Annotated in this window: 54 protein-coding genes (1 of these 54 running past the window's edge); 28 read left to right on the top strand and 26 right to left on the bottom strand. The window is 43.9% G+C overall.

Annotation, left to right across the window (positions count from 1 at the left end; translation table 11 throughout):
- From L4D76_RS18360 to L4D76_RS18335, 6 genes are all read right to left on the bottom strand, one after another.
- A protein-coding gene (locus L4D76_RS18360; RefSeq protein WP_428442338.1) for a DUF3581 domain-containing protein crosses the window boundary here: on the bottom strand, positions 1-687 show its 5' portion. Its footprint begins 30 nt before the window's first position; 687 of the gene's 717 nt are visible here — the first part of the coding sequence; it begins with the start codon at positions 685-687; its stop codon lies off the left edge, out of view.
- Positions 688-1,318: 631 nt separating this feature from the next.
- Positions 1,319-3,127 (bottom strand): bifunctional molybdopterin-guanine dinucleotide biosynthesis adaptor protein MobB/molybdopterin molybdotransferase MoeA, encoded by a 1,809-nt coding sequence (locus tag L4D76_RS18355; protein ID WP_428442337.1) that lies wholly within the window; start codon positions 3,125-3,127, stop codon positions 1,319-1,321.
- Entirely contained in the window at positions 3,114-3,707 is a 594-nt protein-coding gene (gene mobA, locus L4D76_RS18350; protein ID WP_428442336.1) for a molybdenum cofactor guanylyltransferase MobA, read from the bottom strand. The genes L4D76_RS18355 and mobA overlap by 14 nt, the downstream gene beginning before the upstream one ends.
- Positions 3,694-4,398 carry an ATP-binding cassette domain-containing protein gene (locus L4D76_RS18345; protein ID WP_428442335.1) on the bottom strand — a complete coding sequence of 235 codons (705 nt, stop codon included), beginning with the start codon at positions 4,396-4,398 and terminating at the stop codon, positions 3,694-3,696. The genes mobA and L4D76_RS18345 overlap by 14 nt, the downstream gene beginning before the upstream one ends.
- Positions 4,399-4,413: 15 nt before the next feature.
- On the bottom strand, positions 4,414-5,115 hold the full coding sequence (locus tag L4D76_RS18340) for an ABC transporter permease (RefSeq protein WP_428442334.1): 702 nt from the start codon (positions 5,113-5,115) through the stop codon (positions 4,414-4,416).
- Positions 5,116-5,160: 45 nt separating this feature from the next.
- Positions 5,161-5,967 carry an ABC transporter substrate-binding protein gene (locus L4D76_RS18335; RefSeq protein WP_428442333.1) on the bottom strand — a complete coding sequence of 269 codons (807 nt, stop codon included), beginning with the start codon at positions 5,965-5,967 and terminating at the stop codon, positions 5,161-5,163.
- Between the two features lie 313 nt (positions 5,968-6,280).
- Between L4D76_RS18335 and L4D76_RS18330 the strand changes: the two genes are divergently transcribed.
- From L4D76_RS18330 to L4D76_RS18320, 3 genes are all read left to right on the top strand, one after another.
- Positions 6,281-7,729, top strand: coding sequence for a sigma-54-dependent transcriptional regulator (locus tag L4D76_RS18330; RefSeq protein ID WP_428442348.1), 1,449 nt, complete (start codon positions 6,281-6,283; stop codon positions 7,727-7,729).
- Positions 7,726-9,768, top strand: a complete 2,043-nt coding sequence (locus L4D76_RS18325) for a sensor histidine kinase (protein ID WP_428442332.1) — start codon at positions 7,726-7,728, stop codon at positions 9,766-9,768. Before L4D76_RS18330 ends, L4D76_RS18325 begins: the two co-directional genes overlap by 4 nt.
- A 194-nt stretch (positions 9,769-9,962) precedes the next feature.
- Complete coding sequence (locus tag L4D76_RS18320) at positions 9,963-10,313, top strand: hypothetical protein (RefSeq protein ID WP_428442331.1); 351 nt, start codon at positions 9,963-9,965, stop codon at positions 10,311-10,313.
- Positions 10,314-10,342: 29 nt separating this feature from the next.
- On the opposite strand, the gene L4D76_RS18315 is transcribed toward L4D76_RS18320, so the two are convergent.
- Complete coding sequence (locus tag L4D76_RS18315; protein ID WP_428442330.1) at positions 10,343-11,560, bottom strand: transglycosylase SLT domain-containing protein; 1,218 nt, start codon at positions 11,558-11,560, stop codon at positions 10,343-10,345.
- A 210-nt stretch (positions 11,561-11,770) separates the two neighbouring features.
- Between L4D76_RS18315 and L4D76_RS18310 the strand changes: the two genes are divergently transcribed.
- The 5 genes from L4D76_RS18310 (at position 11,771) to L4D76_RS18290 (ending at position 15,362) form a co-directional block, all read left to right on the top strand.
- Positions 11,771-12,304, top strand: a complete 534-nt coding sequence (locus L4D76_RS18310; RefSeq protein ID WP_428442329.1) for a lecithin retinol acyltransferase family protein — start codon at positions 11,771-11,773, stop codon at positions 12,302-12,304.
- Positions 12,305-12,430: 126 nt separating this feature from the next.
- Positions 12,431-12,709, top strand: a complete 279-nt coding sequence (locus L4D76_RS18305; protein WP_428442328.1) for a polyhydroxyalkanoic acid system family protein — start codon at positions 12,431-12,433, stop codon at positions 12,707-12,709.
- A gap of 239 nt (positions 12,710-12,948) precedes the next feature.
- Positions 12,949-13,560 (top strand): phasin-related domain-containing protein, encoded by a 612-nt coding sequence (locus L4D76_RS18300; protein ID WP_428442327.1) that lies wholly within the window; start codon positions 12,949-12,951, stop codon positions 13,558-13,560.
- A gap of 165 nt (positions 13,561-13,725) precedes the next feature.
- The gene (locus L4D76_RS18295) at positions 13,726-14,085 is read left to right on the top strand and encodes a phasin family protein (RefSeq protein ID WP_428442326.1); all 360 of its coding nucleotides are present in this window, start codon (positions 13,726-13,728) and stop codon (positions 14,083-14,085) included.
- A gap of 332 nt (positions 14,086-14,417) precedes the next feature.
- Complete coding sequence (locus L4D76_RS18290) at positions 14,418-15,362, top strand: alpha/beta hydrolase (protein WP_428442325.1); 945 nt, start codon at positions 14,418-14,420, stop codon at positions 15,360-15,362.
- Between the two features lie 87 nt (positions 15,363-15,449).
- Here L4D76_RS18290 and pbpG read toward each other — a convergent pair whose 3' ends face one another.
- From pbpG to L4D76_RS18260, 6 genes are all read right to left on the bottom strand, one after another.
- Positions 15,450-16,346, bottom strand: coding sequence for a D-alanyl-D-alanine endopeptidase (gene pbpG / locus L4D76_RS18285; protein WP_428442324.1), 897 nt, complete (start codon positions 16,344-16,346; stop codon positions 15,450-15,452).
- A 281-nt stretch (positions 16,347-16,627) separates the two neighbouring features.
- Positions 16,628-17,593, bottom strand: a complete 966-nt coding sequence (locus L4D76_RS18280) for a hypothetical protein (protein ID WP_428442323.1) — start codon at positions 17,591-17,593, stop codon at positions 16,628-16,630.
- Between the two features lie 584 nt (positions 17,594-18,177).
- Complete coding sequence (locus L4D76_RS18275; protein WP_428442322.1) at positions 18,178-18,810, bottom strand: TetR/AcrR family transcriptional regulator; 633 nt, start codon at positions 18,808-18,810, stop codon at positions 18,178-18,180.
- Between the two features lie 132 nt (positions 18,811-18,942).
- On the bottom strand, positions 18,943-19,449 hold the full coding sequence (locus tag L4D76_RS18270; protein WP_428442321.1) for a DUF2505 domain-containing protein: 507 nt from the start codon (positions 19,447-19,449) through the stop codon (positions 18,943-18,945).
- Between the two features lie 483 nt (positions 19,450-19,932).
- A complete protein-coding gene (locus tag L4D76_RS18265) occupies positions 19,933-20,862 on the bottom strand; it encodes a substrate-binding domain-containing protein (RefSeq protein WP_428442320.1) in 930 nt (309 codons plus the stop codon).
- 6 nt (positions 20,863-20,868) lie between these two features.
- The gene (locus tag L4D76_RS18260) at positions 20,869-21,717 is read right to left on the bottom strand and encodes a formate dehydrogenase accessory sulfurtransferase FdhD (RefSeq protein WP_428442319.1); all 849 of its coding nucleotides are present in this window, start codon (positions 21,715-21,717) and stop codon (positions 20,869-20,871) included.
- A 647-nt stretch (positions 21,718-22,364) separates the two neighbouring features.
- Here L4D76_RS18260 and L4D76_RS18255 point away from each other — a divergent pair.
- The 9 genes from L4D76_RS18255 (at position 22,365) to cobB (ending at position 32,195) form a co-directional block, all read left to right on the top strand.
- Entirely contained in the window at positions 22,365-22,844 is a 480-nt protein-coding gene (locus L4D76_RS18255; protein WP_428442318.1) for a DUF3305 domain-containing protein, read from the top strand.
- Complete coding sequence (locus L4D76_RS18250; protein WP_428442317.1) at positions 22,789-23,541, top strand: DUF3306 domain-containing protein; 753 nt, start codon at positions 22,789-22,791, stop codon at positions 23,539-23,541. Before L4D76_RS18255 ends, L4D76_RS18250 begins: the two co-directional genes overlap by 56 nt.
- Before the next feature lie 289 nt (positions 23,542-23,830).
- Complete coding sequence (locus L4D76_RS18245) at positions 23,831-25,540, top strand: 4Fe-4S binding protein (protein WP_428442316.1); 1,710 nt, start codon at positions 23,831-23,833, stop codon at positions 25,538-25,540.
- Between the two features lie 9 nt (positions 25,541-25,549).
- On the top strand, positions 25,550-26,185 hold the full coding sequence (locus tag L4D76_RS18240) for a TorD/DmsD family molecular chaperone (protein ID WP_428442315.1): 636 nt from the start codon (positions 25,550-25,552) through the stop codon (positions 26,183-26,185).
- A gap of 88 nt (positions 26,186-26,273) precedes the next feature.
- A complete protein-coding gene (locus L4D76_RS18235; RefSeq protein ID WP_428442314.1) occupies positions 26,274-26,474 on the top strand; it encodes a twin-arginine translocation signal domain-containing protein in 201 nt (66 codons plus the stop codon).
- A gap of 13 nt (positions 26,475-26,487) precedes the next feature.
- Entirely contained in the window at positions 26,488-29,343 is a 2,856-nt protein-coding gene (locus L4D76_RS18230; protein WP_428442313.1) for a formate dehydrogenase subunit alpha, read from the top strand.
- A gap of 12 nt (positions 29,344-29,355) precedes the next feature.
- On the top strand, positions 29,356-29,973 hold the full coding sequence (gene fdh3B, locus L4D76_RS18225) for a formate dehydrogenase FDH3 subunit beta (protein WP_428442312.1): 618 nt from the start codon (positions 29,356-29,358) through the stop codon (positions 29,971-29,973).
- A gap of 131 nt (positions 29,974-30,104) precedes the next feature.
- Positions 30,105-31,133, top strand: coding sequence for a formate dehydrogenase subunit gamma (locus tag L4D76_RS18220; RefSeq protein WP_428442347.1), 1,029 nt, complete (start codon positions 30,105-30,107; stop codon positions 31,131-31,133).
- 351 nt (positions 31,134-31,484) lie between these two features.
- Positions 31,485-32,195, top strand: coding sequence for a Sir2 family NAD+-dependent deacetylase (cobB, locus tag L4D76_RS18215; protein WP_428442311.1), 711 nt, complete (start codon positions 31,485-31,487; stop codon positions 32,193-32,195).
- A 95-nt stretch (positions 32,196-32,290) separates the two neighbouring features.
- On the opposite strand, the gene L4D76_RS18210 is transcribed toward cobB, so the two are convergent.
- Complete coding sequence (locus L4D76_RS18210; protein WP_428442310.1) at positions 32,291-32,713, bottom strand: PACE efflux transporter; 423 nt, start codon at positions 32,711-32,713, stop codon at positions 32,291-32,293.
- Positions 32,714-32,803: 90 nt separating this feature from the next.
- Here L4D76_RS18210 and L4D76_RS18205 point away from each other — a divergent pair, with 90 nt between their 5' ends.
- Positions 32,804-33,682 (top strand): LysR family transcriptional regulator, encoded by an 879-nt coding sequence (locus L4D76_RS18205; RefSeq protein WP_428442309.1) that lies wholly within the window; start codon positions 32,804-32,806, stop codon positions 33,680-33,682.
- A gap of 54 nt (positions 33,683-33,736) precedes the next feature.
- Here the strand turns inward: L4D76_RS18205 and L4D76_RS18200 are convergent, their stop codons facing one another.
- A complete protein-coding gene (locus L4D76_RS18200; protein ID WP_428442308.1) occupies positions 33,737-34,780 on the bottom strand; it encodes an extracellular solute-binding protein in 1,044 nt (347 codons plus the stop codon).
- 386 nt (positions 34,781-35,166) lie between these two features.
- Between L4D76_RS18200 and L4D76_RS18195 the strand changes: the two genes are divergently transcribed.
- The gene (locus tag L4D76_RS18195) at positions 35,167-36,741 is read left to right on the top strand and encodes an N-acyl-D-amino-acid deacylase family protein (protein ID WP_428442307.1); all 1,575 of its coding nucleotides are present in this window, start codon (positions 35,167-35,169) and stop codon (positions 36,739-36,741) included.
- Between the two features lie 358 nt (positions 36,742-37,099).
- Here the strand turns inward: L4D76_RS18195 and potC are convergent, their stop codons facing one another.
- From potC to potA, 3 genes are read right to left on the bottom strand one after another with little or no spacing between them, the layout of a single operon-like run.
- Positions 37,100-37,870: a spermidine/putrescine ABC transporter permease PotC gene (potC, locus tag L4D76_RS18190; RefSeq protein WP_428442306.1), complete on the bottom strand. Its 771-nt coding sequence runs from the start codon at positions 37,868-37,870 to the stop codon at positions 37,100-37,102.
- The gene (gene potB / locus L4D76_RS18185; protein ID WP_428442305.1) at positions 37,870-38,730 is read right to left on the bottom strand and encodes a spermidine/putrescine ABC transporter permease PotB; all 861 of its coding nucleotides are present in this window, start codon (positions 38,728-38,730) and stop codon (positions 37,870-37,872) included. The genes potC and potB overlap by 1 nt, the downstream gene beginning before the upstream one ends.
- A complete protein-coding gene (gene potA / locus L4D76_RS18180; protein ID WP_428442304.1) occupies positions 38,711-39,826 on the bottom strand; it encodes a spermidine/putrescine ABC transporter ATP-binding protein PotA in 1,116 nt (371 codons plus the stop codon). Before potA ends, potB begins: the two co-directional genes overlap by 20 nt.
- A 439-nt stretch (positions 39,827-40,265) precedes the next feature.
- Between potA and L4D76_RS18175 the strand changes: the two genes are divergently transcribed.
- The 6 genes from L4D76_RS18175 to pepT all read left to right on the top strand — a co-directional run bounded on the left by L4D76_RS18175 (position 40,266) and on the right by pepT (position 45,531).
- The gene (locus L4D76_RS18175) at positions 40,266-41,093 is read left to right on the top strand and encodes a hypothetical protein (RefSeq protein WP_428442303.1); all 828 of its coding nucleotides are present in this window, start codon (positions 40,266-40,268) and stop codon (positions 41,091-41,093) included.
- A complete protein-coding gene (locus L4D76_RS18170) occupies positions 41,093-41,881 on the top strand; it encodes a glucosaminidase domain-containing protein (protein WP_428442346.1) in 789 nt (262 codons plus the stop codon). Before L4D76_RS18175 ends, L4D76_RS18170 begins: the two co-directional genes overlap by 1 nt.
- 2 nt (positions 41,882-41,883) lie before the next feature.
- Complete coding sequence (locus L4D76_RS18165; protein WP_428442302.1) at positions 41,884-42,492, top strand: DUF2987 domain-containing protein; 609 nt, start codon at positions 41,884-41,886, stop codon at positions 42,490-42,492.
- A gap of 181 nt (positions 42,493-42,673) precedes the next feature.
- A complete protein-coding gene (locus tag L4D76_RS18160; protein ID WP_428442301.1) occupies positions 42,674-43,624 on the top strand; it encodes a M23 family metallopeptidase in 951 nt (316 codons plus the stop codon).
- An 8-nt stretch (positions 43,625-43,632) separates the two neighbouring features.
- Positions 43,633-43,968 (top strand): bactofilin family protein, encoded by a 336-nt coding sequence (locus tag L4D76_RS18155; RefSeq protein ID WP_428442300.1) that lies wholly within the window; start codon positions 43,633-43,635, stop codon positions 43,966-43,968.
- A 333-nt stretch (positions 43,969-44,301) separates the two neighbouring features.
- On the top strand, positions 44,302-45,531 hold the full coding sequence (gene pepT, locus L4D76_RS18150) for a peptidase T (protein ID WP_428442299.1): 1,230 nt from the start codon (positions 44,302-44,304) through the stop codon (positions 45,529-45,531).
- A gap of 68 nt (positions 45,532-45,599) precedes the next feature.
- Here pepT and L4D76_RS18145 read toward each other — a convergent pair whose 3' ends face one another.
- Positions 45,600-47,486, bottom strand: coding sequence for a PKD domain-containing protein (locus tag L4D76_RS18145; protein WP_428442298.1), 1,887 nt, complete (start codon positions 47,484-47,486; stop codon positions 45,600-45,602).
- Between the two features lie 301 nt (positions 47,487-47,787).
- A complete protein-coding gene (locus L4D76_RS18140; RefSeq protein ID WP_428442297.1) occupies positions 47,788-48,387 on the bottom strand; it encodes a thiol:disulfide interchange protein DsbA/DsbL in 600 nt (199 codons plus the stop codon).
- Positions 48,388-49,110: 723 nt separating this feature from the next.
- On the opposite strand from L4D76_RS18140, the gene L4D76_RS18135 reads away from it, so the two are divergent.
- Both L4D76_RS18135 and L4D76_RS18130 read left to right on the top strand, forming a co-directional pair.
- Positions 49,111-49,443: a hypothetical protein gene (locus L4D76_RS18135; RefSeq protein WP_428442296.1), complete on the top strand. Its 333-nt coding sequence runs from the start codon at positions 49,111-49,113 to the stop codon at positions 49,441-49,443.
- A gap of 189 nt (positions 49,444-49,632) precedes the next feature.
- Positions 49,633-49,890 (top strand): HP1242/YdcH family protein, encoded by a 258-nt coding sequence (locus L4D76_RS18130; protein WP_428442295.1) that lies wholly within the window; start codon positions 49,633-49,635, stop codon positions 49,888-49,890.
- A 626-nt stretch (positions 49,891-50,516) separates the two neighbouring features.
- Here the strand turns inward: L4D76_RS18130 and L4D76_RS18125 are convergent.
- A complete protein-coding gene (locus tag L4D76_RS18125) occupies positions 50,517-52,001 on the bottom strand; it encodes a carboxypeptidase M32 (protein ID WP_428442345.1) in 1,485 nt (494 codons plus the stop codon).
- Positions 52,002-52,472: 471 nt separating this feature from the next.
- Here L4D76_RS18125 and L4D76_RS18120 point away from each other — a divergent pair, with 471 nt between their 5' ends.
- Entirely contained in the window at positions 52,473-53,648 is a 1,176-nt protein-coding gene (locus L4D76_RS18120; protein WP_428442294.1) for a serine hydrolase, read from the top strand.
- Positions 53,649-53,738: 90 nt separating this feature from the next.
- Here L4D76_RS18120 and ttcA read toward each other — a convergent pair whose 3' ends face one another.
- The 5 genes from ttcA to ccoS all read right to left on the bottom strand — a co-directional run.
- The gene (gene ttcA / locus L4D76_RS18115) at positions 53,739-54,632 is read right to left on the bottom strand and encodes a tRNA 2-thiocytidine(32) synthetase TtcA (RefSeq protein WP_428442293.1); all 894 of its coding nucleotides are present in this window, start codon (positions 54,630-54,632) and stop codon (positions 53,739-53,741) included.
- 154 nt (positions 54,633-54,786) lie between these two features.
- On the bottom strand, positions 54,787-55,728 hold the full coding sequence (uspE, locus tag L4D76_RS18110) for a universal stress protein UspE (RefSeq protein WP_428442292.1): 942 nt from the start codon (positions 55,726-55,728) through the stop codon (positions 54,787-54,789).
- A 200-nt stretch (positions 55,729-55,928) separates the two neighbouring features.
- Positions 55,929-56,681, bottom strand: a complete 753-nt coding sequence (fnr, locus tag L4D76_RS18105; RefSeq protein ID WP_428442291.1) for a fumarate/nitrate reduction transcriptional regulator Fnr — start codon at positions 56,679-56,681, stop codon at positions 55,929-55,931.
- A 74-nt stretch (positions 56,682-56,755) separates the two neighbouring features.
- A complete protein-coding gene (locus L4D76_RS18100) occupies positions 56,756-57,448 on the bottom strand; it encodes a sulfite exporter TauE/SafE family protein (RefSeq protein ID WP_428442290.1) in 693 nt (230 codons plus the stop codon).
- The coding region (ccoS, locus tag L4D76_RS18095; RefSeq protein WP_428442289.1) for a cbb3-type cytochrome oxidase assembly protein CcoS at positions 57,445-57,671 on the bottom strand (227 nt) is incomplete at its 5' end. The genes ccoS and L4D76_RS18100, both read right to left, overlap by 4 nt.

Below are 57,671 nucleotides of genomic sequence, written 5' to 3'. Positions count from 1 at the left end.
TCGCTCATTGAAGCGGTTTACCAGATCGTCAATGTCATTCTGGCAATACGGCTTAAGCCCACTCATTACCATGCGCTTACGGCCCGTGCCTACAACTTCGCCATTCTCTTTAAAGCAGAACTTTAATGTCACGCTACCACGTTTGCCATCGACATCAATTTCAGAATCGGTCAGTTCAACAGTCGGCGCTGTGAGATCTAAACGTGTAAAATCCAGTTCCATGCTTTCGTAGATCACAAGAGGGCGGGTTGGATTGATCATCATTTGTTTCGATTCCATGAGAGGAACCATGATGTGCGGGAAGTTCATCCCCGAAAACTGCACATAATTTTTTGTCACTTGTGCAATTAAATCTTGATTCATCGTGGTATCACCTTCGCGGGTGATATGCAGGTACTCTTTACCTTTAGCATCCACTAACGACTGTTCTGTATCAGATTTGGTATCGAGACTTACAGCAATGCCGTCATTAATCATACCGGCGAAGTCAAAACGCATTTTTTGGCTCAGCCCTGCTTTTGAAAGCACAACAGAGAACAGCAGATCACCAGGTACACAAAAACGTTTATTGTCTTCATCATGGATTGGATTGAAATCACCCGCGATCTTTTTAGCGAAGTGGCTTGCTTGTTCACGAGTAAAAGAATACTCACTGTTCTGTTCTGAATAATACGAATCTAAAAACATGCTTAATTTATGAATACCTTAATCATTACACTGCCATCTATTGTACATGAGATGAAAGCATCAAATGGTCCAGCCAGATGAACTTTCTGACCTCGAGCGGTAAGTATGGCAGAAAAGTGAATAAACAATTAATTGATTGGCGAAATACTCGCGGGGCTTCAGCCAGGCGTGATTCTGTAATAGCCACGAACATCAAGATGTGGGCACCGAAATATCGTGTCATCGTGATAGTAGGTGGTTTGAACGGCGAGGTGGTGAGGTCTGTTTTATCCGTCCCGAGAGTGAGCGGAGTTGCATGCATTTCAGGTGATATTACATAGCGGTTATGAATCAATGTTAAAGAGTGTGAAATTTTTGAGTGCAACGTTTCGCATAGTTATGTATTATGCGCCCCGCAAACACAATAAAAACAAAGTAATATCGAATTCTAGGCTAGGGTTGCTTTATCTGAGGTTTATTAAAATAGTGCAAAAAGCGTACGCCAAATACGACTAAACAGCACATATAACATCTTCTAACGTGTAGAAGCTCAGGAAAAAGAAAGCAGCACGGAAGCTGCAAACAAAAAAAAGCACTCAGTAATCGATGAGTTATCATCGTTTACTGAGTGCTTAAAATACGTTTGCAGCTTTTAAATTCGACTTATCAGCGGTATCACCCGAACGGTTTCACCCATCTCCACATTTGGCTGCTCAGGTACAATCTCAATCAGGCAGTTTGCCTCACTCATTGAACGTAGAATCCCTGAACCTTGCTGGCCAGTTGTTTTCACCGACAATCTGCCATTTGCATCCAGACTATAGATACCACGGGTGTATTCTGTTCGTCCCGGGCGTGAGCGAAGACGCTCTGCTGCGACGGCATTAAATACCTGTGGCTGCCAGTTTTCGATACCTTGTAGTTTACGAATGGCGGGTTCAACAAATTGCAGGAAGACAACCATGACGGCAACAGGGTTGCCCGGAAGACCGAAGAAAGGTGTTTCCGCGATTTGTCCAAAGGCCAGCGGACGTCCCGGACGCATGTCGATACGCCAGAAGTTGATCTCGCCCAGTTTGTTCAATACGGTCTTTATATAATCCGCATCGCCAACAGAAACGCCGCCCGATGACAGAATTAAATCAGCTTGTTGACTGGCTTGGGTGAGAGTGGCTTCAAGTGACGCTTCGCTGTCTTCGATAATGCCGAAATCAATCACTTCGCAACCAACCTGAGTCAGCATTGCGTGCAGGGTGTAGCGATTGGAATCGTAAATACAGTTATCTTTCTGAACTTCGCCAGGCTGCTGTACTTCATCACCGGTCGAGAAAATCGCGACTTTAATTGGGGCGTTGATGGTGACGTTATCAATACCCAACGAGGCAATCATACCCAGTTCAGGGGCTGAGATTTGTGTTCCTTTAGCAATCGCGGTTTGACCGATGGCGAGATCTTCACCCGCCAGACGAACATTCTGTCCCGGATAAATGGCTGATTTTTCAATGTTAAAGGTGACGGTGTCACTATCTTCTGTTGCTTGCTCGCGCATTACCACGGTATCGGCATTTTCCGGCACGGGCGCGCCGGTCATAATGCGTACAGCCTGACCTTTTTCCAGTGGTTGATCATAGCAATGGCCGGCCATGACTTGGGCCGCCACCTGATATACCTTGCTTTTTACATCATCACTGCTTTGTAAGTCATCACCGCGAATGGCATAACCATCCATCGCAGAATTGGTGTGCTGCGGTACATTGACTGGCGACAAAATGTCATGTGCGACAATTTGTCCTAACGCCTCTTTAAGCGGAACCGATTGAGCCGATGCTGGTGGAACAATCTGACTCAGAATGCGCAGGCGTCCGTCATCGACCGATAGCATGTCGGAGGGAGAAAGATCACTGCAGGCTAAACCTTGCTTCTGTTCTTGCTCTTTGATTGCATTACCTTGCTTGGCAAAGCTGACGACAAAATCAGTGATTTGATCCAGGTTATTAATATCCATTGTCGGCAATGGGGTATCCGCCTTCACATTGGCTGCAACCGCTATGATGTCGGGATCGTCCGGATGTAACCAGGGTTTACCGACTTCTTCTCTGTGTAATTCAATTTTAGGGAAACTGAGCTTTTTAAAGCCTTCAACCAAAATTAGATCCAGCTGGGTTTGATCCAGCTGAGAAATCAGATAGGGCAGGCTGGCTTCTTCATCTGGGGTTTCAGTTACCAGTGCGCGACGATAGCGCGAAGAGATCAGCATCTGACCAGCCCCGGCTTTACGTAAGCGATAGCTGTCTTTACCTTCCTGATCAATATCGAAATTATGGTGGGCGTGTTTTATTACCGCCACGCGAATACCACGCTCGACCAGTTTTGGGAGCATTGCTTCAAGCAGGGTAGTTTTTCCTGTACCACTGAACGCTGCAAAACCAAGCAGGGGAAGAGAGGCGTTAATTTGACTCATAGCTTTGTCCAAATTGTTGTAATTCTTCTGGCGTGTTGAGGTTCACAAATGCATTCGGCTGATCGCTGAAATCAACGGTGATCATGTTGCACTGGCGATACAGCAGGATGATTTTTCGATCGCCATTGGCAAGGAAAGCTTCCAGTTTGGGTAAGATACGGCGGTTAACGAGTGTTACCACTGGCTGAATATGGTCGCCATCGTGGGCAACGGCAATATCGGTATCTTCCTGACAAGCATTAGCCATACGAGTAACTAAGTCAGAAGGGAGCCGCGGGCAGTCACAGGGTACAAAGCCAATCCACTCATTATCGATATGGTGCAGAGCGGCATGCATGCCACCTAACGGGCCTGGATAATTCTGAATATGATCGCCGAACACCGAACCATAAGTCTGGTAACGGTCGCGGTTGCGGTTGGCATTGATGGTGATCGACGATGTCTGCGGTTTTAGCGCTTCCATCACATGTTCGATCATGGCTTTGCCGGCGAGTTCAACGAGCCCTTTATCATTGCCCCCCATACGGCTGGCTTGTCCGCCAGCTAAAATGACCCAACTTGTTTGTTCAGCCGTAGGCATAGTTGTTATTGTCCTCATTCACGAGCTGTAAATCCGCTCGTTCAATTAGTTTTGTATTGGTAATTGTCCACTGGCGACGGCATAAGGCGGTGAGTGCATTTTTCTGATGGCTGGTGACCACCAGACTTGAACCTCTTTCCAGCAGATCTTCAGTCAAATGAACTTGTCGTTCAATTGATTCACTGTCCAGACTGGCACTTGATTCATCCATCAGTAATACACTGGGTTTTAATACCCAGGCACGCGCCATTGCTACACGCTGTCTTTCACCACCTGAAAGCACAGAAATATGCTCGTCGGCCAGAGTCTCTAACCCTACCATACGTAAAGCATTAATGGCTTCACTTCGGCGCGTTCTGCGATCTTTTATGGCGAATTTAAGACCATAGCAGACATTATCAAATACCGTACCGTCAAACATATAGGGCGTTTGGTGCATATAAATGACACCACCCTTGCTCTCGCCTTTGAACAGGCGGGATAGCCATGACTGATTTTGCAGATTGACTCGACCTGTTGTCGGTTTTTGCAGCCCGGAAAGAATTTTGAGCAGGGTCGTTTTACCTACACCATTATCGCCCGTTAAATAAATAGCCTCTTGGGGGCCGAGGCTGAGCTGAGGTATGTGAAATAGCAGGCGATCTTTAAATCGCATCGAGAGATCATGTGCCTGAATGGAGATTTGTGTCATCACCTGTTCCTCAGCTTAATTGGTACGCAAGTGGGCTTTGCCACGAGCAACAGATAGAAAGAAGTTTAGCCCCAACGCCAGAATTAATAATACCATGCCTAGGGCAACGCCTTGTGAAAACGCTCCTTTAGAGCTTTCAAGGGCTATTGCGGTGGGAATATTTCGGGTTGAGTTTAAAATGTTGCCGCCGACCATCATCGAGCAGCCAACTTCAGTAATAATACGACTGAACGCTGCAATAACCGCGGCAAATAAAGGAAAGCGGCACTCCCACATCAGGCTGATGAAAGCGCGCGGTAAGCTGGCGCCTAAGGTCAAAGCGGTTTCCCATGCCCGGCGATCACTATTTTGAAAAGCGGCGTGCATCATCGAGACTAAAATCGGAAAACAGATCAGGGTCTGACCCAACACCATGGCTTGTTGGGTAAACAACATTTTCCAGTCACCCAATGGGCCTGAGCGTGACAATAACATGTAGAGCAGCAAGCCGATCACCACTGTGGGGATCGACTGGAAGGTATTAAACAGCGAAAGGATTAGCCAGCGTCCCGGAAATTTCCCGTAGGCGAGAGCAAATCCTATCGCCAATGCTGGCAAAAGCACAATACCAATTGCCAGCAAAGAGACAGAAAATGACACACCCACAATTCCCCATAATGCCATATCACCGCTAAACAAAAGTTGAACAGCTTGTTGGGTTGTTTGCCAAATATCCATTATTTCGTAATGTTATCCACGTTAAGTGAGTGTGTTGAGAACGGTCTAGATAGCATCTGCAACGAACAACTGTTCATCATGACGCTTGTAGTTGTTAATCATGGCTTGTGCTTTCGGGTTAACTAACCAGTCGCTGAATGTTTTTGCGCCTTGGTAGTTAATATCTGGATAGCGGCTTGGGTTAACCAGAATAACCTGGTACGGATTAAACAGGCGCTTATCACCTTCAACCATGATTTTGAGGTCTAGCTTATTCTGGTATGCCAGCCAAGTACCACGATCTGTCATGGTGTACGCCTGAAGTTCTGACGCCATATTCAGGGTCGGCCCCATGCCTTGGCCTACTGCTTTATAACCACCGAAGTCAGGTTCGATTGTGGTTTGTGCCCAAAGGTTTAGCTCTTTTTTATGTGTACCGGAATCGTCGCCACGAGAAACAAATGTCGCGTTGTATGAGGCAATGCTGCTCATCGCTTTAACAACATCGTTGCCGCCAGCAATTTTCGCAGGATCGCTATCAGGACCAACCACGACAAAATCATTGTGCATCAATTTACGAGGCAGTACGCCGAAACCGTTATCAACGAATTTTGCTTCTGCTTTTGCCGCATGTGTCATCACCAAATCAACATCACCATTCTCGCCCATACGCAGTGATTTACCGGTACCGGCGGCTAATACTTCAACATTGTAACCCGTATCTTTTTTGAATTCTGGTAACAGGTAATCAAGTAAGCCTGAATGGTAAGTACTGGTTGTTGTCGCAAGGCGAATGGTCATGTTTTCAGCTGCGTGAGCGATGGTTGCCGAAGCAAGGCCGAGAATAACGAGGGTTGATTTCATATATTTCATAGGTCATCCTGACGTTAAGTCACTATTATTTTTGTAAATGGACAAGTTATTGTAAAAATGGCAAAGAGTTGATAAATGCCCCAAATTTACGCTGCCGCTGAGACAACGTTGATTGCTCATGAATAAGCAAATCAAATGCCAACTTGTATGGCTCTGCAACATTAACGCTAATGCCCCCCATAAATTAATGATTTAAAACAAAAAGGAATGAAAAATTCATCAATAGTGTTGTGATGGCATGAAACAGTTTTGACTTTGATGAGCTGTGTGGGACAAAATGTCGCATCTAAAATCATGGTCTCTGTTTATTCCTATGTCTGAACTATCTTCTTCATTATCCTGGACTGCTGTTTCTGTACTTGTTGTCGATGACGAGCCGGGTATGCGCGCTATTTTAAAAAAAGCCCTGAGTAAAAAATTCGCTCAGGTTGACACCGCAGGCAGTATTGAGGAAGCAGAAGAGCTTCGTAAACGATGTCATTTCGACCTACTCATCGTTGATATAAATTTACCCGGACGTTCTGGCATTGAGTGGCATGAAGCTTTTGATCCGGCAACCCGACGCAGTGATGTGATCTTTATGACGGGTTATGCCGATCTTGATACCGCGATCAGAGCGTTAAGAGCGGGCGCTTCAGACTTTATCTTAAAACCCTTTAACCTTGAGCAAATGATGCAGTCGGTTAATCGCTGCATTGAACGTCGCCTGGTTGAACGACAAAATTTCGCACTGCAACGCGATGTTGATCGTACCTTTCCTGTCGATATCATTGGTGATGCTAAAAAAACGCAACAGATGAAAAAAATGATCGCCCAGGTAGCACCATCAATCGCCGCTGTGCTGGTTGAAGGTGAATCAGGTACCGGTAAAGAGCTGGTAGCGCGAGCACTGCACCAGCTGAGTCAGCGCACAGGGCCCTTTGTTCCGCTGAACTGTGGGGCGATAGCGCCGGATTTGCTGGAAAGTGAATTGTTCGGCCATGTATCTGGTGCCTTTACCGGGGCAAAAAAAGGTCGCGAAGGTCTGTTCCGCGTCGCTAACAACGGTACGCTGTTTTTAGACGAGATAGGTGAAATGCCGTTATCCATGCAGTCTTCTTTACTTCGGGCATTAGAGCAAAAGGCCATTCGTCCGGTCGGGGCTGAACGGGAAGTACAAGTGGATGTACGTATTGTGGCGGCGACGAACCGGAACTTAAAACAAGAAGTGGAAGAGGGGCGCTTTCGGCGCGACCTTTATTATCGCCTCAATGTACTAACCATTGATTTACCTCCGCTACGTGATCGTACGGACGATATACCGACGTTATCGCATCACTTTACCCAGCAGTTAGCCAAAGAACTGGGGATGAAGACTATCAGTTGGACCCATGAAGACATTCAGGCGATGCAAGCTTATGACTGGCCGGGGAACATTCGTGAACTGCGAAACATGATGGAACGTTGTATTTTGCTTGGTAAACCGCCTGCAGATTACTGGCGTGAATTGCAAGGTGAGGGATTACCTGTTCTGGAACGTTCAGGTGACGGTTCTACTACGCAGCATAAAGCGTGCGACAATTGCGCGTCGCTATTATCTGGCGAAGGTGAACAGTATTGTTATCCGACCGAATGGACATTAAAGGAAGTCGAAAAAGCCCATATCATGCAGGTGGTAGATACTCATGAGGGAAATAAATCGGCGGCTGCACGTCAGTTAGGGGTTGCCCGGAAAACGTTAGAACGAAAATATAAAGAATGGGCTGACGAAGAAGCATTATGAAAATTAAAAAGTTTGTCTGTATGTGGCTGAGACGGTTCAGAACCATGGTGCGTTACCGGTTGCTGGTACTGACATCAGTTCCTATTATTCTGACCTTGCTGACGCTTATTGCACTGACCACGTACTGGATGGTCACGTATACCTGGCAGACTGCATTAATGAATGTTCGTGCAGATCTGACCGTGGCTCATCACAGCATGGAATTGTTGCAAACAAAACAACGCACGCGACTTCTCACGCTGTCGTCGTCATATGATTTCCAGTCGTTGCTACGCTCTGACGAATCAAAGCTGAGCGAATGGGTAAGATCTCAGGTCACAAATTACGATCTGGATTTTCTGGTACTTCATCCGGCATCAGCGCTAGGCGAATTCTCTAAAGCAAACCGTCAGTTATTGCTCAGTGGTGAAGAACAAACGTTTTTTCAGGTTCTTAATGAACAGCAATTGAGTTACCTTCAACGTGACTTACCCGTTCGCGCGCAGATCCCTCTGATTCGTGAAGATATTTTTGAATCAAGGGGGCTGGTTAGTCGTAGCCTGATCCCGGTTTTTAATGACAAGGATCAGCTGCAATGGATCATCGACGGGGGAATGTTACTGAATAACAGTACCCTGTTAGTCGACAAAACCCGGGATCTGGTATACGCATCTGACACCTTGCCTGCGGGCAGTATTGGCACGGTAACCTTATTTTTGGATGACATTCGAGTCAGTACCAATGTGCCGCTTGATAGCGAGCAACTCAATGGGCGAGCGATAGGTACCCGTGTTTCAGACGAAGTGAGACAGGCGGTGTTGCTCAATGGTCGAAAATGGATTGATCGAGCCTATGTCTATGATGATTGGTATGTATCGGCTTATGAACCCTTGCGAGACCACGATGGCAATATTATCGGTATGCTTTATACCGGCTATCTGGAATGGCCGATGCTGAAAACCTACCTCATGAATATTGTTGAGCTGGGGATCGGGATTGTCATCGTGTTGCTATTATCGGGTGTTATCGTATACCGGGGTGCACGTGCACTGTTCCTGCCTATCGAGAAAATCCACCAGGTAGTGAAATCGATTCAGGTTGGAGTCGATTGCCGTATTGGTACACTCGGTCTGGTCGATAATCACGAACTACAGATCCTGGGAAAGCAGTTCGATACCATGTTGGATCAGTTGCGTCAGCGTAACAATGTGATCAAACAAGCATCACTAGAGCTTGAAGATAAAGTGGAAGTTCGTACTCGCAGCTTGCATGAAAAAACCGAAGAGCTTGAACAGCATATTAAACTGTTGAATCAGGCGCGCTCTAAACTGGTTGCCAGTGAAAAACTCGCCGCGCTGGGAGAGCTGACTGCAGGTATTGCTCATGAAATTAATAACCCCACCGCCGTGATATTGGGTAATGTTGAATTACTCCAGCTAGAGCTGGATGATGATGCCGAGCGGGTGAAAGACGAACTGGAAGCGATTCACGAGCAGATTGATCGTATCAGAAATATTACCCGAAGCTTATTACAATACAGCCGTCAGGGGGGGATACAGAACGAAGTGACCTGGCAGCACCTTAACCCGATTGTTGAAGAAAGCCTGACTCTGATTCGTTCAGGAACCAAGGCGTATGATATCCGGATTGAAGTCGAACTCCATGCAAAATGCTGTGTGGAAGTGAACCGTCATCAATTATTGCAAGTGCTAGTGAACCTGCAAATGAATGGTGTGCATGCCATGGATGACAAAGGGCTGCTTAAAATCAAAACGGAAGATTGGCTGGGCGAAAACAATCAACCCGTTGGTGCGATTGTTCATGTGACCGATCACGGCTGTGGTATCAGCCCTGAAAACCTGGAGCGGATATTCAATCCATTCTTTACGACTCGCCGTAGTGGTACCGGGCTGGGGTTATCGGTTAGCCAGGGTATTATCAGTGAAATTGGCGGTGAAATTACCGTTCAGTCCAAACCGGAGAAAGGCTCCGTGTTCTCTATTTATCTACGAGAAAAAGCGACAACCAATACCGAGATGTTGCTTGCTGTCGAGGCATGAAATGCCATTTCTAAATACGGCATAGAAAAGCCTTTTAAGGCAGGAAAATAAAGGAAAGGTGAATAATCACCTTTCCTTTATATCAGGATTGTCTTTTTACCGAAAAGAGGATAGTTGCTTAGAGCCGAAAAGTAACCAAATGAGATTTTTTTATGCCTATACTTGGATTAAATACCAATAATAAGGCTTAATTTATGAAGCTAGTATTTCTTATTGCAGGGGTTTTATTACAAGGGCTGGCTTTATATGTCGCTTTTTATACGGAGGTCAGAGGTAATATCTACTTGGCAACCATTGTATCAGTCTTATCAATTTGCTGCTTAATCTCTGTCAGAAGTTTAATTGCCCCAGCTTCCATGATGGCTGGTATTCTGATTGGACTGTCGCTATCCCATAATGAATCAGATCTGAAATTATTAAATCACCTGGAAAGCTTTGTTTATGCGGTGTTTGTCCCAGCGTTGCCTGCACAGCAGTATGTCGAACCGATTAAAAGTTTGGGTTTTTCAGCTATCGCAAAAAAAGACCGTACACTTGAAGAATAGCCACTGAAAGGACCTGTTGTTTGATGTTATCACTCTGGATAAAGCAAAGGGATCAGAAGTTGCTGTCCGGCGATAATAATTGAATCTGACAGCTTGTTGACTTGCTGTATATGCGAGACGGTTGTGTTGTTGATTTGAGCAAGTTCACTCAATGATTCGCCAGGTTGAATTTTGTGAATCATGAACTTGTATTTGACATAATCAAGGCTGCCTTCATTTTTGTAAAAAGCTTCTATTTTGTCTTTAGGCAGAAGAATAATATTATCTCGTTTTGCCAAAGTATAGCCAGCCGTGTAACCAGGGTTGAGTGCATACAACGCTTTACTTGATATGTCAGCATGGCTGGCAATAACGTTTAACTGTACGCGGGTATTTACAATCACCTCAGATAGCACTGCTTCGGCCTTGATAGTCGCAAAATCCAGATCGTATTTATCTTGATTTTTAACGATATCAGCCATAGCTAACAATTTTGGAACATATAATCGGGTTTCTTTCGGCAGTTCTAATGCCCAGAAATCTGTTGATTTCCCTTCAGATTTATTTTTTTTGATCGCATTTCTGACCCGCGCTCCACCTGTATTATAAGCGGCAATGGCATGAAGCCAATTACCGTTAAACTTTTCATGAAGGTATTCCAGCAAATCTAATGCAGCGTCAGTTGATGCTAGAACATCACGACGTCCGTCGTAACCTTTCGAATATTCCAGGCCGAATGTTTTCCCTGTAGGTGCGGTGATCTGCCAAAGTCCGGCAGCGGCCCTAGGTGAATAAGCAAACTGATCGAAAGCACTTTCAATGAAAGGCAACAGGGCAACTTCAATGGGCATGCCACGCTGCTGTACCTTGTCATACATGAGATACAAGAAAGGCTCGGCCCGTCTGGATACCGTTCTGATGTGGTAAGGGTTACTCAAAAACCAGTGACGAGAATGCTGGATACGCTTATTGTCGGGAACCGGCAACGAGAAGGAACGACCTAGAATATCCCACAAATCAGGTTCGATATACTCTGTAATATCGGAAACAGGTTGTTGTAACCTTTGTTGGGGCTGTCCTGTTGCGATGAAAGTACCACTGTGTCGCTGGTGGTCAATATGGCAGTGTTGATTCATTGTTTCTGGGGATAGATCAACCATCGAGACACGACTCGATAGAACGTTGTTGTTTGCAGTATTTTCCAGCTGCTGTAAACCCTGACAGCCGGAAAGAAAAATTGTACTGAACAATAAAAATTTATAATGCATATTGATTATTTTTAACTACCAATGATTTTAAGTTATTCATATCGTTGCACAATGTTGAGTATAAAAATTTTATCTATAGTTAAATTTATAGCAGGTAATATTTATCATGCTTATAAATTAATCTATCTATTGAGAGTTGAACGCAAAATTTCACCGCTGATTCGTCGATATTTGGTTATGCTTAATATGTCGAAAAGTAAGAGGTAGGAAATGTCAGATGTTCTTTATCCAGTTGGAACGGTTTTAAAGATTCGTTGCAGTACATACTGGCACTATGGCATGTCTGACGGACAAGGTAGTGTGATCCATAATTCGAAAAAAAGACGCAGGGTACAGTTTGATACGCTGGAAGAGTTTTCTGATGGGAAGGAAATCGTTGTCAGTTCTATTGCCGGGCAGGATCCTGAGCAGGCCTATATTAACGGTCAGAAATACTTAGGGATGCCATATAATCTGTTTAATCAAAATTGTGAACAATTTGTCCGAGAGTCCCATGGTTTGCCTGTGGAATGCACTCAATTACAGCGTTTTATCGTCTTGATGCTTGGTGGTTATTTGGTACTGAGGGCACAAGAGCGCTTAATAAAGTTGGCGGGAATAGGGTTGTTGTACGGAGGTTTAACCACGCCTTCAGAAAAAAAACCTTATCGTCGTGCGATAATCGGTGCCCAACTTGCCGTTGGAAGCGCTATATTATTCACGAAGGTTGTTCGTCTGTTTGTCCGACGAAGCAGAAACCTGTAACCGATTTATTTCTATGTTGGTCGTCTTGTATTCGATCCGTGGCACAGAAAAAGATATCTTTGTCAGGTATGTTTATAATACAGGTAGAGTAATTGCACTAGTTGCATTAATTGAATGGAATCCATTTTGACTATTTTAATTGAACGCGAACATGATTTTCATCTGGATGATATTGCTGAAATGTCAGAGACAATTGCCGAAGAGTTGGCTCAGGAATATGGAATAAACTGGTCGTGGCAGGAAGGAAAACTGGTCATTCACCATGCATCGGCACGTGGATTTTTGCAGTCGCAGGAAGGCAAGCTCATCATTCAGCTGAAATTGGGGTTTGCGGCGAGTTTTTTTGCATCCACGATTGAAAACCATATCACAGAACGTCTGGACCAACTGCTAATATCTAACTAATTCAGGTCCTAGTAACGAGAACCTAGTTACTAGATTCTCGTTACTAGATTCTAGCCTTAAGACTTCAGAAATTTATCTCTATACCTTCCCGCTTAAATCATTCAAATATTTGATCCCGCCCACGTTAAATTGCTCTTTTAGTAAGAACATTCTAATTGAAATTCTTATTCTATGTATAAGCAGTCAGGCAAATACCACTGGCTGACAACAGTTGGAATAGAAATTAGGAGGGCGCAATAATGGGCATCTTTAAACAGACTGCGGATGAATCAGGCAAAGACAAAAAACTTGTACATGATGCCATGGTCTACAACATTTGGTTAGCCGGATTGGGCGCTTATGCGAAAAGCGCAGATGAAGTGAATCAATTATCAGGTAAAGGTAAAAGCTTGTTTGATGAATTGGTTGAGCGTGGACATGCGGTTGAATCAAAAACCAAAGAACGAGTGCATACGGCACGTAATCAAACATCCGTTGCGATTGAAGAACGTGTGCACCAGATGGTGCAGAAATTTATCGGCATCGATAATGAGCGTTTAAATCGTGTTGATGACAAGATTGATCAATTGACAGCCAACATAGAAGCACTGTTAGTTCGTCAACAAGAAGCTAAGCCTGCACCGGCGAAAGCAGTAGAAAAAGCAACGACCGCAAAAGCCCCTGCTAAAAAGCCAGCTGTTGCACGTCGTAAGCCTGCGAAAACAGCAGCAACTGATGTTAAAAAAGAAAGTGCTGTCAAAAAAGAAATTGTTTCTGAGAAACCAGCAGTGGCAGAGCCGGTAAAACCGGACACCGTAGCTAAACCTGTAGCGGAAAAGACTGAAGTTAAGCCTGCACCGGAAGAAGCATAAACATCAGCCGTTGACCAGTCAGGTGGTGAAAAAACAGCGATAGTGAATTTAAAGCACGCTCAGTTTGCTGGAAGTCTCCCAACAATGAATGAGAAGACTTCTGGTGAACAAAATAGCGATAGTCTCATTACACAGACCAGCGCTTAAGCGCAGGGGGATAATATTATGATCGACAAAACAGTAGTGAAAGCGGCTAAAAATGTCGTAGAAAGCGGTGAAGGTGTTGCGCGCAATATTTGGCTAGCAGGCCTAGGCCTTTATAGCCGCACATTGGAAGAAGCTCAGCAGTTAAATGAGAAAACGTCTGGTGCATTCGATGAACTTGTAGAGCGCGGGAAAGAAGTAGAAACCCAAGCGAAAGAGTGCATTGGTGAAAATGCCGAGAAGGCCTCTGATGAAGTAGAAGCAGGCATGAATGATCTCTTCTACCGCCTAAGTGGTGTTGACCGTGAAAAACTAGAACGTATGGACGAAAAAATCGACAAGCTGACACTGGCTGTCGAGAAATTGGCAGAAGTAGAATAGCTGCCAAGGCAGGGTTATGTTTCACCAAGCCAGCCAGATGATAATGTAACCCTGTCAGGCATATAACCACACCTTCAGGGGATATGTCTTTTTAGGTTGCGCGTGGGCCATGCACGCGCACCTTTTTTCGATTGAGCTGATTAAGTCAAAGGGACTCGTTGGAATCGGCATCCAATGTGTCTTTGGCAAGAGTATAACGACAGCAATAACAGTAGTGATTGCGTTGTAGGTCGATAGAAGTTTTACTGCCATACATTGACTAAACGGGCTATCTAAACCTAGATTAATAATTAGCTCGATTATTAACTTTATATGTAAACAAGGTGGGAGTTATGGACAGTTGGCGTAATAGAGCCTTTAATAAACTCTTATCCCGTGTCATGCGTCAACGCCTTGCCCGTTGTAACTCAACAGAAGAAATGCGTGAGTTAATCTCCGGCATTGACAATTACGGCGCACTCATTAGTATGCCAAAAGACATGGTTGTGACCTCGACCAAGTTCGCTAATGTAGGCTGTGACTGGGTTGATATGCCAAACAGCAGCGGCAATAAAATTGTTCTGTACTTCCACGGTGGTGGATTTTGTTTTCACAGCCCTAATATCCATAATGCCTTTCTTGCCCGACTTGGCAATGCCACTAAGTCACGAGGGTTAATGGTGAACTACAGTCTGGCACCGGAAAGACCCTATCCAGCGGCTGCTGATGAATGCTATGCGGTGTACCGGACATTGTTGATCAAAGGTTATTTACCCCATCAGATTTTTTTTGCTGGGGATTCTGCTGGTGGCAATTTAGCGTTAACCACTTTAATACGTCTGCGAAACGCCAATTTACCAATGCCTGCGGGAGCAATATTATTGTCACCAGTGACCGACATGGCAGTGACAGGAGAGTCTGCATTTACCAAGAGCAAAGATGACCCTTTCTTTGACTTGAGCACCCTGCTGTTGATGCGCAATAACTATATTGGCAATCATAACCCTTGCGATCCTGATGTTTCCCCTTACTATGCGGCACTGCATGATCTCCCCCCGATTTTTATTACCGCAGGGACGGAGGAAGTATTAAGGGATGATTCCATTCGCTTAGCCGAAAAGATTGCTGAGGCAGAAGGGGATGTGACCATAAATATAGTAAAAGGTGTTCCTCATGTTTATCCGCTGTTTTATCAATTGAGTGAAGCGAAAGAGGCTATCAAGCTAATGGCGTCATTCGTCGTTGATAGATATAAAGCAATTAAACCCTCGACACCCAGCAAAAAAAAAGCCAGCTAAATTAAGGCTGGCTTCATTGCTTATGTTCAAACAAGCTAAGGGCCTGTTTATCATTCAACAGCTGCAATGTTGAAAGATAAACAGGCCCTAATCTGTCAGTTCAGCTAACTTCGTTTTCTGATATCGAATGGCAGAATCCGAAATGTCACCGCTGTTACCCGTTTGCAACCATTTCTTGATGCGTCCGGCATCGCCTACAGGCGTCAACTTCCCTTGAGTATCAAGCATGACCATTAATACTTTCTTGCCTTCAATCTTAGTGACCATTGCCAGGCAGTGTCCGGCCACATCCAGGTAACCGGTTTTACTCAGCTCTACTGCCCATTTCTTTCCACGCGCTAATAGATTGGTATTGGTATACCCCAGTTTGTATTTTGGTTTTTTGAAGTAAGCGGTATGAACGGCTGTGGTACTGTATTTACGGATTTCCGGGTACTGATAAGCAGCACGCACCATTTTTGCCAAGTTGTCAGCGGTTGAGACGTTTTCCGGGCTCAGGCCGGAGCTATCAACAAAGGTTGTATCTGCCATACCGAGTGATTTTGCTTTATTGTTCATCGCTTCAATGAAGGCATCGTAACCGCCCGGGTAATTTCCGGCGAGTGCCGCTGCCGCCAGGTTTTCTGATGACATTAACGCAATGTGAATAGTTTCACCGCGGCTGAGTTGCGACTCCATTCGGATACGAGAGTAGCCGTTATACATCCGTTCTTTATCTAACGTCGTAAATGTAATTTTTTCCTTCAATGGCAATTTTGCATCTAACACCACCATGGCTGTCATGAGCTTGGTTAACGAGGCAATCGGCATCACCACATCGGCGTTTTTCTTAAAGAGGGTTTTGCCCGATTTCATGTCAGTGACATAGGTACTGACGGACGCAGTTTGGATATTTTCCGGATCCAGTTTGGCCGTGTTGATCTTTGCAGTGGCGGTAGAACTGACACTGAATAAGAAAAAGAAGAAAAGTAACGCTCTGCCCACAATGGCTCCTTGAAACGTAGTGTTAGATCAATCGGTATAAAGATAGCAAAAAATTAAAGGCTATTGTTTCCTTTTCTTTTACCTCAGTGCAAATCAACGTTCTCTAAAATGGTTGTAATTGGAGAGGAAATAGTGATTTTACAAAGGAATACAATAAAAAAAGCCAACTAAGAAGTTAGTTGGCTTTCTCATATCTTTACTGGTACGGGATCTGTTTTTTGCACCGGGATCAAATTTCACGGTTTCTAACTTGCTGCTAGCTTAATCAGCGTTCAAAACTGTTAGCTTTCAAAATTGTAAGTCAGACTAACCGAATCGGTGATATTTTGTACGGTGGATTCTTGCTGACCGTTGTATTTCGCGAGAATCGAATGCTGGCCTTTAGGGATTTTAACCATCACATTAACGCCTTCACCGACAGGTAGGCCATTGATGTAGAAACTTGCAGCATGATTACTGACTAACTTAACATCGAACGACTCCACACCAATTTCCTTGATGATCTGGTCATTGATATCTTCGTTGTACTGAACAAACAAGTTGAATGAAACGTTGTAGGAGACATTGCCATCGTAATCCATCTGAGCAGAGTCGACATTGAACTTGTTAACGTTACTCTTGATGTTGATCTGACCAAAACGAGACTCAATGGCGTCATTGACTAATTTGCTATTGGTCTGCTTATTCTCAAAACACTCACGAATAGACTGATAAGGAGAGCACTTAAGCTTGCCGTTTAACTTAATCGGAATGGGGCTGGCAAACTCTTTCTTGATTCGAGATACTGCATTCCCTTTGAGAGAAGTTAGCTTCTCGTTGTAGATTTTATTTGACTCACGAATCGCATCATTAAGCTTGTCGACTTTCTTTATATTCTGGGCGATAAGAGCAGTGTTCGTCTTGATTTTCTCTTGATCAGACTTAATCTCTTTCGACACCTTTTTCATCGAGTCAAAATAGTAATTCGTGCTTTCTTCTGTCCCTGAAAGCATTTCTTCACTCATTTTCAGTTGGAATTCATGGTAGGTCTTTTTCCCACGAATAATGGCAGATTCCAGCTGCGCAGTTTGGTTTGTATAAGAGAAGATGCTGCTGTTGACCTCTGTGAGCTCCTTCAACTCAGTCGTATTGTTGTACTGTTCTTTAACTTGCTTTATCTGCTCTAGTTCGCTTTCAGTCAGTAATGAAGCCCCTTGAGCACAGAAAGCAGCACCTATCGATAGCAGGAAAATGGCTTTTTTTAACATTGACGAATGGTTAACCTTTGAAAATATAGAGTTTTTAATCCAGCAGCGATACCAGCTAGCGAAAATTCAGCATGTATAAAAGCTTACAGTTGCCTTAAAGCTATCATTGCTTGCAGAACCGTTACAAACTGAAGTTGCATTCCATGTACTACATTAGATTTTTTTATAGATGTATTAAATAATTATTTTGGCCGGAAGTCATTATTTTTGTAGTTGTTATTAGGAAAAATCATACATTTATCAAGTTTCTAGATATATCTCAAACCTAAGATGAGCGTTGTTTCATATTGTTTCATATTATTTCTAATTAATCCAAGGTAAAGTAAACAACGGTCAAAATACAGGCATTATAAAGTCAAATAAATGGCGTTACGCCTATAGGTGTAATATTTAAAGAAAGCTTACTTCTGGTGGTGGTTAAAGTTTGAACGATATATTGGTCGATCAATGGATTCTCTGGGGGATGTTTACTAATAACAGTTTTGCTTATGTTAACGTTAGTTTAATTATTTTGTTTCAATTGTTTTTATATAAATAACGCCGTGAGATTATCACGGCGTTATCAAATGCTACTCACAATGATGTTAATTCACAAGTTCGTTGAGTAAATCCTGGTGAGTATAGAAATCAGATTCCGCTGACTCTGTCAGGTAAGGTTCTACCATTGAGATCAAGCGTAATACACCAGAACGAATCAATTCGCTTTCGCTGTATTTATCATCTAGCAATGTCTGATAATTAAGCCAGTTAAGACTAACCAGTAGCAGGTTATCTGCTAACAATGGCAGACTGTTCTCATCACACTTCAGTTTCCCTAATGTGATTAGCTGAGCAAGCATGTCATTGCTAAGCTGGCGCAGCTTTAAGATAAGCGTACGAATCTTTCGCTTAATTTGCGGGTTATGACCGTTCAAATTATCAAGATTTCTGAACAGAAAGCGATAATGGGTAAACAACGCCATTACCGTGTGCATAAATGGCCAGTAGTCATCGAAATCTTTAACCTGGTTAGGGTAATTATTACTGATGGTGGTTAACGAGTTTTGCAGCTCGGTAATCAGGGTTGTAATGATCTCGTCTTTGCCTCGGAAATGGTAATACAGGTTTCCGGGGCTGATACCCATCTCTGTGGCAATGATCAGCGTACTGGTTTGCGCGATCCCATCGCGGTTAAAAAGGTCTAGACTGACTGACAGAATCCGATCACGGGTTTTCATTATCCTTCCTTGTCTGACTGTTGCTGTGAAAGAAAAGTGTTGTTTTGTTCTCTTAGTTACAAATTTCCGCTAGTAGGAAAGGATCTGACCTGTTTAATCTGTTCAATTAAGGCGAGACAGATTATCTCTCTATTATTTAGCTAGCAGTTGCGGTAAGGCTTTACGTAGGAATTCGTATTCTGCCTGCATTTGCTGCCTGATATCATCGCCAATAAATGACACCAGTGCGCTGCCAACAAAAGGAAGCGATGAACTAATGGTGACAGCCACGTTGTTCTGAGTTGAAGGGCCGCTGTCTGGCTCGCTGAATACCATCTGGCCACTGATCGCTGCGGGAACGCCGACAATATCTACTTTCATCTCACACAAAATATTCCCGTCTTCCTGCCAGTACCATTTTTCACTTTGTTTGATGGTGTTATCACTACCTAGAATACTTTTTAGCATTCCTGGAACATTTGCTGGCATATCACGCTGGGTTTCAACAAGGAAGCCATCGTCCGTTTCTTCAAGTCTGTGTATACGCACACTTTTAGCGCCAAGGCTCTGGTACTTCTCAGTGATGAGTTCTTCTTCACTAAAGAAACGCAGAATGGTATCGAGATCTTCTAGGTAATCATGAACTACAGAAACTTGCATAATGTATCCTTACATGTGTATTGCGCTAATGAGACTTGGAAGTGCAATTTTTTTATTAAAATATAGCTTCTACCGACACGGAGTAGTTAGACAATGCTCTTAACCGTATCCAAGAATACTGGTCGGACGACGCTCCCACAGTGTGCATCTGGTGGCACAAAAGCTCAAAGGTGTTGTGATAAAAATTAGGAGTGGATCAATATTCCCCGTTGGAATTTTACCATTTAGAGTAATTGCTCACAAAAAGGCCGATTATGCTTGCAAGAGATGAGAATGCAGCTGCTGGATTTTAGGCAAAGGATAAAGAGCATTATGATTGCATTGATTGGAGGTTTTTGTGTGGGATGTTTGAAATGATTGCTTTTTTAGCCGCAACAATAAAGGCTATTTACTCACTTTGCTATCAATAGAGGTTTGAGCGATAAGGCTGGCATAAAAAAGGCCTGCGAACAGGCCAAGAATAGAAATGTGTTTCATCTGTAGTTAGCCGGCACTCCAAACTTGTTTACCACAACGGCCAAAGTTATAACCACCGAGCTGATCACCTTTAGCTTGCGTTTTAACGTCAGAGAGCGATTGCAGTAACTGCTGCTGCAAAGTACGGAAGTAGATGTTTTTAGGGATCACCAGTTCGAACGCTTCACGGCAGAGTGGAATAAAGCCCAAGCCAAATTCCCCGGCCGTACTTTGACTCGCATAGCCGACATCCGCGTGGCCACGCACAATGCTCGACGCTAACTCACGTTCACTGTTGCACTGATTGCTTGCATCCGGCTCGGCTTTTGTCAGCATATCCAGGTTAAACGCATAACCGTGTAGCCATTCTTCAAGACCTCGCATACTACCGGCGCCTTCCTGACGGAGCGCCCAACGCCAGCGTGCACTCAGCAGCTCTTGCAGATTAAGCGAACGGGAGGTAAAACGCTCGGCGACTTCCTGGCTGACGACTAAACCTTGCTGGCGTTCAAAGGCATGGATCAGCACCCAGTTTTTATGGCCCGGATATTGTTGTAATAGTGCAGGGTGACGTAACCCTGCTTCTTCTGCGTGACCCCAATGAATGGCACACATATCAACATGGCCTTTACTGAGCATCGCCAGACCTTGACGAGTACCTGTCGAGGTGTAGCCGACTAAGGCGGTACTGCCTAGCTGATTGGCCATTTTCCCCACAACCATTTGTAATAAAGGATCATCAGAGCCTGCAATTAGCAGACGATCATTTAACACGCCGTTATGGCATGACTCTAATAGCCACTTATCGAGTAACGATTTTGGGAAAAGCCATTTGCCAGTTACTTTTGTGGCAGGTAACAACCCATCGTTGGCCAGGGCATATACTTTCTTTTCATTTAAATCTAAATACTCGGCAACCTGCTTGGCATTCATAAACTCTGGAAAGGGTGATGACATCAGCCGTTACCTTTTTGTTTTTTGTTCAGATGCCATGCCTTTAACATCCAACACCAAATTTTCCATTCCGTTAAATACCTGGAAGCGATGGCCTTTAGCTCGGGCAATCATCGTAATACCGAGTTTTTGCGCCAGATCGTAACCCATTTGGGTGGCGCCAGAACGAGACACTAAAACAGGAATACCCATTTGCGCGACTTTAATCACCATTTCTGAGGTTAAACGCCCCGTGGTATAAAAAATTTTGTCGGCACCGATTTCGCTACTCAGCCACATTTCGCCGGCCAGCGTATCGACAGCGTTATGGCGGCCGACATCTTCGACAAACGACAGAATATTGGTGTCTTTACATACCGCACAACCATGCACGGCACCTGCCGCTTTGTAGGTTTCATTATGATGAGTTAATGATTCCAATAAACCATAGAGCTTAGATTGGGGAATAGTGGGTTGGGGCAGCGTCACGCCTTCTAACTTTTTCATTACGTTACCGAACATGGTGCCTTGGCCACAGCCGGAGGTAACGGTTTTCTTACCCAGTTTCTTTTCCATCCCGGCGGTGCTTTCTTTTGTAATGACCGCTGCAGAATTGGTATCCCAGTCGATAATGACTGATTCAATTGCGTCAATGTCTTCGATAAATCCCTGGTTTTTTAAATAACCTAAGACAAGCGCAGCAGGGCGCTCACCTAAAGTCATCAGAGTTACCACTTCAATCCAGTTCAGATAAACGGTTAAAGGGTGCTCACAGGCGATCTCTTTGGTCATCATGTCGCCATATTCATCCATGACGTCGACTGTCATTGTCTGATTTACGGCAGATTTCGTTTTTATAATTTTTGGCAATTGGGACATCAGAGATTTCCTGCTGGTATTTATAATATTAATTCATGTATTACATCTGGTTGGATGCTGGCTTCAATGCCGCATCTCACCTTAAATGAGTGTCTTACGACTGACTTCATCATCAATTTCAATGAGCCTGGGCTCAAGAATGCTTAATGGGTGAAAGTAAGACTTAGCAAAGTCCGTTCCAACTCTTTTCATTGAATGAATCATTGTTAAAGTAATCCATTCAAATTTGTGCCGAATTATTTTGATTGAATTGTTGTTTAGTCGCAACAACTTGGTCTGATATTTGCTTATTCGCTCTAGTCTGTTTTCAACTAAGGTGTGAAATTCCATGTTATTGGAAGAATAACATCATATACCCAAGAGACCCCAATATGCAGGATTCAGAGTGAGCTCAGCGTGTTCAATTCAAGGAAAATGTGTGCAGGAATGGCCATCCCTTTCAAACATATTTGACACAGAAGTGATCACGCTGACTCACTCCCGAAGGGCGAGTTTTATTGGCTCCTATGCTGCGTCGCTGATTATTAACGTAGAACAACTATGTCTTCAAATCAGCGTCTTGCTTAGAAGCCAATAAATTCTTGCTGAACAAGCATCTTGGGGTCACTTGGGTATAAAACAAAACTCATCAGGATTAAGGAGCATGTGTGCAAAAGCCAGATGAACATAAGCTACGTAAAGATGAATCTGTTTGGCCTATCGGTTTTCGCCTGGTATCAGAAGAAAAACAGGTTGGGCGCTGGTCAACACTGTCTTGGTCAATTGAAGACGTAACACTCTATGAAAAAACGCATCAATCAGCACACCAAACAGAGGCAGATGCCTATGTGCTGCCTTTAGAACTTTATCGTGATGAACGTACCGATTATCGCTTTAATCTCAGCTCGCAGGATCCTCACTTATTCATTGTTTGTGAAGAAGAAAATGAACAACTGTCACCATTATTGATGACTGCGGCACAAAGCGTTGCGAGTAGTTATATGGATGGCGATTATCAAGTTCTGCATATCAAAACGCCGTTACCTGTTCAGGCATGGATGGAAGCATTCATTGGCCGTCACGGTGAATTGATTGAATTCAAACGCAAGCGATGCAAGAACAAAAAAGGACATTCAAGTGGCAACTGATTTTATACAGCGTTGGTCAAGCAGGAAATTGGATGCGAAGGAAGGCAAGACTGTAGAGCCGGAAGTGTTAACTCAACAAGATACGTTGAGTGATGCTGAGGCCGTTATTACTCAAAAAAGCGATTTGGAACAAAACGGTTCTATTGAAAATGATTTAACTCCAGACGGTAACCCTATGACATTGGCAGATGTTGCTAATGTGTCGTTCGCAAGTGGTGCCGCATCTTTTCTCAAAACGGGCGTTGAAAAGTCGGTAAAAAAAGCAGCCCTACGTAAGCTTTTTCATTCAGATGAATTCAACTATATCAGTGATATGGATGATCACACCGAAGACTTTTCGAATATCCCGCCATTAGATCCCTCTGTGGTTAAGCAACTCCGAGGTTGGGTTAATGAAGCCGTTGAAAAAGTAGGAAATCTTGCAGAAAAGTTAAGTGATGAATCTGTCCCTGCCTCTACTGTTGATTCTGAGATGGGTATTGATGACTTATCTAGCGGCACTTCAATAGAGACAGCAACGACCGATGATGTGGTTTCTGACGTGACTGAAGAGTCCCTGAATGATGAAGTTCTTAACGATGACACTCTTCGTGATGGCATGGCTTGCAACGAAATGATTAGCAACGAAATGGCGTGCGATGAAACAGCGTTAGATTCAGCTGCTCACTCATCAGAAAAAACAATTCAGAACAGTTAAAAAAATAGGCTTGGGACAAAAAGGGATAAATACCCTTAAAAGTTATCGGGACTTTTTGGCGCAATTCAATACAACCCATGAGACAAAATGTCGCACACGGTTATGGCCAAACTGTCTCTTCCCGACTTTAGCTCCTTTTAGGTCATTTTATTCCGTTAAAAGTTGGTTCGGTTATTGCTCTTATAAGAGCGCAAAGAGTCTTGTTGATAATGATGATTGTAAAAACATTTTATAAACAAAGACTCTTGAATCGACACTGATTGACGGTGACGAGTAGACAGGAATAAGAATGTTAAAAAGTACACTAGAAGCGTTTACTGATCAAAATGGTCAAGCTCGGCTTGCTGCTCTTGCAGGTACGGTCGAGCTGTCTAACCTGATCCCGCCGACGGTTTCTTACGAAAGCCGCGGTGACTTATTGATTATTGGTGATCAGGATGACATCGCAGCTTGTTACCAACAGTTAGCAAAGTCACTTCATTCAGTCACTCTACTGGCAACAGAGCGTTCTGCTGCTGCGACTGAAAAGGGAGAGAATCTGTATTTCAGTAAAGAGGTTACTGTTAAAGGTTACCTTGGCGCATTTGAAGTGACATGTCGTGTAGATGGCACCGTTACAGAGACCAATGCCAATCTTGCAAAGATTGCTATTGGTCGTGATTGTTTTGACCTTGTTTTAGATATGACATCTGGCGGTGTTGTTGCGCCGGAAATTCCTGCGCCTGGTTATTACCACGTAGCGGGTAACAATACGGATGCAGGCAATACCAAACTAGCCAAGGTATTAGACGAGCTTCCAGCTATGTTGGGAACGTTTGATAAGCCAAAATATTTTCGTCTGAATCCTGATCTGTGTGCGCACTCTTCTCGTGGTGTCAGTGGTTGTGATCGCTGTGTTGATTCGTGTCCTGCTGGTGCTTTATCCAGTATTGGACATGCCATTGAGATCAACCCTTACCTTTGCCAAGGGGTAGGGACGTGTGCAACGGCTTGCCCGACAGAAGCGATCAGCTACGCGTTACCTGATCCTGAGAACACTCAGCATTTTGTTTATCGATTACTGGCCAATTTCCAGACGGAAGGTGGTGATAAGCCAACACTTCTATTTTTTGGTAATCGTGATGAGGTCGCGGTAACTAACGTACTTCCTCATCTTCCGACAAATGTTATTCCTGTTGCACTTGAAGAACTGGCGACAATAGGTGTTGATACTTGGTTTAGTGCATTGGTTTACGGTGCTCATCAAGTTCTTCTTGCAACCAATACGGCTTATATCCCTGCAACGATTGATCGCGTTTTGACCAATGAGCTTGAGATCGCCCAATCATTTTTAGCTGCAATGGGGTATGAAGAAAATCGTATTGCTTTATTTGATTTGGCCTCGGCTGAAACATTTAAAGGGTATGAGTCGGCTTTACTTCCCGCTGTTGATGAAAATGCTGATCGAACACTTACAAGTGAACGGTTAGAAGGTACTAAGCGCGAAAAGTTATTTGCAGCTTTAGAGTTACTTCATCGCAATAGCCCGGCAAAACCAGAATTCACTGATGTTCCAGAGAATGCACCTTACGGCTCTGTTGAATGTAAGACTAACGATTGTACTTTATGTATGGGGTGTGTGGCGGTTTGTCCAACCCGTGCCTTACATGCTATTGGCGACCGTCCCGGATTATTGTTCATTGCTGAAGATTGTGTTCAATGCGGTATGTGTGAAAAAGCGTGTCCTGAAAATGTTATTTCATTAAAGCCTGGCCTTAATTGGAATGCACAAACACGCAAAGAAGCACAGGTTGTTTATGAAGAAGAAGCGGCTTGTTGTACCAGCTGTGGCAAAGCCTTTGCTCCGGCATCTATGGTGAAAATGTTAGCTGAAAAGTTACAAGGTCACTCTCATTTTCAAGGTGATGCTATTCGTCGGCTTTCGATGTGTGAAGACTGTCGTGTTCGCGATGTTTTTTCAACGGTCGAAAACGATCCTGAAAGTCAGCTAAGAGTATAAGGAGCCACAATGGAACCGCTTTTAAAAACAGAAACAGTAAAAACAGAAGTAACAACAGTAGACGTTCAATCTGAAGAGATGTCTCTGCGGATTGAAGTTTACTCAATGCTAGCGCACCTATTTCGCAAAGCGCCTGATGAAAATGTGTTGAATTGGCTTTCATCGCTTGAAGTTAATCAACCAACAATTCAGACCACAGGTATGGCTGCTGCTTGGCCTTTATTGAAACTGGCGGCGCAAAAAACATCCTTAGTTGCTGCAGAAGGTGAATACCAGGATCTGTTTATTGGTATTGGCCGAGGTGAAATTGTGCCTTTCGGTTCTTGGTATCTAACCGGCTCGATTATGGAGCTTCCACTTGCTCATCTTCGTCGTGATCTTGCGCAGCTTGGTTTTAAGCGTGATGAGTCGGTGAAAGAGCCTGAAGATCACATTGCTGCGTTACTTGAAGTCATGGCCATGCTGGTGGAAGGGGGCGATGAGCATCTGCAAAAAACATTTTTTAACCGTCATCTCGGAAACTGGTTTGAACGCTTTTGTGGGGATTTAAAAACAGCGAAAAGCGCGGCGTTTTATACCGCGGTTGGTGAATTAGCGCTGCAATTTTTGACTGTAGAAAAAACGCGTTTTATTGAAGCGAAATAAACCTTCAATTTTTCGCAATGATTATAGCAATAACAAAAAAATCGATTCCCGATGTAAACCGGGAATAACGATAGAGGAGCAAGCTTTAATGAGTGAGCAAAAGAAACCTGATCAAAGCCGCCGTCAATTGTTGAAAAACATTGGTCTGACTGTGGCTGCTGGTGCCGTTGCTGCTGGCACAACAACCGTTGCTCAGGCATCGGTTGATAAACCAGAAGACAAAAAAGAATCTAAAATAATTGGCTATCACGAAACTCAGCACATTCGTGACTACTACGAAACCTTGTAAGGCGGAGCAATAAATGAAACTGACAAAACGTTCCGATACAGTGAGCAAGGATGAAAACCAGCTAGGTATTTCACGTCGTTCCTTTATCCGTAATACATCATTAGCTGCCGCTGGTGGTGTTGCTGGTGCCGGTATGTTTGCACCTGGCATGATGAAAAAAGCAGAAGCAAAAACTGTCGACCCTACATCGCCAGTCGAAATTAAACGTACTATCTGTTCTCACTGTTCAGTGGGTTGTGGTATTTACGCTGAAGTACAAGAAGGTGTCTGGACCGGTCAGGAACCCGCTTTCGACCACCCTTTTAATGCTGGTGGACACTGTGCGAAAGGCGCGGCACTGCGTGAACATGGTCACGGTGAGCGTCGTCTGAAATACCCAATGAAGCTCGTTAACGGCAAGTGGAAGAAACTTAGCTGGGAAGTGGCCTTAGATGAAATTAGCAAACGAACGCTAAAAATTCGTGAAGAATCTGGCCCGGATTCCGTTTACTGGTTAGGCTCTGCGAAGCACAATAACGAGCAGGCTTACCTGTTCCGTAAAATGGTCTCTATGTGGGGTACAAATAACGTCGACCACCAGGCGCGTATTTGTCACTCAACAACCGTAGCGGGTGTAGCCAACACTTGGGGCTACGGGGCAATGACCAACTCATTGAATGACATGCATAACTGTAAGTCGATTCTGTTCATTGGTTCAAACGCAGCAGAAGCCCACCCGGTTGCCATGCAGCACATTCTGATCGCGAAAGAGAAGAACAGCTGTAAAATTGTGGTTGCCGATCCTCGTCGTACCCGTACCGCGGCAAAATCAGATCACTACGTATCACTACGCCCGGGCTCTGACGTAGCCTTTGTTTGGGGTGTGCTATACCACATCTTCAAAAATGGTTGGGAAGATAAAGAGTTTATCCGTCAACGTGTTTACGGCATGGAAGACGTTAAGAAAGAAGTCGCCAAATGGAATCCGGCTGAAGTTGAACGTGTTTCTGGCGTACCGGAAGCCGATGTATACCAAACAGCAAAACTGCTGTCTGAAAACCGTCCGGGTTGTGTTGTCTGGTGTATGGGTGGTACTCAGCATACAACGGGTAATAACAATACGCGTGCATACTGTATTCTTGAACTTGCCCTTGGCAACATGGGTAAATCTGGCGGCGGTGCTAACATTTTCCGTGGTCACGATAACGTTCAGGGTGCGACTGACTTCGGCGTACTGTCTGATAACCTGCCTGGTTACTATGGCCTGTCTGAAGGTGCGTGGAAACATTGGGCTCGTGTGTGGGATGTTGATTACGAATGGCTGAAAAACCGTTTCGATCAAGCTGACTATCGTGGCAAGAAACCAATGAACCACGCGGGTATTCCGGTATCACGTTGGATTGATGGTGTACTGGAAAACAAAGACAACATTGAGCAGAACGATAATATTCGCGCGATGTTCTATTGGGGCCACGCTGTAAACTCCCAAACCCGTGGTCCGGAAATGCGCACGGCGATGGGCAAGCTGGATATGATGGTGATTGTTGATCCATACCCGGGTGTTGCTGCTGTTATGAACGGCCGCACTGATGACGTGTATCTGCTTCCGGCAACGACTCAGTTTGAAACGTATGGTTCGGTAACGGCGACTAACCGTTCCCTTCAGTGGCGTGACAAAGTTATTGAGCCGCTGTTCGAATCAAAACCTGATCATGAAATTATGTACCTGCTTATGAAGAAGCTGGGTCTTGCGGATCAGCTATTCAAGCACATCAAAGTTGAAAACAACCAGCCGTTAATTGAAGACATTACCCGCGAATTCAACAGGGGGATGTGGACAATCGGTTATACCGGTCAAAGCCCTGAGCGAATTAAAGCGCACCAGAAAAACTGGCACACCTTCCACAAAACCTCTCTCGAGGCTGAAGGTGGTCCGGTGAACGGTGAAACCTATGGTCTGCCTTGGCCTTGTTGGGGTACGCCAGAGATGAAACACCCTGGTACGCACATCCTTTATGACACTTCAAAAACCGTGGCACAAGGCGGTGGTAACTTCCGTGCACGTTTCGGTGTCGAGCGTAACGGTGAAAGCCTGCTTGCCGTCGATAGCTACTCACTAGGTTGTGAACTGGAAGACGGTTACCCGGAATTCTCTGACAAGCTGCTGAAGCAACTTGGTTGGTGGGATGATCTGACCGCAGATGAAAAAGCCGCAGCGGAAGGTAAGAACTGGAAAACGGACTTGTCTGGCGGTATTCAACGCGTGGCGATTAAGCACGGTTGTATCCCATTTGGTAATGCGAAAGCACGTTCAGTGGTTTGGACATTCCCGGATGCCGTGCCAATTCACCGCGAGCCACTTTATACCCCGCGTCGTGATCTTGTTACTGACTACCCAACATGGGATGACAGTGAAGCAATGTTCCGTCTACCGACATTGTATAAATCCATTCAGGAAAAAGATGTCTCAAAAGAGTATCCAATCATTCTAACCTCTGGCCGTTTGGTTGAGTATGAAGGTGGTGGTGATGAAACACGTTCGAACCCGTGGCTGGCTGAGCTACAACGAGAAATGTTTGTAGAAGTGAACCCGAAAGATGCGAACGATCTTGGTTTCCGCGACGGTGATATGGTTTGGGTTGAAGGTGCCGAGAAGGGCCGCATTCACGTTAAGGCCATGGTAACGCGTCGTGTTAAACCTGGCCTGGCATTCATTCCGTTCCACTTCGGTGGCAAGTTCCAGGGTGAAGATCTACGCGGTAATTATCCTGAAGGTTCAGCACCGTATGTTTCGGGTGAATCAGCGAATATTGCAACCACCTACGGTTATGACCCTGTAACACAAATGCAGGAAACCAAAGTAACCCTATGTAAGATCTCTAAAGCGTAAGGAGTCATTAAGATGGCACGTATGAAATTTCTTTGTGACTCAAAGCGTTGTATCGAGTGCAACGGCTGTGTTACGGCATGTAAGAACGAAAATGATGATGCATTAGAGTGGGGCATTCAGCGCCGTCGTGTTGTCACGTTAAATGATGGTGAACCTGGTGAATCATCAATTTCAGTCGCCTGTATGCACTGCAGCGATGCGCCTTGTATGGCGGTTTGCCCAGCAGATTGCTTTGAACAGACTGAAGACGGCATTGTGCGCCACAACAAAGATCTCTGTATTGGTTGTGGCTACTGCCTGTTTGCTTGCCCGTTTGGTGCACCTCAGTTCCCTAAACAGAGTGCATTTGCTGAGCGTGGCAAGATGGATAAATGTACCTACTGTGCTGGCGGTCCGGGTGTTGAACCCGGCTCTGCGGAAGAGAAGCAAAAGTACGGTTCAAACCGTATTGCCGAAGGTAAGTTGCCGATGTGTGCTTCACTTTGTTCGACTAAAGCACTACTGGCGGGAGATGCTGCAAAAATCTCTGACGTTTTCCGTGAGCGTGTAGTTGCCCGCGGTGCGAAAGAAGCGGGTTGGGCGAACAACGACGACTTAGCTTACGACGCAGGTACTGTACGTAAATCCTAATTGTCTTTATTAAGTCGCTTGACGGTAAATAGAAATGGATACCGTCAAGTGTCTTTGTTTTTTGCAAACAGTCAGGAGTTTTAATGACTAAGCGAATCCAACGTTGGATGACTCTACTGGTTACGGCATTCATGCTGACATTTACCCTGTCAGCAATAGCCAGCAGTGATACCAACACAAACACTGATATTGAGCACCTGGGCGAATCTGTGGTTCAGAAAGAAATCACAGGGTTTGCCGGTGCTGACTATTGGCGCGTGGTCAAGGATGGTCAGGAAGGGTATACCACCTCAAAATCGCCGGAGCACGGTGTACTTATCAGTGTACCCGGTCAAACCTGGTTCATTCTGAAAGAGAAGTGGATGTCGCCATTAGGTGCTTTAGCTATTTTTGGTAGCTTAGTAATGGTAGCACTGGCGTATTTTACTGTTGGTCCATTGCAGCTAAGCAAGCCAAAGACCGGTCGTAAAATTAAACGCTGGAGCCGCATGGATCGTGCGCTTCACTGGAGTATGGCGTTTACCTTCTTAACGTTAGCATTCAGTGGCTTAACCCTTGTTTATGGTAAACACTTCATAAAACCTGTACTTCCAACCGAACTGTGGGGTTGGATCATTTATGCTGCGAAACAGTACCACAATTATATAGGGCCAATTTTCGCTATTTTACTCTTAGTGGTTTTAGTGAAGTGGTGGCGTAAGAGTGTGGTCAGTATGGTGGATATCAAGTGGTTCATGAAAATGGGCGGCATGGTAGGCAAGCATAGAGGTTCGCATCCATCAGCAGGTTTTTCAAATGGTGGCGAGAAGATGATCTTCTGGCTACTGATTTGGTTTGGTGCTGTTGCGGCTGTCAGTGGTTTTGTTCTGGACTTCCCAATCTTCGGTCAGGCACGTCGAGATATGGAGCTATCTAATTTAGTTCACATGTTCTCTGCATTAATCTTGATCTGTGGTTTCATCTTCCACATTTATATTGGTTTATTCGGTATGGAAGCGGCACTCGATGGCATGATCACCGGTGAAGTTGATGAAACGTGGGCCAAAGAGCATCACGATCTGTGGTACGAAGATGTAAAAGATCTACCTGAAAACCAACCTGGTTACGACGAGAAAGCTGAAGCAGAATCGAAAGGTTATTCCTCGCAAGATAACGTCTGATCTTGTTCTCATGAGCCGATGAGTTTGACTCATCGGCTTTTTTTAGCATGACATAATCATAATAACAGATGTAATAAACTCATCCCTAACGCACTATAACTATATATTATAAAACTAAAATAAACACCAAATCCGCAAATAAGGATAAAACATCATTTACAATCAATCGTTTCAGTAAGCGGAAGAGTCAGCTAGACAGATCCGCTGAAAGGGTGAATTCTTATAGAACATGCTCTTCTATTAATTAGTTTTAAACGTAGATATAAGACTATTGTCTTATACAAAGGTGCTTAAAACCAGGTAAAAACAATGGTATAAATAGAGAATAATGATCACACGAGGACAGTACGTATGCTTTTTCCTTACCGAAATATTGTCGTTTTAACTGGTGCGGGTATCTCTGCTGAATCTGGCATTCGAACGTTCCGTGATCAGGATGGATTATGGGAAAGTCATCATATTCAAGATGTTGCGACGCCTGAAGGCTATCATCGTGATCCTGCTTTAGTACAGAATTTTTATAACCAACGTAGGCAGCAACTAGAAAGTGGCACTGTCGGCCCTAATGCTGCGCATCTTGCTCTGGCAAAGCTCGCCAAAGAGCTCGATGGAAAAGTGACTATCGTTACCCAAAATATCGATAACCTGCATGAAATGGCGGGAAGCCCAAACGTCATTCACATGCACGGTGAATTGCTGAAAGCACAGTGCAGTCAAACAGGCCAAAGTGTAGAGTGGGGGGGAGATATCACGTTAGATGACCATTGCCACTGTTGCCAAATGCCTGCTCCGCTCCGCCCAAATGTAGTCTGGTTTGGCGAAATGCCAATTGGTATGGGTCGTATTCATGAAGCGTTACTGGAAGCGGATCTTTTTATCTCTATCGGTACATCCGGTGCCGTTTATCCTGCTGCTGGTTTTGTGCATGAAGCGGCGATGCATGGTGCCCATACGGTTGAATTGAATTTAGAACCAAGTGACGTCGAAAGCGAGTTTGCTGAAAAGCGTTATGGTAAAGCATCGGTGTTGGTTCCAGATTTTGTGGGTGAGTTACTGAGTTAATAATGAAATCTGGACTTGAATCGAGTCGTTTACCTTTGCTGATATCTTGATTGAGAAGCCCGTGATACCGATTATTCGGTATCACGGGTTTTAGTTTACGCTACACATCTGGAGGATTTGAATTTTTCACGAACGTTGTCATAACTCCAATTAAAAGTAATGGCATATATTAAGAAGAATGCAGCTAGTCCAAGATCAAGGATTAGCACGGTCCAGAAATCGAGTTTTAACACCCACATTAGCAGTGGGATGGTTACAATCAATAAACCGATCTCAAACCCAATACCATGTCCTATACGCATCAATAATCCACGAGATAAACGGTTAGCGCTAAAAACTTTGTCGAAGGCAAGGTTGTAGAAGTAATTCCAAGCCATTGCAATGAGTGAGAGGGTGATAGCCAAACCGCTAACCGTTGCGGGGTTATGTTCGGTGAAGAGTTGAGAAATACCGACGAGTAACGTTAAAGCAATAATCTCAAATAATAAACTATGAAGAAGACGTTCTTTTGTAGACATGATGTGTAGTCCGGTTAAGTACTGGTATACCGCCAATGTATCTGAATGTATGATTGATGCTAGTTAGTTAGCATCAGTTTTAGTGATACTATGTATAATATCGACCAATTAAAAATGTTTGTTATAACCGCTAAATTAGGCTCTTTTTCGGCCTGTGCAAGGCAGTTAGGAAAAGTTCAATCTGCGGTGAGTCAGGGAATAGCAAACTTAGAAATAGATTTAAACGTCCAGCTATTCGATCGCGCAACACGCAAGCCAGGATTAACAAAAGAAGGTCAACATTTACTGACTTTTGCTGACGCTATTTTGCAGCAAACGCATGAATTAGAAAGTGCAGCTAAGGCATTGAGTAATAGCGAAGAAAGTAAACTTAAGCTGGTTCTTGATGATGGGCTTCAGTTGGATCGCTTTTATTTTATTATTGATCAATTTTCATCTCGATTTCCAGCAACGTCACTAGAGGTATTTTTTGCTGCTAGCTCTGATATTGTTGGCTTAGTGAGTGAAGGGCGGGCTGATATAGGGTTAATGTATACCGACATGTCATTCGTTAAAGAAGTCGATCTTTGCTATATCGGTAATGTGTCGTTTGTTGCCGTCGTTTCCCCCGAACACCCTTTAACAGCACTAACAACGGTGACAGCCTCGCAACTCATACCATATCGTCAATTGATGCTGAAAGGGCTAGATAATAATCAATTAACACACTTCCAGCCTTTATCTGCGTTAGTGTGGTGGGGAAATGACCACCGCATGTTGCGTAATTATGTCGAGAAAGGGATTGGTTGGTGCTACTTACCCCAACACTTGGTGGCTGAAGATCTTGTATCAGGTAGGCTTCATGCCTTAACGCTGAGTTTTGACCATAAACCATGGTCTGTGCCTGTTGAACGAATTACCCCTAAAAATCGAAGTATGGGGCCAGCTTGTTCATGGCTTGCTCAACAGTTGACAACGTTACTCGAATAAAAAAAGGCGCTCTTATTTGAGCGCCGTTATCAATTAGATATATTGAATTAATATTTACTGACCCGCTTTCAGCTTCTGGTAGTACTCTTCATAAATGGTGTTTGCGGTACCAACACTATCTTGCCACTCACCTGCATCTAATACTTCTTGCGGCGGGAAAACATTTTTATCATTTACAAAGTCTGCAGGTAACAGTTTCTTTGCACCTGCGACTGGCGTCGGATAACCAATTTCAACTGCTACTTTTGCTGCATTTTCCGGACGAAGCAGGAAGTCGATCATTTTATGAGCCGCTTCTGTATTCTTCGCTTTAGCTGGAATTGACAGGCTGTCCATCCAGAATATGGCACCTTCTTTTGGCCATACGATATCGACTTGCGCACCTTCCTGACGTGCCGTGTACGCTGAGCCATTCCAAAGCATACCCAGAGAAACTTCTCCCGCCATATACGGGTTAGCAGGGTAGTCAGAGTTGAATACCAATACATTTGGCATTAATTTCTTCAGCTCTTCATAGGCTGCTTTGATTTCTTCCGGGTTTTGGGTGTTAGCTGAATAGCCCAGCTTGCGCAGTGCAATGTGGAAGAATTCACGGGAATCATCCATCATCATCAGTTGGCCTTCCCATTTAGGATCCCAGAGATCAGCCCAACTGTTGATCTGGGTTTTATCCATCATATCGGTATTCACACCAATACCGGTAGCACCCCAGATATAAGGGATTGAGTAATCGTTATTTGGATCAAAAGGTTTGTTCAGGTAGTTAGGGTCAAGCTCTTTGAAATAAGAGAGCTTTGAGTGATCAAGTTTTTGTAGCATACCCTCATCACGCATCTTAGATACGTAATAAGTGGATGGAACGATCAGGTCATAACCTTCGCCATGCGTTTTCAGCTTAGCGTACATGGTTTCATTCGACTCATAAGTCGAATAGATGACTTTAATGCCCGTTTCTTTCGTGAACTGTTCCAGTACTTCTGATGGAATATATTCAGACCAGTTATAGAAATATAGTTCATTGTCTGCGGCCATTGCCACGTTGGTGAACATTGCTGCAGCACATACGCTGCCGGCCATTAAAGAAGACCATTTTTTCATTGTTATTGCTCCTAACTTAACAGGATGTTTTGATCGAAAGGTTGAGAGTTATCTCTAGCGGATGTACCGGACGAAAATGCCAGTAATAAACCGCTTCTCCTAATTGTGCGAAAATAAAATGTTAGCATAATAACCTGATGAATTATTTCCGGTTATTGTGCGGCAATTATAGCAGAAGAATATTACGATCACAGTAGGTGATATGCAGTTTATGATGCTGATGGCGTGCTTCACTCCCTCAGGGGAGAGTAAATAAAGGTTGGATAAAAATCAGATAGTTATTTCAATCACCACATTTGTCATACATAATAATTATCAATATTATATTGAACCTCAGGTTGTACTTTCTCGCCAACACGGTCAGCAATTTATTACGGAGAAAAAAGATGCGCCAGCTGATAAAGAATGCCACCGTAATTGATGGCCGAGGATATGCCGGATTCAACGGTGATGTGTTAATTGACGGTCAGATGATCGCCGATGTTGCTCCTGTAATTACGGCAGACGTTGATCACATTATTGAGGCCGATGGTGCGTTTGTTACTCCGGGTTTTATTGATGTTCACAGCCATGCCGATCTGGCAGCTTTCCTGCCGCAAGGGTTTAAATCCAAAGTGCTGCAGGGAATAACCACTGAACTCATCGGTCTTTGCGGCCTAGGTGTTGCTCCTGTACCTGAAGCTCTCCAGCCTGAGCTGAGGGAGCGGCTGATTATCGGTAACCCTCCCGTCGACTGGACCTGGGACGATTTTCCGAGTTTCGGCAATGCCTTGAAACAACAGGGGATGGAAGTCAATCTCTCACCTTTTCTGCCACATGGTTTATTACGCTATCAGATTTGTGGTAACAGCAGCCTGCCAATGGATAAGGGGCAACTCCGGCAACTGGCTCTGTTGGCTGATGAATCGCTGGCTGCCGGTGCCCGTGGTATTAGTTTGGGGTTGATCTATCATCCTGCGCTATTTAGTGATCGCAATGAGTTGCTGACTGTCGCCCGGATTGCCGCCAAACATCACAAGCCGTTGGTTGTACATATGCGCAGTGAAAGTGATGAGATCCTGGAAGCTTTACACGAGATGATCGCACTGTCGCATCAAGCCGGATGCCAGCTTCATATTTCCCACCTGAAACTGATTGGTCGCCGTAATGCCGGTAAACTGGATAAATTACTGACACTCATCGAACAACATGAGCTAACGTTTGACCAGTATCCGTATCATTATGGTAGTACGACACTGTTTTCGATTTTACCACCGGCCCTTATTCGCACTTACGCACCGGATGCCTTAATGAGTGCACTGCAAACGCCGGCAGTAAGAAAGCAAGTTCGTGACTGGTTTGCAGAGCGGATTTTACCTCAGGCCGGTGAGTCGTGGGATAATCTGCCCGCGTTATTAGGGTGGGGGAATATCCTTGTTTGTGAAGTTGAAACCCAGGCATCGCAGCAGTGGTTGGGACGGAGCATTGTCCAGTGCGCACAACAGACAGGGCAGCATCCGGTTGACTTTGTTCTTGATCTTCTTGTCAGAGAGAGAGGTAATGTTCGGATGATCGATTACTTTATGGATGAGGCGTTAGTTGAGCAGATCTTTCAGCACCCACGGGGAATGGTTGGCACTGATACGATATTCGGAGGCAAACTTCATCCAAGGGTCAGTGGTACTTTTCCGCGAATAATTTACGAGTTTGTCAGACAGCGCCAATTGCTGCCTCTTGAGCAGGCTGTTCATAAAATGACGGCCTTGAGCGCTGAGACATTTTCACTCGACAAGCGGGGTAAATTAGCACCAGGCTACTATGCCGATATTGCCATGTTTGGCAACGATTTCTGTGATCACGCGACCATTGAACAGCCGCAACAGTGCTCATCCGGATTACGTAGTTTATGGATCAACGGCACCCGGAAAGTGGATGAGGGACATTATCTGGAGACGCGTTCTGGCGAATTATTACTGGCGTAACAGGTTAGGGGATTACAGATAAAAAAAGCGACTGATTATCAGCCGCTTATTTCGTTTGGTAATGTCTGCTGGCGTTATATACCCAAACCACTTCAATATGCATGATTCAGAGCTTCCTCTGGGAATTCAATTCAAGCGAAATGTGTGTAGGAATGGCATTCCCTTTCAAGCACATTTTGCACGGAAGTGAGTTTCCAGAGGAGCTCCCAAGGGGCGAGTTTCAGTGGATTTTATACTGCGTTAGCCATATTCCAAATAGAACCACTATTCGCTCATATGGCTGCCTTGCCTAAAAGCCACTGAATTCTCGCTGAACACTGCATCTTGAAGTAGTTTGGGTATAACAACAGTAGTACGGTTATTTTATCTTCTCTCTGGCCAGTAATTGCGAGCAGATCACGAGTACCAGAGAGACCACCAACATGATGGTTGCCAGGGCATTCACTTCCGGAGAGATACCGACTTTAACCATTGAATAAATCTTCAATGGCAGAATTTCGTATGTTGGACCCGTTACAAATGAACTGATAATGACATCATCCAGTGACAGGGTAAAACTCAATAACCAACCCGCAGCAACCGCGGGTTTTGCTAAAGGCAAAATAATTTGCTTCAGAATGACCCATTCACTGGCACCCAGATCGCGAGCCGCTTCCAGCATCTTCACATCAAAGCCTTTAAGCCGACTATAGACGGTGACGACCACAAACGGCAGGCAGAAGGTGATGTGAGACAGTAACAAGGTTAAGAAACCTAATTCGGCTCCCAGCAATAAAAACAGCGCCAGTAGCGAAATCGCCATCACAATGTCAGGTGACATCATCACCACAAACAGCATACCGTTTACGAATGTTTTACCACGGAACCGGTAACGGAACAGGGCAACGGCCGTTAGACTACCGATAATTACGGCAACGGTAGCAGAGAAAACCGCAATATTGATAGAGTGCCACGCCGCCTGCATTAAGCCATCGTTATTAATTAGATGCTTATACCATTTGGTGGTAAATCCCCCCCATTTCATACCAAATTTGCTGGCATTGAAGGAGTTTACGATCAAAATAATAATCGGTGTATAGAGGAAGACATACACCAAAGTCATAAAACTGAACTTAAATGCGCGTCCCATTATTCCAGCTCCACTTTACGGTTGAGTAATTTTCCAGCGCGGTAATAGGCATACAACATAATAGCCATGGAAACAGTCAAGGCGATACTGATTGCAGAACCAAATGGCCAGTCTCGGGCATTCAATACCTGACTCTTAATAACGTTACCAATGAGCAGGTTCTTCGCACCACCTAACAGATCAGAGACATAGAACATCCCGAGCGCCGGAAGCAGAACCAGCAAACAGCCGGCAATAATACCAGGCATGGTTAACGGGAAAATTACTTTAATGAAGGTTTGGAACTTATTCGCGCCCAGATCGCGTGCTGCCTCGATATAGGTATTGTCGAGTTTCTCTATCGCCGAATAGAGCGGCAGTACCATAAATGGCAACAGGATATAAACAAGACCAATCATTACCGCATATTCGGTGTACATAATGCGTATCGGTTTATCAATAATATCCAGATAGAGCAGGGTATTATTAAAGATCCCGCGGGTACCCAGCATGATTTTCAAACCATAGGTACGGATCAATGAGTTGGTCCAGAATGGTACGATAACCAAAAACAGCATGAACGGACGCCATTTCTCGGGCATTTTCGCAATGGCATAAGCGAACGGATAACCGATCAACAGACACAACAATGTTGCTACCAGCGCCATATAGAACGAATGCCACATAACCTTGGCGTACAGGGGATCAAATAACCTTATGTAGTTATCAAACGTAAAGGTCATTTCTATCAGGTTTGCATCATCACGCGTAAGGAAACTGGTTCCGATGATCATCAGGTTTGGCATAAATACAAACAGTACCAGCCAACCAACGATTACAGAGATGATGATATTCTGTAGATTAAGCTTGTTCATCGGCAAGCACCACTTCCCAACTTTCAACCCAGGTAACAGCAACTTTCTGATCAAGAGAGTGGTCTACATCAGGATCGTCTTCATTGAAGAACTCGCTAACCATCACAGACTTGCCTGATTCCAGTTCAATAACGGAATCTAGCGTCATTCCCTTATAGGTACGGTCACGAACGTAGCCGATGATACCCGAAGCTTTATCACCATCATTGATTTCTTCCAGACGGATATCTTCCGGACGTAGTAACACTTTCACTTTGTCACCGGTATTAACCGGTAATTTACAGTGAATTTGTGCTAAACGACCTTCAATATCAGCCATAATACGTTTGTCATCTAGACGTGCTTGTACGATGGCATCGAAGACATTGATTTCGCCGATGAAGCGCGCAACAAACAGATTGCTAGGCTCTTCGTAAATTTCACGAGGTGAACCGTCTTGTTCTATATTGCCGTCACGCATAACGATAATACGGTCAGACATCGACAGGGCTTCTTCCTGATCGTGGGTTACAAAAACAAACGTAATGCCGAGTTTGCGTTGAAGCTGTTTTAATTCGATCTGCATTTGTTTACGGAGTTTGTAATCAAGGGCAGATAATGATTCATCCAGCAGCAATACTTTAGGTTTATTAACAACGGCACGGGCAATAGCAACACGTTGTTGCTGGCCTCCAGACAGTTGATGAGGCCGACGAGAGGAAAACTGCTCAAGTTGCACCATACGCAACGCTTCAGTTACCCGAGGTTCAATTTCACGCTCAGCAACTTTCTGCATGCGCAAACCAAATGCGACATTCTCAAATACCGTCATATGAGGAAACAGAGCATAACTCTGGAATACTGTATTCACATGGCGTTGTTCTGCGGGGATCTCAGTAACATCCTTGTTGGCAATAATAACCTGACCATTATCAGCGTTCTCAAAACCAGCAATCAGGCGAAGTACTGTGGTTTTACCACAGCCTGAAGGCCCCAGGATAGTCAGAAACTCACCATCATTCACATTCAGATCCAGACCAGCGATGATTTGTTTGCCATCAAAGCTCTTGCTCAGCCCATTTAGCTGAATCACTGGTTTTTTAGATGTTTTTGCAGCGTTCAATTCTACGTTATCTCCACCTTGGGGTTTATGGTTAGTGCCCCAACTCTAAAGCTAATTTTAGGAGGCGGATAATAGACCTCTAATAGCGTAATTTAAAGCGTTTTTTCACGTATTTTTTCTGCTGATGCAATGCCTTGTATCGAAGTAGTACGAGGGTCAAAAATGTCTCTATCTGAGAATAATGTCAGCAGGTTGAGTACCTGATTGACTGTCCACTATAAGGTGGTTATGCCAGCGCCATTATCTATGGAAGTGCTTTGAATAAAATGTCGTCAGAAAAGACCTGGGCCTGTTTATCTTACCGTTTTTAGAAAACAGGAGAAATATCGTTCGAATATTGAGCAACTTAGCCCGTGGTAATCATATTTTACAATGGCTTGATTTTTAAAAACGTCTAGCTAGCGTACAATAAGCGCTCCTCAGACAAAATGATACGAATATGAAAGACGCAATGAATAAAAGCTTCCATGTTGGTGGCTCGATTGAAAAAGCCTTAAAAGGTGATGTTGATCTTCAAGCGATTGCTGTATTGCAAGAAGCCTGGAAAGTGACAGCAAGACACTTCTTATCCTATATTCCTGCCATTATTGGCCTTTTCCTTGCGCAAGCTGCGCTATTACTGGTTGGCTTACAAGTGCAACTGGGTGACGCTGCTTTGTTTTTCGACGTGATAATCAGTGGCCAGGAAATGACAGCAGAACTCGTTCAGGCGGGTTATATGGCTAACTTCTGGTCGGATGTTTTAAGTGCACCGTTGTTCGTCGGTGTGAGCTTAATGGCGTTGAACCATGCCGTCGGCCTACCGACAAAACCAAGTCATTTAGTGAAAGGCTTTCCTTTTCTCCTGGTGTCTATCATTACCATGCTGCTGACATCTTCAATCCAAGGCATTGGTAATGCGATTTTCCCTCTGATTGGATTGCTACTCTCTATGGGCTTTAGTATGGCGATTATTCTGGTTTGTGAAAAACGCGTCGCGCCATTAAAGGGGATACAAATTTCACTTACGGCAACCTTGAAAAAATTAATGCCGATGACGGCCATTTATCTTGTTGTACTTATCATGTTCTTTATATCTTTTGCCACTGCGGGTTTAGGGCTGATTTGGACCATTCCATTCTTCTTCAATGTTAAGGGTATTATTTACCGAAACCTGTTCGGCATTACGCTACAGGTGACCACGGTGAAGAAGGGTGATGATGATAAAAACAGTGGTAACAATGATCAGCAAGAGACAGATAAGGACGATAAGGTATTTACCGCGTGATATTAAAGAATAAAGTTGCCATTGTGGTTTTGATTTCTACTCTGACAGCTTGTGGGGAAGCACCGTTTAGAAACATATCAGATTCACGTGAAGAAGAGGCCTCTCAAGCAGAGGCTTCTTCTTCTGAACCCGATTTTTCTGTGATTGCAGATGTTAATCAGAAAAAAACAGCTTTTTTTGACTACTTACGACCAGCTGTTGTGCAGGAAAACAAGCGTGTGAGTAAAGAACGTGATTTTCTGCTGAAGCTGAAGTCAAAGACTGAGTCAAAAAAAAGCACCGACAGTGAACAGCTTGCTTATGCAAGAAGACTGGGCAAAATGTACCAATTGCCACTCAAGGGTGACAGTGTCACAGATAACTGGCTTTCACTGATGTTGCTCCGTGTTGATGTATTACCTGAAGAGTTAGTATTAAGCCAGGCTGCCAATGAGTCAGCTTGGGGAACATCACGCTTTGCCGTTGAAGGTAATAACTATTTTGGTCAGTGGTGTTATCGTAAGGGCTGCGGTTTAGTACCGGCCTCTCGTACAGAAGGCTTTACCCATGAAGTCGCAGTGTTTGAGACGGCATATCTGTCTGTTAATGCTTATTTCATGAATGTAAATCGTAATAATGCTTATACTGAACTGCGTCAAATTCGCGCAGAGCAGCGTACTGCCGGACAAACAATCACGGGTACAAAGCTGGCTGAAGGGTTAAGCCGGTATTCTGAACGTGGTCATGAGTATATTGATGAAATTCAATCCATGATCAGACATAACAATAAGTATTGGAGCCAAGGATAAGGATGAAGTTGACTCATTGGCTATTAGCCGGTCTGTTTGCCACAAGCACTGTTTATGCTCAAGACGCTAACGCCCAGAATATTGAAATTCGCTACAGCACGCTTCACAGTAAATTGAAGCAGAATGTAAAAGAAGGCCATGATGATGTTCGTATCGCGCTGTTTCTTGTTAACCAGGAAGATGGTGAAGTCTGTAAGATTCAAAAGGCCTCGATGCGAAAAGAGAAACATTATGAAGAGTTGGTGATCCCCGAGAGCAATGAGTTAGTTGTTCCCGTTGATAAAAACCTTCGCCAGGCGAACCCGGATGTCACATTCGTGATTGATGATGGCATCACGTGTGATGTCTCGATGCAAGTCATTGCCAATAAAGATTTTGATGCAAGTTTGAGCCAAAACGAGATCGCGCAACTGGTTCCTCAAATGAATAATATGCTTTCCGATCTTGGTGGTATGTTTGCATCTTGGTTTATGCCTGAAGCCGAAGGGGTAGTTGTACATTTTACCGAATCTAAAACAGTGGTTAAGTTAGCTGATTTACCACAAGGTGAAGTCTTACAATTCCCACAACCAATCGTTAAAGTTACCCCTTGGATCCCACAAGGCAGTTAACATTTTAGCGATCAAAACTTATGTTCTGAGAATAAAGCCTCTTACCATTACTGGTTAAGAGGCTTTTTTATTGGAGGAATATTGCAGTTTTCATTATGGATCTGATAATTATGCCGATTGGTCTTAAGCATCTGCGTGGTTGGTCGCTATGAAAAGTCGAGATAACTAATTATGCGTAACAATGAAAGATCAACTGGTTATATCAATATCCAATATTAATGGGTCACGCCATTTTCATTTTGGTAAATTTTTCAAACGAAACGTAGCTGCAGTATCTCTTTGTATTGCACTGACAATTATCATTACTGCGTTTGTTATTAATTATCTAGTGGTTGAGATCGGACAGTCTCGACAAAGCCAGCAACAGCTAAATGTTCAGTCAGATCAATTAGCATCTGAGATTACGCAGTTAGAGGGCTTTCGTCGAACGCTACAACAAGATCTCGCAGAGCGAAATGATGAACTGGAACAAGTCACAGGACGTGTCGGCGATCTCGAACAAGCACTTGGCATCGAATCTGAAAATGAATTGCCATTAAATGATCGGCTAGACACCGCTGCGGTTAACTCTGCAGTACGGTTATCAATGTTACAGATGATTCCAAATGGTAGTCCGATTAAATATCGACGTATGTCTTCAGGGTTTGGCAAACGAGTCCATCCGGTTAAAGGTCAGAAACTCCGCCACCTTGGTATTGATCTATCAGCTAAAACAGGTACGCCAGTACGAGCACCTGCTGATGGTGTTGTTGAACTTGTACGCCCAAGTAAAAAAGGCTACGGCAACCTACTTAAGATAAATCATGCCTATGGCTTTATGACCTTATACGCACACTTAGACTCATTTAACGTTAAGAGTGGCGACTTTATTCATAAGGGCGACATTATTGCCAGAACAGGCAATAGCGGCATATCCACCGGGCCTCATTTGCACTATGAAGTTCGTTTTCTTGGCCGAGCGTTAAACCCAAAGTCATTTTTAGACTGGGACTCGGCTAATTTTGAAGTATTATTTGACCATGAACGGAGTATTCGATGGGACTCTTTAGTAAAAATTCTGCAAGTACAAGCCAGTACACAACTTCAACTATCATTGCACAAGGCTGTTCAATCACCGGAAACATTGAATTAACGTGTAATATGCAGGTTGACGGCTATGTTGAAGGTAAAATCCGTACGGAACAAACACTTGTTATCAGCACTAAAGGCCGAGTAAAAGGTGAGATCATCGCTAATCATGTCGTGATCAACGGTTTGTACGACGGTACTTGCTACGCCAATACCATTGAAATTTTACAAGAAGGTAAAGCAAGCGGAACTATCTATTGTGATGATTTAAGTATTGAACGCGGAGGAAGCTTCTTAGGTGAAACTCACCCAACCAGCAAAGAAACCGTGATTGCCATAAACAGCCAAGAGGACTGCAAGGTTGTTAATGATGAAAAGCCTAAAAAAATCGCTAACGTGAAAAAATAATATTTAGACAAGATGAGTGCTACAACCACATCGATAAGATAACTTATACCCAAGTCACCTCAAGATATGAGATACAGAGCTTCCTTTGGGAACCCTGCATCTTGAAGTGGTTTGGTTATATACGGGTCCCCTCATTCGGATTGTTTATTCTTATGAGAACTCGCAAAAAATAACTAATGTAATATTCCATTATTGTTTGCTTTCTTCAATGATTTCACCAAAAACTGACCCATCTCAAGCCATTTATCTCTCAATTGTCTGATACTAGCCCTCAATTCTAAACGATCCTTCGTTTTGATACATTCTGGAAATACTTAACTTAAAGAGTGGGATATGGACAAATTAATTGAGAGATTTCTACGCTACGTGAGCTTTGACACTCAATCTGACTCTTCAGTTGCCCACTGCCCAAGTACAGGTGGGCAAACTGTACTTGCCGAGCAATTAAAGAAAGAGCTTATCGAGCTTGAACTGTGTGATGTTGAACTGGATGAACATGGTTACTTAATGGCGCGTTTGCCATCTAATGTTGAACATGATGTGCCGTGTATTGGCTTCATTGCTCATATGGATACCGCACCAGATGCGTCTGGTAAAGAGGTGAAACCTCAGATCGTTGAAAACTACAAGGGTGGGGATATTGCACTGGGTATAGGCGATGAAGTGTTATCGCCCATTCAGTTCCCGGATCTTAACAAGTTACACGGTCACAACATCATCACCACAGACGGTACAACCTTGTTGGGGGCAGATAACAAAGCCGGTGTTGCTGAGATCATCACGGCTGTCGCATATCTGAAAGCTAATCCTGAAATTAAACATGGTGATATCAGCATCGGTTTTACGCCAGATGAAGAAATTGGTCGTGGTGCCAACTTGTTTAATGTTGAAAAATTCGGTGCACAATGGGCATATACCATTGATGGCGGCCCGATAGGCGAGCTGGAATACGAAAACTTCAATGCAACCTCGGCGGATGTCATTTGTCACGGTGTTAACGTTCACCCGGGTACAGCAAAAGATAAAATGGTTAACGCCATGAACATTGCAGCTCAGTTCCAGTTGATGATGCCAGCCGATGAAACCCCGGAATGCACAGAAGGCTACGAAGGCTTCTATCACCTGAAATCAATGGAACCTGCGGTGGCTAAGACCGAGCTGGGTTACATCATTCGAGATTTCGACCGTGAAGGTTTAGAGCGTCGTAAAGCCTTTATGCAGCAAAAAGTCGATGAATTGAACAGCCAGTTAACCAAAGGGCGCGTAGAGCTTATTTTAGAAGACTGCTATTTCAATATGCGTGAAATGGTTGAGCCACATTCGCATGTTATTGAATTAGCAAAAGAAGCGATGATTGCTTGTGATGTGAAGCCAGATATTAAGCCAATCCGTGGTGGTACTGATGGCGCACGGTTATCCTTCATGGGGCTACCATGTCCAAATATTTTCACTGGCGGTTATAACTTCCACGGTATCCATGAGTTCATTACCATTGAAGGTATGGAGCAGGCGGTGAAGGTTATTGTGAAACTCGCAGAGCTGACTGCAGAAAAACAACAATAGAAACTTCATCGTATTTAAGACAAAGAAAGAGCCGCTTAGCGGCTCTTTCTTTAGAGCTCACACTATATCTACAGAATAAGTTTTTGCCACACCGCTGATGTTCCCGGTTGGTCCCCTTGGGTCCACCACTTCGCTGTGTATTCTTCGCCGTTAAACATTACCTTATCACCTGTATTGTAAATCACACTTGATTGCCATATGGCCTCTCCGCCACCAGACGTCGTGTTGTCAACCGTGATCGTAACGGTATCGGAAGACGATTTACTGTTAGCTGTCACGGTTAAACTAAAGGTATAAGTGGCCGCTGTCAGATCAGTTACCGCAAAATTAGGCTTCGCCGTATTAGCGTTCGTCAGCGTTACGGGGGTTCCCGAAACTTGCGACCAATTAAAACTTAACGCATCTCCGTTTCTATCATGAGATAACGTTCCATTTAATTCGACAGACCCAATAGTGGTTACTTTTATATCAGCACCCGCGTAAGCGACTGGTGCGACATCGCCGGCAGTTTTTTCTAAATATAGAGGTTTTTCAACACTTTCTGGTAAACATTTGTATGTTGATTCCTGACCTTTAAAGTTACCGTTGCGGTCAAAGGCATCATATATACTGCCGTCTTTGTTACATAACTGACTCCACGGAGTATCAACCGGCAAGGCCAGCAAAATTGCATCCAGTACATCACCAAACTGATTGGCAAAGTCAATCACGCCATTTTTCTGGATATTATTGAACGCGATATAAGCACCATCCTGTGCCGCTTTGAGTTCCTCTTTGGTATAAAGCGGTGCTAAGGCATCAAGATAGGTAATAATCGTTTGCCAATCAATATTTGAAGTGTAGTAACCCGGATAGCCCGGGCCGCTGGTATCAGCGATTTCTTTCAATGCCTTGGCTTTATACGGCACTTGATATAAGTAGTTGATACCAAAACCACCAGAACCATCACCAGTCAGATCGAAGCAAGAGTCGATGTTTGCTTTTTGCATACAGGCGTCACGACGCTCTGGTTTTAGCGGGAACATCGCCAGACTCTCAGAGCTTAGCCCTCGGTTGTAACCAACAGAAATGATCTTAGTCAGTGCTTGCGGATCTTTCGCATCTTTGGCGAACAGGCCAAATTCCTGCGCAGAACGTGCCACGGTATAGTATGCGAAAATATTGTAGTAAGACGCGCCGATAGCACTCGGCACAAAACTGTTTTTGCCCGGCTCAGGCTTAAAGATCTGATTATATAGCGGTGATGTTTTTTCTGCCGGAGTGACGGCGTGATAGTCATCGGTCGGGTAAAGATCTTTATAAAAACGATTAGGGAACATCCGCATAAGCTCGCCATAGGCAGAATACATATGCCCCTCTAGCTGGAAGAAACCATCGTGCTTGGTGCGTCCTCCTCTCAAAGTGTTCCAAATGCCCCTAATGTCTGGCTGTGTTGCATCGACATCTTGGTATTTAGGTAGAATTGGATAGGTGAAATAACCAGGAACATTAGAATAATCCGCGCCCATTCCGGCTTCTTGTAACGATTTGGCGGCATAGAGGTTGGCATCATGGTAAGGATCATCGATACCCGTGACATTTTTAAACAATGCGGCAGCATGTGCCATCGCCATGGCCCAGTGAGGGCGTTCATTAGGCAGTTGGAAAGAGTAAGGTGCCAGCCAGACCAGACGTTTTAGTTTTAAAATACGTATTTGCTGATCAACAACTTCTTGCCCTTGGGCTTTATATTGCTCGCTGACTTGATCAATTTCAGCTTGAGATAATTCAAAGTCCATCTGGCCGAGACGTATTTTTCCGGTCGGCATAAACAGTGCTGGATCTAACTGATAGGTATTAACCCCAATTACTTGTGCTGGCCAAGTATCAGAAGAAGGGAGCACCGCTTGTGCTTGCATACTACAAAGCCCGAGGACTGTTGCGGCCAAAAGAGGCTTAACGTTGAGTCTTTCCATGATCTACACCTAATTAAAAAGTGATAAGGAGCCTCATTGCGCTGAGGCTGGCACAGAATTCAGTCTATTAATTAGACAGGTAAGAAAATATGCCGTTAAACAATCAACTTCTGTTTTCTTGATCACATGCATATTAAGTAGTCGGATCCGAATTATCACTTGCTTAACTTTTCGAGCGAGATCATCTGGCTAGGCATTATCCAGTTGGTAATGCGGTCTATCGGAATAATTACCTTTTTCATGGAATGGGACGATTCTAACAAGATCGCCCCAATATCGACTATTGGGGCGATTTGTGAAACTACTTTTTAAGCAGATAATTTACTAGCGAAAAATACTCTTCGTAGCTTTTAATTTTGTCCGGTTTAACAACGTATCTGTTATTCACAATCACACCGGGGACGCCCGTTAATGTACTTGACTCAAATTGCTTATCGAAGCGTTTTTGCATTGAATCAACGGCGAAGCCATTGTAGGCAGTATCGAATTTCTTCGCATCAACACCGTTATCCAAGAATACCTGACGCAATCCCGCTTCGTCTTTAGGTGTTTGTTTCAGATCATGTATTTGTCTAAACATCATCGGAATCATTTTCTCATCAACGCCTAGTACAACCATAGTGGCATAAGCTTTTGCCATTGGCACCGCCATATCATTTCCCATAAAGGCGACGTGAATTTTCTGGAAATTGGCGGTGTCCGGAATGTTATTTTTAAGCGCACCGATAACATTCTCGAACTTGTAGCAATGTGGGCAGTAAAAAGAAAAATATTCTGTCACTGTTGGTTTAGATGATTTTTCTAAATCTAATGTTGTGTAGTAATCACCATCTGTAAATTGAACGGCTTGTGCAGAAACACTGAGCACTAGAGTTGCAAACAGCGCAAATAATTTTTTCATCAATTCTTCTCCAATTAAGACAGGTAATCGTGTAAACGTAATTCATTCAATACAATGAATGAGGCACACAAAAAACGCGTCTTTTTAAAACGTAAAATAGGTTTAAAGTTTGGTTTGGTAAAAGTAAACGGAGACTAAACGATTGGAGGTTTATATAGCGCTCTTGCAAATGCACTGGTAGCCATGGCTGCTTCGCTACGTATTAAAGCGAAGCTATAAGGCTGCAATAGGATTTTGGTCGCGGATTCAGTGACAGGAAAACTGAGTAGGCACATCGCACTACAGCAGTGATGAATAGATCCTATCTCTTCAGGCGGTTGGTTTTTATCGTAATTTGCACTGGTGAAGTGGACGGTGGCAACTGCTGTGTGTTCTGCGATAGCCGAGATAGATGTCTCTTGAATTGGTATCAGCGGTGCACAGTTTGCAACACTAGCTAGCATTAAAGCTATTAGTGTGACGCACGTAATCCAAATTGTCCGAGTCATCTTCAACATCAAATCTTCATCACGGGAGTGAAGGAGGCCCAATAATAACTGATAAGTGGCCGTTAGTGTCAAGGTTATTTATGGCATATTTAAAAGATTGGGATTGTGAATTCCAGAGGTGAACACTAATCTGAAGGCACTGAGTAGGGTTGTTTCCCTTACCGCGTTAGGTTAATTTAAATGATAAGGTCATGCAGAAAACAGCTTGGTCTGTAAGAGGGGCGAAGGGGGGAATATGCGTATTGGCTTAGTGATTACGACTTTGTTGTGCTCTTTTTCCACGCTGGCAGACGATCGTGAATTGGGTGAGGTATTTATTGATAAAGCATCGTCTGAGCAAACGATTGAGTTTATCGGGGAAGGTAACAGGCCTGTTAATAATACGATGATAGACAAAGACAGTGTCAATCAAGATAAAAACAGTACTGAACCGACAGAATTTGGTGCGGGCTTGAAATATCACGCCACCGATGATTTTAGCATTTCGGTCGAAGCGGGAGGCGAGGTTATTGATAATGAAGCCATTGCGGTTGATAGCGGCTCGGTGGTGTTTGAGCTTAGCTACTAAGATCAGCAGCCCCCTGTGTCAGCATAGTTGTCTCCTGATCTAAACCCGTAAGTTAATTGTGTATTTCGCCCCAAAAAGTGTTTGAAAGCTTCGCTTACTGCACACTTGGTTGCTTTGCGTTCTAAGCCACATTTCTTTCAACAAATTACTTCTATACTAATGGGTAAACCGACTGAAGAGGGAATGCCGATGCTAAATGAAAACCATGCCTTTATCTTAGATTTTCCTGATCTTAAATTAGATATTGTTCAGCTCAACCACGATGATCCAACATTCAAAGCCGCTCTTCAGCAGTATCATGAACTGGATTACGATATCCGTCAGCTGGAGATATCGGGTAGTCCGATTGATGATGACAACATGCAAGATCTAAAGCTTCAGCGTGTGGAGTTAAAAGACATGTTATATAAGCAACTAACCAAGCATCATGAGCAGGCAAGCAATTAACCCACTTGAACATACAAAGTGTTTGTGTCGTCAAGGTTTGGTCTTGAAATACTTCATGATGCGAATAGAAGGGTTATTAATGGAATCCTAACAGACAAGAATAGGTGTCGCGCAGCCGACACCTTTGTTCGGAGTTGAATAAGCCCAAGCCAATTCTTTATAGTAAATTGCAGGATCGATTTTTTGACGGAAACGGAGTCAACCGTATTTTCAGGACGAGCGCTGTGCTTCAAGAAGTCTTGTATTAAAGCTATCTGAAGAAACGGATAGTTAATTATGTTCATGGTCTTCACTACTATCGATGAAGACCATACTTGCCCCGAACCGTGTTAGCAGCATAGTGATTTGGTATGACACTTTAATACTTAGGATCGTTGTGAATTGGCAGAAAAAATGTTCTAAGTGTGAAACTTTATTTCCATCTGGTATGAAAATGCCACACCAACACTAAACTTCTGCGAGTTTATTAGTTGAGCGTTCAATCTGGGAGCTGGTATGCTGGAACGACAAAGTCCCTCGGTAATTAGTCCGTCAGTCTCCCTCGGTAATCACACTATTACAAGCAACCTGCATTACTTAGGTAGAATGAGAAAAGGCTGAAACTAGTCAGCCTTTTTTTGAGGCGTTTATTTTAGATAACGATCAATAAGATGTTTTTTGAAGTATTCCGCATTCAGACGCTCACCTGTGGCATTAATCAGGATCTGATCTGTCGAGAGCGTACTCGCTTTCTTCCAGACATGCTTATCCAGCCAGTTGAAGATCGGCGTCAGGTTACGTTCGCGGATCAGGTTTTCCACGTTCATCTCTTTGCGCATTGCTGCCATAAACTGCGCCGCATACATTGCCCCCAAGGTATACGACGGGAAATAGCCGAAGCTGCCATCAGTCCAGTGGATATCTTGCATACAGCCATCGGTATAATTCCCTTTGGTAGACAATCCAAGGTATTCATTCATTTTTTTATCCCAAAGTTCCGGGATATCAGCCACCTCGATATTACCCTCAATCAAGTCGCGCTCAATTTCATAACGCAATATGATATGGGCCGGGTAGGTGACTTCGTCAGCATCCACACGAATAAAATCAGGCTTAACACGGGTGCTGACAAGCGCCAGATTATCGCTTGTTAACGCCTGATCATCAGGACGCTGAAAAGCATCTTGGGCTAAAGGCGCCAGTAAACTAATAAAGGTTTCGCTGCGCGATAGCTGCATCTCAAAGAACAGGCTCTGTGACTCATGAATACCCATTGAGCGAGCTTCGCCAACGGGTAGGTTTCGCCATTGAGCAGGAAGGCCTTGTTCATAACGGGCATGACCGGTCTCGTGAATAACGCCCATCAGCGCTGAGGTGAAATCACTTTCGTCATAGCGGGTTGTAATGCGAACATCAGTAGGTACGCCGCCACAGAAAGGGTGAACACTGACATCCAAACGGCCATGATTGAAATCGAAGCCCAGTTTATTCATCACTGCCAGACTGATTTCTTTTTGAGCTTCAATCGGGAATGGACCTTGAGGTGTGATAACAGCTTCAGTGGCCTGTTTCTCTTGCACTTGCTGAATTAATGATGGTAGCCAAGATTTCAAATCAGCAAACAGTTGATCTAACTCTTTGGTCGTCATACCCGGCTCATAAAGATCAAGTAAGGCGTCATAACGGCTTAATCCAGTCTCTTCTGAGCGGATCTGAGCTTCTTTTCGCGCAAGTTCGACGACAGGTTCCAGGTTCTTACTGAAGTCATGCCAGTTGTTTTCAGCGCGCTGTGTTCGCCAGGCATGTTCACATTTTGAACCTGTCAGCGATTGTTCCTGAACCAGCGATTCTGGCAGCAGGTTTGCTATTTGCCAGCTGCGTTTCATCTCTTTCAGGCTAATTTTCTCTTCACCAGCAAGGGATTCACGCTCTGCGAGATCAAACCAATCGGCTAATTGAGGTTCAGTGAGTAACTGGTGAGACAATACGGCCAATTCAGCCATGGCTTCTGAACGGGCTTCATTACCACCAGCCGGCATCATTGAAGCCTGGTCCCAACCACAGATAGCACTAAGATGGCTTAAACGGGCATATTTTTTATAATGTTGTTCTAGTTTTTGGTAGTAAGTCATCATCAGTCCTTGCTTAGACTTAATAGTGTTAACCTCTAAGGATATCGATAAATGCAGAAATAAAAAATGCCCTTTGTGGTAAATAGTACATTATGACTATTATCATCCTAATACATGGTTAAAAATCCGCCAAGAGTAGGTGGTTGTATAGATATCGGGTATTTATTCTGCTTTACATGGCGGTTATATCAATGAAACAGGCTGTAGATGCTTTGCTTAATGGTGCATGTTGAGTTTTTTATGCTCCAGAGTAGAGGTTTATGCTGGTTTACGATTAAGCTTCTTCATAATATACATTCGCTCAGAGAAATATTCAGCAGAGCAGGTCCTCCTTAGATTTGAATGTAAAAGTATATTAGAAAGTGTCAGATAATTTACATTATCGTAAGATTTCGTAAAGCGATGAAGTATTAATATTGCTCTTGGCTATACTGCTATGCAGTCGTCGTAATTAAGGACTTTCACGTAACTATGAAAAAGACATCCAAACTGTTTTCTGTGCTTATCGGTACATTGCTTTGCTCTCTATCTTTCCCCGCATGGTCAGCGCCAACGGTTATTCCTGATGCTCCCGAGCTAAGTGCGAAGGGCTATGTTCTGCTGGATTATAATACAGGAAAGGTATTGGTCGGAAAGAATGCCAATGAGCGCCTTAACCCTGCCAGCTTAACAAAACTGATGACAAGTTACGCAGCCGGTCAAGAAATGAAAAATGGTAACATCAGCCAGGATGATGTTGTCATTATCAGCCAAAATGCATGGGCGAAAAATTTTTCTGATTCATCAAAAATGTTCATCGAGGTAGGAACAGAAGTCAGCATGATAGATCTGTTCCGCGGGCTGATTATACAGTCCGGTAACGATGCCAGTGTTGCGATTGCCGAACATGTTGCGGGATCTGAAGGTGCGTTTGTCAGCCTGATGAATTCATGGGCGCAAAAGTTAAACATGCAAAATAGCCAGTTTGCCAATGCCCATGGCCTGGATCATCAAGATCTCTATAGTACACCTTATGATATTGCATTATTGGGCCAGGCCTTGATAGGTGATCTTCCAAACCTTTATTCGCTTTATAGCGAACGATCTTTTACCTATAACAAGATTACCCAGCGAAACCGAAATGGTTTACTCGCTGATCGCAGTCTGAACGTTGATGGTATGAAAACCGGCTATACCAGTGGTGCAGGTTACAGTTTAGCCAGCTCTGCGACTCAGGGTAATATGCGGTTAATTGCGGTAGTTATGGGATCTAAAAGCCCGAAAAGTCGTGAGACGGAAAGCAAGCAGTTGCTCAATTATGGCTTCCGTTTTTTCGAAACAACCATACCGCATAAGAAAGGTGAGGAAGTGGTGAACGAGAGGGTCTGGATGGGTGATTCTGAATCGATTTCTTTAGGTACTGAGAGCGATACTTATGTCACTCTATCCCGAAATGATGCTAAACGACTGACCGCCAATGTGGAACTGATTGATGATTTAGTCGCACCGATATTGCAGGGAGAAGTTGTCGGTAAAATATTTTATCAAGTGGATGGGAACGATGTGGCGGAAGCTTCACTTGTTGCACTTGAGGGGGTAGAAAAGGGTGGTTTCTTTAGTCGCTTATTTGATTATATCAAGTTGTTTTTTAAAGGGCTATTTAGTTAAGTGGCTAAGCTAATTTAGCTACCTTGCCACCGCGGTGGCAAGGTAGAGCTTGCAAGTCTGATTTTTCCAGCGGAGATTTGCCCTCCGCTGTTAAATATTCGTCACATCAATAAACATCGACTCGTCAATGTTCGAAGAAGAAACTTCCGCTTCTTTAAACTCATACTCAGCTCTTTCAGTCGTACGATCCAACGGTAGCTCATTAAAATCGAACAAATTTCTGTCTGCTAACTGACTAGGGCTGACGTTCTGAATGGATTTAAAGATGCTCTCAACGCGACCTGGTGTTTTATTGTCCCAGTCAATGAGCATTGCTTTGATATTTTGTCGCTGAAGGTTTTCCTGAGAGCCACACAGGTTACATGGGATGATCGGGAATTCTCGTTTCTCTGCGTATGCGATCAAATCATTTTCACGGCAGTACGTCAAAGGACGAATAACAACGTTACGTTTGTCGTCAGAACGAAGCTTTGGTGGCATCGCTTTCAAGCGTGAACCGTGGAACATATTAAGAAACATAGTTTCAACGATATCGTCCATGTGGTGACCAAGGGCAATCTTCGTTGCACCGATCTTTTCAGCAAAGGAGTACAGAGTACCTCTTCTTAAGCGAGAGCAAAGGCCACACGTGGTTTTCCCTTCAGGGATTTTTTCTTTAACCACTGAATAGGTATCTTTATCAACGATATAATACGGGATACCAAGAGATTCAAAATAATTTGGCAAGATATGGTCAGGAAACCCAGGTTGCTTTTGATCCAAGTTAACGGCAATAACGTCAAATTTGATAGGAGCCGCTTTTTGTAAGCCCAATAAAATATCAAGCATAGCAAAAGAATCTTTACCGCCACTGATACATGCCATGACGACATCTGATTCTTCAATCATGTTGTAGTCAACGATAGCATTGCCAACATTACGTCGAAGTCTTTTTTGAAGCTTATTGAACTCAAGGGTTTCTTTTTTTGTATCTTGTTGATTCATTATCAAATCTCATACTGTCCTAAAAGTGGACAGCTAAATAACTAGTGGATTAATAGGCTTTTAGGCCGTGGATTATACGGCTTTATCACGGCTTCTGGGAAGAGTAAAATAGCAAAACGCCTCCAGAACAGAGGCGTTTAGTGTGTCGTTTCGTCTAATCAATACTTGGCGCTAATGGACTAACATACCCTTCAGGTTTGAGAGCCAGTAAATCACAATTTAAGCTATCAATTGTATGCTCAGCGGTGTTGCCAATAAATACAGCTGACAAGCCTGTGCGCCCTGTTGTACCAAGGATCACTAATTCAGCATCTAACTCTTCTGCCACCTGGGGGATAACATCCTCAGGTAACCCTTCAACAACATGGGCCTGCTCTTCAGCAATGCTATGTTTATGGCGTAATGCTTTCATCGATATTAAGTGATGGCCCCGAACCGCATCGCTGTATGAAGCCGGGTCAAATTCAGGTAACTCTATGGTGATATTAACTGGTGTTGCCGGGTAGGCGTTTAGCAGATTGATCTCTGCCCCCAGAATATCAGCAATGCACTGCGCTTCACTCACAATAGCGTCGTTGAGGGCATCATGCGTTTCACTGTCAGCAGCCAGATTCACACACGCAAGAATTTTCCCATTGTCAGGCCAACTGTGCTCTTTCACCATTAATACAGGGCAAGGGCATTTGCGTAATAAATGCCAATCCGTGGGGGTGAAAATAACAGAGCCAATTTTGTCATGCTCATGAGTCGCCTTAATCAACAAATCATGATGGTTGCTGAAGACTTCGGCAATGATGGCTTCATATGGACGATTGTGCCAGACAACCAGAATTTCGATATTAAATCCTTCCTTTTCATACGGACGAATAATATCTTTTAACCATTCCTCACGCTGTACCACCACACCCCGGCGCATTGCCTGGCGTTCATCAGCAGAAAGCATGGAGGTCATTTCATAAGAAAAATCGTAGATAGCAAGAAAGACGGTAATTTTCACACCGGAAGACTTGTTGGCAAGATGAACGGCACGAGATAAGGCCGGTTGATGGTCTTGTGTTTGATCGACAACAACAAGAATATTATTGTATGTTTTCATAACTGCCCCCTGACACATCATGTGTTGGCATCAATACTAATCAGACATATAGCTCTGATCTAACGCAAGACTAACCCGATTAGTACATTAACTGTAACGTATAGAAGGAATTAAGTGGAGTGCATATACCGATAAATATAAAAAAAGTGATACATCTCAAACGATGTATCACTTTTTTTGCAAACAGGTAAAGCAGAAAGTTACGTGTTGTTTTTACTTACACCAGCAAGACGCGCAAGTTCATCATGATCAATGATTGTAATGTATTTACCCTTAACACTTAGCATATCGGACTTTTGGAAACGGCCTAATAAACGACTGATTGTTTCTACCGTCAAACCAAGGTAATTACCGATATCACCACGTGTCATTGTCAAACGGAATTCACGAGGGGAGAAACCTCGCTGAGAAAATCGTAGTGAAAGGTTGTACAGGAATGCGGCTAAACGTTCTTCTGCATTTTTCTTTGAAAGCAGAAGTATCATCTCCTGATCACCTTTGATTTCACTGCTCATCAGACGCATGATTTGCTGACGAAGTTTCGGCATTTTACCAGATAAATCATCAAGGATCTCAAATGGGATTTCACATACCATTGAAGTTTCAAGCGACTGAGCAAAACTGGGGTGCATCATCTCAGTGATGGCATCAAAACCAACAAGATCGCCGGCAAGGTGAAATGCCGTGATTTGCTCATCACCTTGTTCTGTAATCGTATAGCTCTTGATTGTACCCGAACGAATCGCATAAAGAGCTTTAAGCTCATCGCCCGCTTTAAAAAGCTCCTGACCCTTTTGGATAGGCTTTTTACGCTCAATAATGTGATCTAATTGATCTAACTCAGACTCATTCAGTGTGAATGGAATACACAACTGACTAATACTGCAATCCTGGCAGTGGATAGCACATCCACCTGACTGGACACGTTTGGTTGTAAGTTTGTCTGAAATCATAATCCTGCTAACCAATTTGATGTAGGTCAATATTTTAACATATTATGAAGCATTATTACGAGTATTAAAAAACCTCACAATAATTGTTTGATTGCAATGTAACCAGTATGGATGCCATAAGTCAGTAACAGTAGGGCACTTGCACGTTTAAAAAATAGATTTCTCAATAAACGCTTCAACTGCTCGGCAACTGAACCAACAAGGAGCATTGCGGGTAACGTGCCTAAGCCAAATGCCAGCATTACACTGGCCCCACCAAAGGCACTGCCAGATACTGCTGCCCAGCTTAGTGTTGAGTAGACTAACCCGCAAGGTAGCCAGCCCCAAAGCAAGCCAAAAGGCAGGGCTGATAGTGGAGATTTTAATGGTAATAATGATTTTGCTGTCGGTGAGATAAAACGCCAGAAAAATTGTCCGACATGTTCAATCTTGGTTAGCCCTTGCCACCATTGCCCTAAATACAGCGCAAGGCAGATCATCATTAAGGCCGCGAATATTCGTAATGAGATCAAGGCCGTCGCATAACCGCTATAAGCCGCCATACCCGCGAAAGCGCCACCAATAATTGCACCGGCTATGGCATAAGAGATCAATCGGCCAAAATTATAACAAACAAGGTAAAGCCAGCGGTTATTGCTTTTTTGCCCCGGCATATGTTGACCCGGCATGCCTAAGGTGAGTGCCGCGGCAACACCGCCGCACATACCAAAACAATGCCCGGCTCCCATCAGGCCAATGATAAAGGCAGCATAGAAGTCGATGTTCACGATGGCGTGCCGGTGTTGTTGGTTTTCGTTATGTGGGCATCTGCCTGATGGTCTGATTTCTGATCTTGCGTCGTCGATTTAGCATCGGGTTCGTTTTCATCAAACAGAATATCGTATCCCTGACGTTCCAGATCTTCGAACTGTTCAGACTTTACTGCCCATAAGAAGATCGCAACAGCAATGCAGACAAACACAATGGCAATCGGTATTAATATGTAAAGAC

Source organism: Photobacterium sagamiensis, from assembly GCF_050337085.1.
In the GTDB taxonomy this organism is placed as follows: Bacteria; Pseudomonadota; Gammaproteobacteria; order Enterobacterales; family Vibrionaceae; genus Photobacterium; species Photobacterium sagamiensis.
The sequence above is the reverse complement of the archived record's forward strand: the minus strand, read 5'-3'. Positions and strand labels throughout refer to the sequence as shown.

Coding starts and splice junctions, on each gene's coding strand:
- L4D76_RS18355 (WP_428442337.1), bottom strand. CDS start 3,127: ATGAGTCAAATTAACGCCTCTCTTCCCCTGCTTGGTTTTGCAGCGTTC.
- L4D76_RS18270 (WP_428442321.1), bottom strand. CDS start 19,449: ATGCAAGTTTCTGTAGTTCATGATTACCTAGAAGATCTCGATACCATT.
- L4D76_RS18300 (WP_428442327.1), top strand. CDS start 12,949: ATGGGCATCTTTAAACAGACTGCGGATGAATCAGGCAAAGACAAAAAA.
- L4D76_RS18165 (WP_428442302.1), top strand. CDS start 41,884: ATGAAGTTGACTCATTGGCTATTAGCCGGTCTGTTTGCCACAAGCACT.
- L4D76_RS18210 (WP_428442310.1), bottom strand. CDS start 32,713: ATGTCTACAAAAGAACGTCTTCTTCATAGTTTATTATTTGAGATTATT.
- L4D76_RS18320 (WP_428442331.1), top strand. CDS start 9,963: ATGAAGCTAGTATTTCTTATTGCAGGGGTTTTATTACAAGGGCTGGCT.
- pepT (WP_428442299.1), top strand. CDS start 44,302: ATGGACAAATTAATTGAGAGATTTCTACGCTACGTGAGCTTTGACACT.
- L4D76_RS18160 (WP_428442301.1), top strand. CDS start 42,674: ATGAAAGATCAACTGGTTATATCAATATCCAATATTAATGGGTCACGC.
- L4D76_RS18120 (WP_428442294.1), top strand. CDS start 52,473: ATGAAAAAGACATCCAAACTGTTTTCTGTGCTTATCGGTACATTGCTT.
- L4D76_RS18220 (WP_428442347.1), top strand. CDS start 30,105: ATGCTGACATTTACCCTGTCAGCAATAGCCAGCAGTGATACCAACACA.
- mobA (WP_428442336.1), bottom strand. CDS start 3,707: ATGCCTACGGCTGAACAAACAAGTTGGGTCATTTTAGCTGGCGGACAA.
- L4D76_RS18135 (WP_428442296.1), top strand. CDS start 49,111: ATGCGTATTGGCTTAGTGATTACGACTTTGTTGTGCTCTTTTTCCACG.
- L4D76_RS18145 (WP_428442298.1), bottom strand. CDS start 47,486: ATGGAAAGACTCAACGTTAAGCCTCTTTTGGCCGCAACAGTCCTCGGG.
- L4D76_RS18260 (WP_428442319.1), bottom strand. CDS start 21,717: ATGTCCCAATTGCCAAAAATTATAAAAACGAAATCTGCCGTAAATCAG.
- L4D76_RS18295 (WP_428442326.1), top strand. CDS start 13,726: ATGATCGACAAAACAGTAGTGAAAGCGGCTAAAAATGTCGTAGAAAGC.
- L4D76_RS18325 (WP_428442332.1), top strand. CDS start 7,726: ATGAAAATTAAAAAGTTTGTCTGTATGTGGCTGAGACGGTTCAGAACC.
- L4D76_RS18345 (WP_428442335.1), bottom strand. CDS start 4,398: ATGACACAAATCTCCATTCAGGCACATGATCTCTCGATGCGATTTAAA.
- L4D76_RS18130 (WP_428442295.1), top strand. CDS start 49,633: ATGCTAAATGAAAACCATGCCTTTATCTTAGATTTTCCTGATCTTAAA.
- fnr (WP_428442291.1), bottom strand. CDS start 56,681: ATGATTTCAGACAAACTTACAACCAAACGTGTCCAGTCAGGTGGATGT.
- fdh3B (WP_428442312.1), top strand. CDS start 29,356: ATGGCACGTATGAAATTTCTTTGTGACTCAAAGCGTTGTATCGAGTGC.
- ttcA (WP_428442293.1), bottom strand. CDS start 54,632: ATGAATCAACAAGATACAAAAAAAGAAACCCTTGAGTTCAATAAGCTT.
- L4D76_RS18340 (WP_428442334.1), bottom strand. CDS start 5,115: ATGGATATTTGGCAAACAACCCAACAAGCTGTTCAACTTTTGTTTAGC.
- L4D76_RS18315 (WP_428442330.1), bottom strand. CDS start 11,560: ATGCATTATAAATTTTTATTGTTCAGTACAATTTTTCTTTCCGGCTGT.
- L4D76_RS18155 (WP_428442300.1), top strand. CDS start 43,633: ATGCAGGTTGACGGCTATGTTGAAGGTAAAATCCGTACGGAACAAACA.
- L4D76_RS18245 (WP_428442316.1), top strand. CDS start 23,831: ATGTTAAAAAGTACACTAGAAGCGTTTACTGATCAAAATGGTCAAGCT.
- L4D76_RS18330 (WP_428442348.1), top strand. CDS start 6,281: ATGTCTGAACTATCTTCTTCATTATCCTGGACTGCTGTTTCTGTACTT.
- L4D76_RS18125 (WP_428442345.1), bottom strand. CDS start 52,001: ATGACTTACTACCAAAAACTAGAACAACATTATAAAAAATATGCCCGT.
- L4D76_RS18275 (WP_428442322.1), bottom strand. CDS start 18,810: ATGAAAACCCGTGATCGGATTCTGTCAGTCAGTCTAGACCTTTTTAAC.
- uspE (WP_428442292.1), bottom strand. CDS start 55,728: ATGAAAACATACAATAATATTCTTGTTGTTGTCGATCAAACACAAGAC.
- L4D76_RS18200 (WP_428442308.1), bottom strand. CDS start 34,780: ATGAAAAAATGGTCTTCTTTAATGGCCGGCAGCGTATGTGCTGCAGCA.
- L4D76_RS18280 (WP_428442323.1), bottom strand. CDS start 17,593: ATGTTAAAAAAAGCCATTTTCCTGCTATCGATAGGTGCTGCTTTCTGT.
- L4D76_RS18175 (WP_428442303.1), top strand. CDS start 40,266: ATGAAAGACGCAATGAATAAAAGCTTCCATGTTGGTGGCTCGATTGAA.
- L4D76_RS18310 (WP_428442329.1), top strand. CDS start 11,771: ATGTCAGATGTTCTTTATCCAGTTGGAACGGTTTTAAAGATTCGTTGC.
- L4D76_RS18230 (WP_428442313.1), top strand. CDS start 26,488: ATGAAACTGACAAAACGTTCCGATACAGTGAGCAAGGATGAAAACCAG.
- L4D76_RS18140 (WP_428442297.1), bottom strand. CDS start 48,387: ATGAAAAAATTATTTGCGCTGTTTGCAACTCTAGTGCTCAGTGTTTCT.
- L4D76_RS18195 (WP_428442307.1), top strand. CDS start 35,167: ATGCGCCAGCTGATAAAGAATGCCACCGTAATTGATGGCCGAGGATAT.
- L4D76_RS18290 (WP_428442325.1), top strand. CDS start 14,418: ATGGACAGTTGGCGTAATAGAGCCTTTAATAAACTCTTATCCCGTGTC.
- L4D76_RS18335 (WP_428442333.1), bottom strand. CDS start 5,967: ATGAAATATATGAAATCAACCCTCGTTATTCTCGGCCTTGCTTCGGCA.
- L4D76_RS18205 (WP_428442309.1), top strand. CDS start 32,804: ATGTATAATATCGACCAATTAAAAATGTTTGTTATAACCGCTAAATTA.
- L4D76_RS18240 (WP_428442315.1), top strand. CDS start 25,550: ATGGAACCGCTTTTAAAAACAGAAACAGTAAAAACAGAAGTAACAACA.
- potC (WP_428442306.1), bottom strand. CDS start 37,870: ATGGGACGCGCATTTAAGTTCAGTTTTATGACTTTGGTGTATGTCTTC.
- L4D76_RS18235 (WP_428442314.1), top strand. CDS start 26,274: ATGAGTGAGCAAAAGAAACCTGATCAAAGCCGCCGTCAATTGTTGAAA.
- cobB (WP_428442311.1), top strand. CDS start 31,485: ATGCTTTTTCCTTACCGAAATATTGTCGTTTTAACTGGTGCGGGTATC.
- L4D76_RS18265 (WP_428442320.1), bottom strand. CDS start 20,862: ATGTCATCACCCTTTCCAGAGTTTATGAATGCCAAGCAGGTTGCCGAG.